General features: G+C 43.2%; 47 protein-coding genes and 1 rRNA gene (1 of these 48 running past the window's edge). 32 read left to right on the forward strand and 16 right to left on the reverse strand.

Annotated features, from left to right (window positions below):
* Positions 1-125 precede the first annotated feature (125 nt).
* The 4 genes from rrf (at position 126) to L5M40_RS20520 (ending at position 4,385) form a co-directional block, all read left to right on the forward strand.
* Positions 126-241 (forward strand): 5S ribosomal RNA (rrf, locus tag L5M40_RS20505).
* Between the two features lie 900 nt (positions 242-1,141).
* Positions 1,142-1,408, forward strand: a complete 267-nt coding sequence (locus tag L5M40_RS20510; RefSeq protein WP_113941635.1) for an OadG family transporter subunit — start codon at positions 1,142-1,144, stop codon at positions 1,406-1,408.
* A gap of 11 nt (positions 1,409-1,419) precedes the next feature.
* Entirely contained in the window at positions 1,420-3,246 is a 1,827-nt protein-coding gene (gene oadA, locus L5M40_RS20515; protein WP_263148958.1) for a sodium-extruding oxaloacetate decarboxylase subunit alpha, read from the forward strand.
* A gap of 8 nt (positions 3,247-3,254) precedes the next feature.
* Positions 3,255-4,385 (forward strand): sodium ion-translocating decarboxylase subunit beta, encoded by a 1,131-nt coding sequence (locus L5M40_RS20520; RefSeq protein ID WP_028760946.1) that lies wholly within the window; start codon positions 3,255-3,257, stop codon positions 4,383-4,385.
* A 152-nt stretch (positions 4,386-4,537) separates the two neighbouring features.
* Here L5M40_RS20520 and L5M40_RS20525 read toward each other — a convergent pair whose 3' ends face one another.
* Positions 4,538-4,705, reverse strand: a complete 168-nt coding sequence (locus tag L5M40_RS20525) for a hypothetical protein (protein WP_168823570.1) — start codon at positions 4,703-4,705, stop codon at positions 4,538-4,540.
* A 250-nt stretch (positions 4,706-4,955) separates the two neighbouring features.
* Positions 4,956-6,209, reverse strand: a complete 1,254-nt coding sequence (locus L5M40_RS20530) for a dicarboxylate/amino acid:cation symporter (RefSeq protein WP_173246311.1) — start codon at positions 6,207-6,209, stop codon at positions 4,956-4,958.
* A 291-nt stretch (positions 6,210-6,500) separates the two neighbouring features.
* Here L5M40_RS20530 and L5M40_RS20535 point away from each other — a divergent pair, with 291 nt between their 5' ends.
* The 5 genes from L5M40_RS20535 (at position 6,501) to L5M40_RS20555 (ending at position 13,041) form a co-directional block, all read left to right on the forward strand.
* Positions 6,501-6,926 carry a YqaA family protein gene (locus tag L5M40_RS20535; RefSeq protein WP_212601275.1) on the forward strand — a complete coding sequence of 142 codons (426 nt, stop codon included), beginning with the start codon at positions 6,501-6,503 and terminating at the stop codon, positions 6,924-6,926.
* Between the two features lie 181 nt (positions 6,927-7,107).
* Complete coding sequence (locus tag L5M40_RS20540; protein ID WP_263175566.1) at positions 7,108-9,960, forward strand: M16 family metallopeptidase; 2,853 nt, start codon at positions 7,108-7,110, stop codon at positions 9,958-9,960.
* 173 nt (positions 9,961-10,133) lie between these two features.
* Complete coding sequence (gene gshA / locus L5M40_RS20545; RefSeq protein ID WP_263175570.1) at positions 10,134-11,795, forward strand: glutamate--cysteine ligase; 1,662 nt, start codon at positions 10,134-10,136, stop codon at positions 11,793-11,795.
* Positions 11,792-12,256 carry a hypothetical protein gene (locus L5M40_RS20550; protein ID WP_263148965.1) on the forward strand — a complete coding sequence of 155 codons (465 nt, stop codon included), beginning with the start codon at positions 11,792-11,794 and terminating at the stop codon, positions 12,254-12,256. Before gshA ends, L5M40_RS20550 begins: the two co-directional genes overlap by 4 nt.
* Before the next feature lie 167 nt (positions 12,257-12,423).
* The gene (locus L5M40_RS20555) at positions 12,424-13,041 is read left to right on the forward strand and encodes a hypothetical protein (protein ID WP_302479695.1); all 618 of its coding nucleotides are present in this window, start codon (positions 12,424-12,426) and stop codon (positions 13,039-13,041) included.
* A gap of 206 nt (positions 13,042-13,247) precedes the next feature.
* Here the strand turns inward: L5M40_RS20555 and L5M40_RS20560 are convergent, their stop codons facing one another.
* From L5M40_RS20560 to dauA, 4 genes are all read right to left on the reverse strand, one after another.
* Positions 13,248-14,501 (reverse strand): sensor domain-containing diguanylate cyclase, encoded by a 1,254-nt coding sequence (locus L5M40_RS20560; protein WP_263148967.1) that lies wholly within the window; start codon positions 14,499-14,501, stop codon positions 13,248-13,250.
* A 163-nt stretch (positions 14,502-14,664) separates the two neighbouring features.
* The gene (purK, locus tag L5M40_RS20565) at positions 14,665-15,768 is read right to left on the reverse strand and encodes a 5-(carboxyamino)imidazole ribonucleotide synthase (RefSeq protein WP_219252929.1); all 1,104 of its coding nucleotides are present in this window, start codon (positions 15,766-15,768) and stop codon (positions 14,665-14,667) included.
* On the reverse strand, positions 15,768-16,259 hold the full coding sequence (gene purE / locus L5M40_RS20570) for a 5-(carboxyamino)imidazole ribonucleotide mutase (RefSeq protein ID WP_263175564.1): 492 nt from the start codon (positions 16,257-16,259) through the stop codon (positions 15,768-15,770). The genes purK and purE overlap by 1 nt, the downstream gene beginning before the upstream one ends.
* 277 nt (positions 16,260-16,536) lie before the next feature.
* Positions 16,537-18,300: a C4-dicarboxylic acid transporter DauA gene (gene dauA / locus L5M40_RS20575; protein ID WP_131525266.1), complete on the reverse strand. Its 1,764-nt coding sequence runs from the start codon at positions 18,298-18,300 to the stop codon at positions 16,537-16,539.
* A gap of 232 nt (positions 18,301-18,532) precedes the next feature.
* Here dauA and L5M40_RS20580 point away from each other — a divergent pair, with 232 nt between their 5' ends.
* The 4 genes from L5M40_RS20580 to L5M40_RS20595 all read left to right on the forward strand — a co-directional run bounded on the left by L5M40_RS20580 (position 18,533) and on the right by L5M40_RS20595 (position 22,552).
* Positions 18,533-20,404, forward strand: a complete 1,872-nt coding sequence (locus L5M40_RS20580) for a vWA domain-containing protein (protein ID WP_263175563.1) — start codon at positions 18,533-18,535, stop codon at positions 20,402-20,404.
* A gap of 45 nt (positions 20,405-20,449) precedes the next feature.
* Positions 20,450-21,055 (forward strand): sigma-70 family RNA polymerase sigma factor, encoded by a 606-nt coding sequence (locus tag L5M40_RS20585; protein ID WP_105249949.1) that lies wholly within the window; start codon positions 20,450-20,452, stop codon positions 21,053-21,055.
* Positions 21,048-21,779, forward strand: a complete 732-nt coding sequence (locus L5M40_RS20590; protein ID WP_263174636.1) for a hypothetical protein — start codon at positions 21,048-21,050, stop codon at positions 21,777-21,779. Before L5M40_RS20585 ends, L5M40_RS20590 begins: the two co-directional genes overlap by 8 nt.
* 236 nt (positions 21,780-22,015) lie before the next feature.
* Entirely contained in the window at positions 22,016-22,552 is a 537-nt protein-coding gene (locus L5M40_RS20595; RefSeq protein WP_105249947.1) for a hemerythrin domain-containing protein, read from the forward strand.
* A gap of 311 nt (positions 22,553-22,863) precedes the next feature.
* On the opposite strand, the gene L5M40_RS20600 is transcribed toward L5M40_RS20595, so the two are convergent.
* The 5 genes from L5M40_RS20600 to L5M40_RS20620 form a co-directional block, all read right to left on the reverse strand.
* Entirely contained in the window at positions 22,864-23,049 is a 186-nt protein-coding gene (locus L5M40_RS20600) for a DUF3545 family protein (protein WP_006080618.1), read from the reverse strand.
* Between the two features lie 216 nt (positions 23,050-23,265).
* Complete coding sequence (gene pgi / locus L5M40_RS20605) at positions 23,266-24,903, reverse strand: glucose-6-phosphate isomerase (RefSeq protein WP_219252934.1); 1,638 nt, start codon at positions 24,901-24,903, stop codon at positions 23,266-23,268.
* Positions 24,904-24,922: 19 nt separating this feature from the next.
* Entirely contained in the window at positions 24,923-25,879 is a 957-nt protein-coding gene (gene tal, locus L5M40_RS20610) for a transaldolase (protein ID WP_028760931.1), read from the reverse strand.
* 250 nt (positions 25,880-26,129) lie between these two features.
* Entirely contained in the window at positions 26,130-27,239 is a 1,110-nt protein-coding gene (locus tag L5M40_RS20615; RefSeq protein WP_263257159.1) for an OmpA family protein, read from the reverse strand.
* Positions 27,240-27,477: 238 nt separating this feature from the next.
* A complete protein-coding gene (locus L5M40_RS20620) occupies positions 27,478-29,844 on the reverse strand; it encodes a phosphoketolase family protein (protein WP_105249944.1) in 2,367 nt (788 codons plus the stop codon).
* Between the two features lie 428 nt (positions 29,845-30,272).
* On the opposite strand from L5M40_RS20620, the gene L5M40_RS20625 reads away from it, so the two are divergent.
* Positions 30,273-31,715 (forward strand): alanine/glycine:cation symporter family protein, encoded by a 1,443-nt coding sequence (locus L5M40_RS20625; RefSeq protein WP_028760928.1) that lies wholly within the window; start codon positions 30,273-30,275, stop codon positions 31,713-31,715.
* A gap of 129 nt (positions 31,716-31,844) precedes the next feature.
* Positions 31,845-32,618, forward strand: coding sequence for a peroxide stress protein YaaA (yaaA, locus tag L5M40_RS20630; protein WP_263175560.1), 774 nt, complete (start codon positions 31,845-31,847; stop codon positions 32,616-32,618).
* Between the two features lie 65 nt (positions 32,619-32,683).
* On the opposite strand, the gene L5M40_RS20635 is transcribed toward yaaA, so the two are convergent.
* Entirely contained in the window at positions 32,684-34,087 is a 1,404-nt protein-coding gene (locus L5M40_RS20635; protein ID WP_263175559.1) for a M28 family metallopeptidase, read from the reverse strand.
* A gap of 136 nt (positions 34,088-34,223) precedes the next feature.
* Here L5M40_RS20635 and L5M40_RS20640 point away from each other — a divergent pair, with 136 nt between their 5' ends.
* Positions 34,224-34,520 carry an ArsR/SmtB family transcription factor gene (locus L5M40_RS20640; protein WP_006084975.1) on the forward strand — a complete coding sequence of 99 codons (297 nt, stop codon included), beginning with the start codon at positions 34,224-34,226 and terminating at the stop codon, positions 34,518-34,520.
* A gap of 63 nt (positions 34,521-34,583) precedes the next feature.
* Here L5M40_RS20640 and rpsT read toward each other — a convergent pair whose 3' ends face one another.
* A complete protein-coding gene (gene rpsT, locus L5M40_RS20645; RefSeq protein WP_011790375.1) occupies positions 34,584-34,850 on the reverse strand; it encodes a 30S ribosomal protein S20 in 267 nt (88 codons plus the stop codon).
* Between the two features lie 252 nt (positions 34,851-35,102).
* Here rpsT and murJ point away from each other — a divergent pair, with 252 nt between their 5' ends.
* From murJ to L5M40_RS20705, 12 genes are all read left to right on the forward strand, one after another.
* The gene (gene murJ / locus L5M40_RS20650) at positions 35,103-36,662 is read left to right on the forward strand and encodes a murein biosynthesis integral membrane protein MurJ (protein WP_105249941.1); all 1,560 of its coding nucleotides are present in this window, start codon (positions 35,103-35,105) and stop codon (positions 36,660-36,662) included.
* 65 nt (positions 36,663-36,727) lie between these two features.
* On the forward strand, positions 36,728-37,663 hold the full coding sequence (gene ribF / locus L5M40_RS20655) for a bifunctional riboflavin kinase/FAD synthetase (protein WP_105249940.1): 936 nt from the start codon (positions 36,728-36,730) through the stop codon (positions 37,661-37,663).
* Between the two features lie 32 nt (positions 37,664-37,695).
* Positions 37,696-40,518 carry an isoleucine--tRNA ligase gene (ileS, locus tag L5M40_RS20660; protein ID WP_263175558.1) on the forward strand — a complete coding sequence of 941 codons (2,823 nt, stop codon included), beginning with the start codon at positions 37,696-37,698 and terminating at the stop codon, positions 40,516-40,518.
* A gap of 9 nt (positions 40,519-40,527) precedes the next feature.
* Positions 40,528-41,043: a signal peptidase II gene (lspA, locus tag L5M40_RS20665; protein WP_028760922.1), complete on the forward strand. Its 516-nt coding sequence runs from the start codon at positions 40,528-40,530 to the stop codon at positions 41,041-41,043.
* A complete protein-coding gene (fkpB, locus tag L5M40_RS20670) occupies positions 41,040-41,462 on the forward strand; it encodes an FKBP-type peptidyl-prolyl cis-trans isomerase (RefSeq protein WP_028760921.1) in 423 nt (140 codons plus the stop codon). Before lspA ends, fkpB begins: the two co-directional genes overlap by 4 nt.
* A 1-nt stretch (position 41,463) precedes the next feature.
* A complete protein-coding gene (gene ispH / locus L5M40_RS20675) occupies positions 41,464-42,420 on the forward strand; it encodes a 4-hydroxy-3-methylbut-2-enyl diphosphate reductase (protein ID WP_028760920.1) in 957 nt (318 codons plus the stop codon).
* A gap of 183 nt (positions 42,421-42,603) precedes the next feature.
* Positions 42,604-43,191, forward strand: a complete 588-nt coding sequence (gene pilV / locus L5M40_RS20680; protein WP_212601294.1) for a type IV pilus modification protein PilV — start codon at positions 42,604-42,606, stop codon at positions 43,189-43,191.
* Between the two features lie 11 nt (positions 43,192-43,202).
* Positions 43,203-44,171: a PilW family protein gene (locus L5M40_RS20685; RefSeq protein WP_028760918.1), complete on the forward strand. Its 969-nt coding sequence runs from the start codon at positions 43,203-43,205 to the stop codon at positions 44,169-44,171.
* A 12-nt stretch (positions 44,172-44,183) separates the two neighbouring features.
* Complete coding sequence (locus L5M40_RS20690; RefSeq protein ID WP_212601291.1) at positions 44,184-44,645, forward strand: PilX N-terminal domain-containing pilus assembly protein; 462 nt, start codon at positions 44,184-44,186, stop codon at positions 44,643-44,645.
* A 2-nt stretch (positions 44,646-44,647) separates the two neighbouring features.
* On the forward strand, positions 44,648-48,154 hold the full coding sequence (locus tag L5M40_RS20695) for a pilus assembly protein (protein ID WP_263175554.1): 3,507 nt from the start codon (positions 44,648-44,650) through the stop codon (positions 48,152-48,154).
* An 11-nt stretch (positions 48,155-48,165) separates the two neighbouring features.
* On the forward strand, positions 48,166-48,558 hold the full coding sequence (locus L5M40_RS20700) for a type IV pilin protein (RefSeq protein ID WP_028760915.1): 393 nt from the start codon (positions 48,166-48,168) through the stop codon (positions 48,556-48,558).
* Positions 48,555-48,860 carry a TapY2 family type IVa secretion system protein gene (locus L5M40_RS20705; protein ID WP_028760914.1) on the forward strand — a complete coding sequence of 102 codons (306 nt, stop codon included), beginning with the start codon at positions 48,555-48,557 and terminating at the stop codon, positions 48,858-48,860. The genes L5M40_RS20700 and L5M40_RS20705 overlap by 4 nt, the downstream gene beginning before the upstream one ends.
* Positions 48,861-48,952: 92 nt before the next feature.
* Here the strand turns inward: L5M40_RS20705 and L5M40_RS20710 are convergent, their stop codons facing one another.
* The gene (locus L5M40_RS20710; protein WP_028760913.1) at positions 48,953-49,447 is read right to left on the reverse strand and encodes a GspH/FimT family pseudopilin; all 495 of its coding nucleotides are present in this window, start codon (positions 49,445-49,447) and stop codon (positions 48,953-48,955) included.
* A 143-nt stretch (positions 49,448-49,590) separates the two neighbouring features.
* Positions 49,591-50,103 carry a GspH/FimT family pseudopilin gene (locus L5M40_RS20715; protein WP_263257160.1) on the reverse strand — a complete coding sequence of 171 codons (513 nt, stop codon included), beginning with the start codon at positions 50,101-50,103 and terminating at the stop codon, positions 49,591-49,593.
* A gap of 241 nt (positions 50,104-50,344) precedes the next feature.
* Between L5M40_RS20715 and glnB the strand changes: the two genes are divergently transcribed.
* Both glnB and L5M40_RS20725 read left to right on the forward strand, forming a co-directional pair.
* Complete coding sequence (gene glnB, locus L5M40_RS20720) at positions 50,345-50,683, forward strand: nitrogen regulatory protein P-II (RefSeq protein ID WP_028760911.1); 339 nt, start codon at positions 50,345-50,347, stop codon at positions 50,681-50,683.
* A 196-nt stretch (positions 50,684-50,879) separates the two neighbouring features.
* Positions 50,880-52,169, forward strand: coding sequence for an NAD(P)/FAD-dependent oxidoreductase (locus L5M40_RS20725; protein WP_105249931.1), 1,290 nt, complete (start codon positions 50,880-50,882; stop codon positions 52,167-52,169).
* Between the two features lie 49 nt (positions 52,170-52,218).
* Here L5M40_RS20725 and L5M40_RS20730 read toward each other — a convergent pair whose 3' ends face one another.
* Positions 52,219-53,235 carry a LacI family DNA-binding transcriptional regulator gene (locus L5M40_RS20730; RefSeq protein WP_263175552.1) on the reverse strand — a complete coding sequence of 339 codons (1,017 nt, stop codon included), beginning with the start codon at positions 53,233-53,235 and terminating at the stop codon, positions 52,219-52,221.
* A 436-nt stretch (positions 53,236-53,671) separates the two neighbouring features.
* Here L5M40_RS20730 and L5M40_RS20735 point away from each other — a divergent pair, with 436 nt between their 5' ends.
* Positions 53,672-56,296 (forward strand): TonB-dependent receptor, encoded by a 2,625-nt coding sequence (locus tag L5M40_RS20735; protein ID WP_263257164.1) that lies wholly within the window; start codon positions 53,672-53,674, stop codon positions 56,294-56,296.
* Between the two features lie 149 nt (positions 56,297-56,445).
* Positions 56,446-57,671, forward strand: partial view of a tryptophan halogenase family protein gene (locus L5M40_RS20740; RefSeq protein ID WP_263175551.1) — the 5' portion only. The gene runs 298 nt beyond the window's last position; only the first 1,226 of its 1,524 coding nucleotides appear in the window; the start codon lies at positions 56,446-56,448; its stop codon lies beyond the right edge, outside the window.

The raw sequence follows: 57,671 nt of genomic DNA on the forward strand, positions 1-57,671 counted from the left end.
GTCGTACGAAAAGCCTTAGACAGAATACAGATACTTGATAAAGTTTGAACTCAAACAAAGCAAATCAGCTTTCCGAATTATTATTAACGTGAGCCAGCGATGGACACGGTAATAAGCAGAATTTGCTTGGTGACAATAGCCTTGTGGAACCACCTGATCCCATCCCGAACTCAGAAGTGAAACGCAAACGCGCCGATGGTAGTGTGGGGTCTCCCCATGTGAGAGTAGGTCATCGCCAAGCGCCTAATTATCTCATTGAGATGTAACGAAGCCAGCTGAATAAGCTGGCTTTTTTGCATCTGCAATTTGTAGAAATTAGTCCATTTTTCTTTCAACTTGCATGTTTCTCCGCTATTTTTACTCACCAACTCACTTGTCGCTCTTAGGCTTCCTCATTTCGTTCTTGCCCTAGTCCTATTGCTTAATCCTGCGCATAACTAAGAGGCTAAGGTTTTCTGAGGTAATACTGTTACGTATCTCTCAAGGTAACTGTTCGAGACACAGATCGTATTGTCGGGCACTTCTCGGCGTTGATACCAAGGCGGATATTTAAGTTGTCAAAATGGATGATTTAATTTGTCTAGATTGAACCCATTCCTCTTCTTCAATCAATGCCTTCAGAACGACATTCCTTTTTATCTTCTCTCAGAATCAAATAGCAGTGACTTGGATTGTTAAATTTGCATATTTTTTCACTTGGTTTATTCCTATGCTCGTTGTTTTCAATTTAGGAATCATTTTTAGCCTAAGACATCACTTCAGCTTAAATCCAACATTATGTTTTTTTCATTATGGAATATTGAATTAATCGCTCGATTTATGAGGATTAATAACTTGTCGCCTGTAGATTTACTTAATATTGGTAAGACCAATTTACACTGATATGGTTTTTTTGTTATCAATTGGTTATGTTCGTAGCAGGTTGAGTTCAGCTGGTTTTCTTGTTGTGTGATTAGTTAGCTTTAAAATGTGATTTTTTATTCGATTTTTTCTGATTGGTGATTGCTATGTGTCTATTTACGGAAGAACCATAGTTTGTGAGCAGTTCATTTGATGAATTTTGAACTTGTAATGCGATAGCGATGATTTTGGGGCAATCGCGCTGTTGATAGGGATCTAGAGCGTAAGGGGGAGGGGAGCTATGGAGGATGTAACGCAATCTTTATTGGATGCCGTTGGCATTATGTTTTTGGGGATGGGCTTAGTTTATTTATTTTTAAGTGTACTAATCCTTGGGATTCATTTGGTTGCGCGTTGGTGTGCAGTCGATGCTGCATCTGCACGTTTTGCTAAAAATCATGCTAAGAGTCAGCAGAGGGTAGCGCAATCTGATGCTAAACCTTTAGAGCCAAGTTTGGTCGCTGCGATTTCACTAGCGGTAAAGCAGTATCGTTCACAGATTAAGTAATGGGGAGCAGTATGACTTTTGTATCTAATTCTACGACAGCAGTGGCTAAGCCATTATTTTTAACTGATGTCGTATTGCGGGACGCACATCAATCCATTTTAGCGACGCGCTTACGCATTGATGACATGTTACCTATAGCGCCGTTACTCGATAAGATTGGTTTCTGGTCGTTGGAATCTTGGGGTGGGGCGACTTTTGATGCCTGTATTCGTTATCTTGGTGAAGATCCCTGGGACAGAATTCGTGAGTTGAAAAAGGCGATGCCGAATACGCCGCAGCAAATGTTGCTGCGTGGCCAAAACTTATTAGGCTATCGCCATTATGCCGATGATTTAGTCACGCGTTTTGTTGAGCGTGCTCATACTAATGGCGTCGATGTATTTCGTATTTTTGATGCAATGAATGATGCTCGTAATCTCGAAACTGCGGTGAAAGCGGTGCGCCAAGTTGGCGGCCATGCGCAGGGTACTATCTCATACACGACTAGCCCTGTGCATACCATAGAGACTTGGGTTGATATGGCAAAACGTCTCGAAGATATGGGATGTGATTCTTTGTGTATCAAAGATATGGCGGGCTTACTTAAGCCTATGGAAGCGTTTGAGCTTATCAGTCGACTAAAATCCCAAACGCAACTCGTGTTATCTATGCATTGTCATGCGACGACAGGATTAAGTACCGCCACTTATCAGAAAGCCATTGAAGCGGGTATCGATGTGCTCGATACGGCAATTTCGTCGATGAGCCAAACCTATGGACATACTGCTACTGAAACCGTTATCGCTATGGTGGAAGATACTGAGCGTGCGACTGGTTACGATATGGTATTGCTTGAGGAGATTGCCGCTTATTTCCGTGAAGTACGCAAGAAGTACGCTAAGTTTGAAGGCGCGCTGAAAGGCATTGATTCGCGGATCTTACGTGCACAAGTGCCTGGTGGCATGCTGACCAATATGGAGAGCCAACTTAAGGAACAAGGCGCGGCCGATAAGATGGACTTGGTCTTGGAAGAAATTCCCCGCGTGCGTGCTGACTTAGGTTTTTTGCCCTTAGTGACACCTACATCGCAGATTGTCGGCTCGCAGGCGGTAATCAATGTGCTAATGGGTGAGCGTTATAAGTCACTGACTAAAGAGACTGAAGGCGTGCTTAAGGGCGAATATGGCACGACACCTGCGCCAGTCAATGCCGCATTGCAAGCGAGAGTCTTACAAGGAGCCGAAGCCATTACATGTCGCCCTGCTGATTTATTAACGCCAGAGCTGGCTAAATTACGGCTTGAGTTAGCTGATAAAGCACAGGAACAAGGCATTCGCCTATCGTCAGAGCATGACGATGATGTGCTGACCTATGCACTCTTCCCACAGATAGGATTGCAGTTCTTAAAGAATCGTGACGATCCGAGTGCCTTTGAGCCTAAACCTGAATTGACTTCGGTACTTGCTGCTTCTAATGCTGCGGATCGTGGCCCAGAAACTTACACGGTAACAGTCGAAGGGCAAGAGTACGTAGTTGAAGTCGCCGCAGGCGGTGAGATCTCGCAAATCCAGCCACAGGGACAAAGTGTTCATGCTATGCAAGCTGTGACTGATAGTACAACGCCAGCAAAAAGCCATGGTGAAATCAGGCTTGAAATGAGCGCGCCTTTGTCGGGCAACATCTTCAAAGTGCATGTTTCTCCAGGCGATAGAGTGTGTGAAGGCGATGTCGTGATCATCCTTGAGGCGATGAAGATGGAAACCGAAATTCGTGCACAGGGCGATGGCATTATCGCTAAGATTTGGGTGAAAGAAGGTGACTCAGTGTCTGTGGGTTCTCAATTACTGGCCTTGGCGTAGGAGTCATAATGGAAGGTTTAATGGCTTTTTGGGCCGAGACAGGTATCGCTCACTTTACTGGCGGGCAAGTGTTAATGATGGCAGTGGGCGCTTTGCTCTTGTATCTCGCCATCGTGCGTGGATTTGAGCCTTTGCTATTGTTGCCCATTGGTTTTGGTGCAGTGCTGGCTAACATTCCCCATGCGGGATTTACCGAAGAAGGTGGCATGCTGTATTACGCCTATCATGTGGGGATTGAGACTGGGGTGTTCCCACTGTTGATCTTTATGGGCGTCGGCGCGCTGACCGACTTTAGTGCCTTGATCGCGAATCCTAAAACTCTGTTATTAGGGGCGGCTGCGCAGTTTGGGATTTTTGCGACACTGATTGGCGCAATAGCGCTGAACTTAGTGCCGGGCTTTGAGTTCACCATGAAGGATGCGGCGGCCATTGCGATTATTGGCGGTGCTGATGGACCGACGGCGATTTTCCTCGCCTCCAAACTGGCGCCTGAGTTATTGGGGGCGATTGCGGTCGCGGCCTATTCCTACATGGCACTAGTCCCGATTATTCAACCGCCGATCATGCGCTTACTGACAACCCAAGCTGAGCGCGAAATTAAAATGGAGCAGCTGCGCGAAGTCAGCAAGAAGGAAAAGATCATTTTCCCTTTGATGGTGCTGGGATTAACGATCCTCTTTTTACCTGCTGCCACGCCGTTAGTGGGCATGTTTTGCCTTGGTAACTTGATGCGTGAATCGGGCGTGGTGGATAGATTATCGAAAACGGCGCAGAACGAGCTTATCAATATCGTTACGATTTTCTTAGGTCTAGCTGTCGGTTCTAAGTTATCTGCCGACCAATTCCTGCGACTGGAAACCTTAGGAATTTTGGTATTGGGAGCTTTAGCATTTGGCATTGGTACTGCTGCAGGTGTATTGATGGCAAAACTGATGTGTAAGTTGTCGGGTGGTAAGATTAATCCGTTGATTGGTGCCGCAGGGGTGTCGGCTGTACCTATGGCAGCACGAGTCGTGAACAAAGTTGGATTAGAGGCCAACCAACACAACTTCTTGTTAATGCACGCCATGGGTCCCAATGTGGCGGGAGTGCTAGGTTCTGCTGTGGCTGCGGGGATTTTACTTGCCGTGCTGGGTTGATGACAGAGTGGCTTGACTGAGTGGGTAAATTTAGCGGGTTTATCTTCGAATTTATTCTAGTCGTTAACGCTGTTTTATCACTAAGGCCAACTCAGTATTGAGTTGGCTTTTTGTTAAGTCACTAATTTAGGAAATGAATCCTTGGTATTAACCTAAGCCGTTAACCAGAGTAATGCCATAAGGATTAAAATCAGCCCGCCACCTATACCGATAATGTAGATAAAACCTCGCCGGCCTTGTTTTAGCGTGAGTTTGTTGGCTTTTAAAAATAACGCCCAAAACAAACATAGGATCAGCGGGATAAGGAAGAGTCTCGTCATTGTCTGTCCTGCTAAAGTGTGAGTTAGAGTAGTTTTAGAGTCTAACAGCTTGATCTTAGTTGAGTAACCTATTTTGCAGTTAATAGAGACTGTCGAAGTCGATTGTGGTCTCTAAAGCCAATAGATCAAAGACTGTTTGCAGGATAATAAAAGAGACCGCCGAAGCGGTCTCTTCATTTACATCATCTGCGTAATTTACCTAATGTTACTAATGGCTTAGCGCAGTGGCTTCGATCCAGTATTGTTATTGCTACGAACTCACAGGTGTAACGTCTTGATTGTCGTTCGAATAGAACTGTGCTTCATCGAGTTCATTTTCGGATTTACCAATCACAACAGCAGTCATCATATCGCCCGTTACGTTAGTTGCTGTGCGGATCATATCGATAATACGGTCAATTGCGGCGATAAAGGCAATGCCTTCAAGTGGCAGACCAATCACACCTAAGGTGACAGTTAACATCACCATCGCACTTCCTGGTACGCCAGCGGTACCAACAGAAGCTACGGTCGCAGTCACGGCGATCATCACATAGTCCAGTGTATCGAGCGGAATATTGTAAATCTGCGCGATGAAGATAGCGGCTATCGCAGGGTAAATACCCCCACAGCCGTCCATGTTCATGGTCGCACCTAATGGCATCACAAAGGCACTATAACGTTTTGATACACCCATGGTTTCGACTGCGCGGGTGCTCGCAGGTAAAGTACCGAAACTTGAGGAAGTACTAAAGGCGACTAACTGCGCTGGCATAGCTTTGCGGAAAAATTGCAGTGGGCTTAAACCACCGACAAATTTCACTAAGCCACCGTAAACAAAGATGATGTGGATAAAAGCGGCAATGTAGATAGCCCCGATAAACTTACCTAAAGGCAGTAGAGTCGATAAACCATATTCACCCACAACCCATGCCATTAAACCAAACACACCGATAGGAGTGAGTTTTAAGACCATGCGAGTCAGTTGGAACATGACTTCAGCACCTGCTTCAATGGTGCGTTTTAATGGCTCTGCTTTCTCGCCGACTTTATTGATAGCGATACCTACCAAAGCTGCAAACACGATAATTTGCAGTACCTTGCCTTCAGCGAGTGAAGCAAAAGGATTTACAGGGATCATGTCGAGCAACACTTGTGCGAAACCGGGAATATTACGCTCGCGCACTTCAGTCGTTGTGAGTTGCATGGTGCCACCCATGTCGATCATTGAGCCCACAGCTAAGCCGATCAGAGAGGCGATTGTGCCTGTCAGCATGAACATACCCAAAGTTTTCAAGCTCAGGCGTTTCAGACTGGTTTGCGAGTTGAGCGATGTGATACTCACGACAATGGCACAAAATACCAAAGGCGCGACCAACATCTTAATGGCCCCAATGAACAGATCACCTAATGGTTTTAGCACTGTGGCGCTTTCACCTAAAATAACGCCAACGAGCGCACCTAAGATAAAGCCTGCTAAGACTTTTTGCCAAAACGGAATGCGGCTAATGGTTTGAAGGATCATGCATATTCCAGAAAAATAAATTAAGAGTGAGCCAATAGGCCTGCGATGATAGGATTCGTATTTAACGAGTTGAGCGTGATGTTAACGCGCTCTCAGTCATGCGCATGGTTATTGCCTGCCATAGTTAACCATTGTATCGACAGAGCTAGGGTTATAACAAACCGTTTTTCTTATAACTTATTGTGATAAGTGAGTTTGTTGTAAAAAGATTAAGTGAAACATTCAATTAACCCATGGCAAACCTCATCGCATTGAATACAAAAAGAGAGATTTATCATTGAGTAAGCCATTATGACTGAGTTAGGTATTATGTTCTCCGGCGCTTTTTTAGCGGCCACTTTGTTACCGGGGGGATCTGAAGTCTTACTCATGGCGCTATTAAACAATACCCCAGAGGCTTGGGTTGCGCTAGTCGTGGTGGCCAGTATTGGTAACACCTTGGGCGCGATGACCAGTTTCTACTTAGGCCGCTTAGGTCGCCTCGCAAAATCACCAGAAGCGTTAGCGACAGGTAAACACGCAAAGGGGCTCGCCTTGATTGAACGCTACGGCGTATGGGCGTTGTTACTCTCATGGGCACCAGTTGTCGGCGATATTCTCTGTTTATTGGCGGGTTGGTTGAGGCTACCGCTAATACCTTCTTTGGTGATGATTTTAATCGGTAAAACAATTCGTTACTTAATTGTTGCCGCTGCCGTGCTGCAATGGATGGCATGATGGCGCTAGGATGCATTTAATGGTCAAGGGCGGGGAGTGTTTTTCCGTTTAGACTGAATTTACTGTATAGATAGGAACTTAGTGTTAATTTTGCGAGTCATAAATCCCAATGCTTAATCATTTAAGCGCACTATGACTAAACGCAGCACTATGATTATGAAGCTGTATTTTTGGCCCATTGATGTATGAGGGGAATGTTTTGAAGAAATGGATATTAGCGGTCGCAATTTCTGCCGCACTTGCGGGTTGTGCATCTGAAACGACTACGGTGAACTTGCCCACAGGCGTTAAACTTATCGAAAATGTGCAATTGGCCGATTCGCAAGTAGGGATCCCCTACAAAAAGTACCAATTAGCCAATGGGTTAACGGTTATTTTACATCAAGATGATTCCGATCCCTTAGTGCATGTCGACGTCACTTATCATGTGGGCTCTGCCCGTGAATTAGCTGGGCGTTCGGGATTTGCGCATTTATTTGAACACATGATGTTCCAAGGCTCGCAGCATGTTGCCGATGAACAGCATTTTGAAGTGGTTACCGAAGCCGGTGGTACCCTAAATGGCACGACCAATACCGACAGAACCAATTACTTTGAGACAGTACCCAACAATCAATTAGAAAAAATGTTGTGGCTCGAGTCGGACCGTATGGGCTTTTTGTTGCCGGCACTCACTAGTGAAAAATTCGAAGTGCAGCGCGAAACCGTCAAAAACGAGCGTGCACAACGTATCGATAATCAGCCCTATGGCCGCATGAGTGAGCGTTTTAGCCAAGCTATGTATCCTGTCGGTCATCCTTATTCTTGGCCTGTAATTGGCTGGCCGGACGATCTTAATCGCGCCACGGTTGACGATGTTAAACACTTTTTCCAACGTTGGTATGGCCCTAACAATGCGACCTTGACCATAGGTGGCGATTTCGATGAAATGCAGACCTTAGCCTGGGTGAATAAATATTTTGGTGAAATCCCCCGCGGTCCTGAAGTCTCATTAGAGCAAAAGGCGCTGGTTAACTTAGATAAAACGCGTTACATCTCCATGGAAGATCAAGTGCACTTGCCTTTGATCCGTATTGGTTTTCCAACCGTATACGCTAGACATTCAGATGAGGCCGCGCTCGATCTGTTGGCCAATATTTTAGGTGGTGGGAAAACATCCTTATTATATAAAAACTTGGTTAAGGACGGTTATGCCGTGCAGGCTAATGTGAGTCATCCTTGTCAAGAGCTTGCGTGTCAGATGTCGATTTATGCTTTAGCCAATCCTGAAAAGGGCGGCAAACTGGCGGATCTGGAGCAACGTATCCTCGACTCGATTAAGGAGTTTGAGCAACGTGGCGTTACCGATGACGATTTGCAAAAAGTCAAAGTGCAGTTTGAGGCTGATACTATTTATAGCCTGCAGAGTGTTTCTGGCAAAGTGTCGACCTTAGCGATGAACCAAACGCTGTCGGGCAATCCGAACATGATTGCCTCAGATCTGAATCGTTATGCCAATGTGACCAAAGACGATGTGATGCGTGTGTTTAAGCAATACATTAAAGATAAACCTATGGTGGTTATGAGTGTGGTGCCGCAGGGAATGACGTCACTTATTGCCCATGCGGATAACTTCACGCCTGCAACGTTGCCGATTGCACACTCTGCGGTAGAGGGGGATTTGCCCAAGCCTGAACTTGTTTCAAGTTTTGATCGGACTAAGATGCCTGCATCTGGCGTTGCACCTATGCTCAAAGTACCTAAAATTTGGACAAAAACCTTAGCCAATGGCATCGAAGTCATGGGCACTCAAAGTACTGAAACACCAACAGTTGAGTTAATTGTTTATCTCAATGGTGGCCACAGACTCATACCCGTCGAAAAAGCAGGCTTAGCAACGCTGACTGCGGAAATGCTTAATGAATCGAGCCAGAAGCGCAGCAGTGAAGCACTATCACAAGCCTTAGAAATGCTAGGTAGTAGTGTCGACTTTAGTGCGTCTGAATATCAAAGTTCGATCAAAGTATCGGCTCTGACAGCACATTTAGATGAGACGCTGGCGATTATGGAAGAAAAGCTGTTTCAACCAGCATTCAGCGAAGCTGACTTTGCGCGAGTGAAACAGCAGCAATTACAACAGATCCAGCATATGCAGTCCGATCCTAGCTATCTGGCTGATACGGCGTTGTCGTCTTTGTTATACGGTAAAGACAATGCGTTAGGTGTGAATGATCTCGGCACGCTCGATTCTGTCGCGGCGCTTACGTTAGCCGATGTAAAAGCGTTTTATGCCCAGCAGTATCAAGGCGGCAACGCTAAAATTGTCACTGTTGCTAATTTATCTGAATCTGCATTGCTGCCTAAATTAGCGGGATTAAACCAGTGGAAAGGAGAAGCAGCTGTGGTACCGCCACTTAAGCCACTCCCTGCATTAAAAGGCGGCACAATTTATGTGATTGATAAACCTGGTGCGGCGCAATCGGTAATCAATATTGCCAAGCGCGCATTACCTTACGATGCCACAGGCGATTATTTTAAATCCTATCTGATGAATTATCCGTTAGGCGGCGCATTCAATAGCCGTATCAACCTAAATTTACGTGAGGATAAAGGTTATACCTATGGTGCTCGCACTCGTTTTACTGGCGGTGCTGAAGTGGGCGATTTTGTCGCATCAAGTAACGTTCGCAGTGACGTGACGGCGAAAGCACTCATTGAGTTTGTAAAAGAAATCAGTGCTTATCAGCAGCAGGGCATGACAGATGCTGAACTTGCCTTTATGCGTAATTCAGTCTCTCAAGGGCAAGCTCTTGATTATGAAACACCGTATCAAAAAGCGGGCTTTATGCGGATGATCCAACGTTACCAATTGAGTCAAGATTTTACGACTCAACAGGACAAGATCATTAATACTGTAACAAAAGATGAACTCAATGCCCTCGCGGCTTCCGAGCTAGATATCAATAAAATGGTGATTCTGGTGGTGGGAGATAAAGCGACAATTGAAGCGGATTTAGCGGTATTGGGCTATCCAATTGAAACTTTAGTATTGTAAATTAGTATTTCGCCCTTATATAGGTAGATAGACGGGTGCATTAGTTAACGACTATTTGCCCTATATTTACCGGATTTACATCGAAAGACGGTGACAGCATTAGCTGTCACCGTCTGCTTTTAATCATACAAGGTGTGAATTTGGCTTGCCCCACAGACAGGTTTAGATTTATTTTGAGGCATATTTCGCAAGATAAGCCTCAAAATAAAGGTCTGACTGTTAACCTTGTCGCGATAGCGAATCACCAATTAGAGAAGCGCAAATTGAAGTCATTCAATGAATTAGTACAACATCTCTCGGACGCCAATGGGCGCACCGCACTCTTGGGTATGTTACGTGGCATAGAACGTGAGGCGTTGCGGATTGATGAGTTTGGTTATCTCGCTACAGACTCGCATCCCGAAGCCTTAGGCTCGGCGTTAATGCATTCACGTATTACGACGGATTACAGTGAAGCCTTGCTCGAGTTTATTACGCCAGTAAATCACAATGTTGAGCAACTTCTCACAGGGTTAACTGAGACTCATGCCTTCAGCGTGCGCCACTTAAATGGTCAGCGTTTGTGGCCCGTGAGCATGCCTTGCTATGTGAAAGATGAGCAACAGATCCCCGTTGCCCGCTATGGCTCATCGAATACTGGCATGATGAAAACCTTGTATCGTAAGGGGTTAACCTATCGTTATGGTGCCCTGATGCAGATCATCTCTGGGGTGCACTTTAACTTTTCGGTATCGCAAGAATTATGGCAAAGCCTGTATGAGTTAAGTGATAAAGAGTTAACTTACGATGATTTTATTTCAGAATCCTATTTCGGCTTGATCCGTAACTATCGCCGTTTAGTGTGGGTACTTCCTTATTTATTTGGTGCCTCGCCAGCGTTATGTAGCTCCTTTATTAAAGATCAAAAAACCGACCTCAAGTTTGAAAAAACGGGCCATGGAACTCTGTATCTGCCCTATGCCACTTCGTTGCGTATGAGTGATTTAGGCTATACCAACAAAGAGCAAGAAGATCTAAATATCAGCTATAACTCTTTGCCTGAGTATCTGGCTGGCGTGAATGCTGCCACTAAAATGCCTTCAGCAAACTTTGCTAATATCGGCGTTAAAGTCGATGGTGAGTATCGTCAACTTAATGCCAATGTATTGCAGATTGAAAACGAGTTCTACTCGCCAATCCGTGCGAAACGGGTCACACGTAGTGGCGAGAAACCGTCTGAAGCTTTGGCCCGTGCTGGGGTGGAATACATTGAAGTGAGAGCGTTGGATGTTAATCCATTTAGCCCAGTTGGCATTGAGGCGACACAAGTACGTTTCCTCGATTTATTCCTACTCTATTGTTTATTAACGCAGTCGCCTAAGTCTGAGGCGAGCGAAGAGGCGAGATTAAGCGCGAATCTTAAAGCTGTGGTGCTTGAAGGCCGTAAACCTGGGCTTGAGTTATTAACTGCAGACGGTTCACGTTCGCTTAAATCTTGGTTAGAAGAGTTGTTTGATGCCTTGCAACCTTTGGCAGTATTGCTTGATGGTGAGGGGACGGATTATCAAGTGGCTTTGGCCCATTGGCGTAAAGCGGCTGAAGATCCGAATTTAACCCTGTCGGGACAAGTACTGCAAAACGTGATCAACAAGGGCCAAGATCATGGTCAGTGGGTGATGACGTTAGCGCAGCAATACTATCAATACTTTATCGATTATCCCTTGTCGAGCGAGACCATAGCGCAGTATCAAGCTGAAGCATCCAGTTCGCTTAACAAGCAAGCTGAACTAGAGGCGGCGCAGAGTGCAGTTTCATTCGATGATTATCTGGAAGATTACTTTGGAGTGAAGCTGTGAAAGAGGGGGTATTCTCTTTCACTGGCCTACGTGCCCGCGTAGCTTTGATTGGGTTTAGTGCCTTGTTATCTGGCTGCGCCGCGTCACCTGAAGATCCACTGGGCTGTGGTACTGTGTCGGGTTATTTGCAGCCAGATGCCAGTACTCACTGGTATCGAGTGGTGGTGACCCATTTAAACGGGCAGGCAGTCGTTTCTAAGCCTAATTATCAGTTAGCGCCTGGCGAATATGAATTTACCGTTGCGGAGCTGATTGATGATCCAAGTTTGTCAGTCACGCTTGCCGCGCGGACACCCAAAGTATTCAAGCTCAATGTCGAAAGTCATCAGCGTTATCATATCGGTGCGTTATTTCACACCGATAAGCGCTATATGGGTAAAGACACTGCGTATTGGGAACCCGGCGTGTGGCAGCAAGAAGATCATGAGTGTCAGTTTGAGCTGAGTCCCGAAACGAAATAGCCAAAGTGTTAAGCTCAAGTGGTAAGCCAGCTGCATTCGATTTAAGTCATATTGATTTAGCCTCTAGTGCTGAGATCTTCTAAGCACAAAAAAGGCTTTTTATGCTTGCCTCAGCCTGAGTCTATGACATCATGGCGCGAGCTAACTCTCCAAAGAACATGATATTAATGAATAAATCCTCCGCTATCTTACTCTGCGCAAGTCTCGGCATCTTGTCAGGTTGCGCGACATCTCCGCCTAAGTCTCCCGAAAATTTGTGTGAGATATTTCAAGAACACCGAGATTGGTACGATGCAGCTAAAGATGTCCGTGATAAATGGGGTGTGCCAGTGCATGTGCCGTTAGCTATGATGTATCAAGAGAGCTCATTCAAGCACAATGCCGCGCCACCGATGGAATACTTTTTAGGTTTTATCCCTATTGGCCGTGCCAGTGATGCCTATGGGTATGCGCAGGCTAAGACCATGACGTGGGATGATTATGTGCGTGAGACGGGAAACAGTTGGTCGAGCCGCAGTGATTTCGATGATGCCTTGGATTTTATGGGCTGGTTTATCAGCAAAACCCATAAGATAAATGGCGTATCTAAATGGGATGCGCGGGCGCAGTATCTTAATTATCACGAAGGCTGGGGCGGTTATCGCCGTGGCAGTTATAAATCTAAGGCGTGGTTAGTGAAAGTGGCGAATAAGGTGGATGAAAGGTCGAAACGCTACGCGGCTCAATATAAAACCTGCCAAGAAGATTTAGATTCATCTTGGCTGTGGCGTTTATTTTTTGGTTAGGATTACGTTTTTATATCATTGTTAGCCACTTAAGTGAGAATGGCTGACTGTCGGTGTTCAATTTAGATATTTAATCGAGATAGCTAATTGAGATAGCTAATCGAGATAGTAAACTCAAATCTTAAACTCAGATATTCAACTCCGACGCTTACTGATTGTTGATATTAGCCTTTTGACATCGGCTGCAGCACCATACTTCAATTGATTTATTGCGCTTTCACTGCGAAGGTTTCTAATGCCTGAATGGCTTTTTTCTTCGCACGCTTTTGCTCATACATAGCATGATCTGCAGTCTTAAAGGATTGATACCAATCGGTTTCAAACGGCGCAATACCAAAACTAAAACCTAGGCTAAGCTCTGAACCTTGATTCAAGGTTTTGCGCATATCATCTAAGTCCTGTTCAATTTGAGCTAACGGCCCATGGCATAAAGCGACAAACTCATCTCCACCAAAACGGGAAATAATGCCTTTATTTTGCCAATAGGTGAGCATGGCGGTGGCTGTTCGCTTGATGGCAACATCACCCATCTGGTGCCCATAGGCATCATTAATGGACTTGAGATTGTCCATATCGATAATAATTAAAAAACTGCCTAAGTGAGGTTTGTGCTGCCAGTGGTGCAGTTCATCTTCAAAATTCTTTCGATTATAAAGCCCTGTTAATGGATCAAAATTGGCAAGTTTAGTGATCTGCAGTGACTTCTGATAGAGCGCAATGGCATTGCTAGCTTCGTGAGTTAGGATAGAGACAAGATTGCGGTCGTAATCGCTAAAGGCGCCAATGCTACTGCTATCGAGATTGAGCATGGCATACAGTTTGCCATCAATACGAATAGGGCTAGACAGGGTTGAGCGTATCGGCTGCTTCGACACTGAGAGTAACACTTTTTGATCATCTTCCGTTAAAGTGCTAGCCGCATTGATATTCTTCATATCATTGATGACCACCACTTGATCGCATCTCCCTTCAGTGAGTCGATATTCAAAAGTTTGCTCTAAGGTAAAATCCAGTTGTCTGAGCTTTGCTAAATCGAGCCCCACGACAGATTCAAAATACAGTTTATTATTCACCTCGTTGATTTTAATGATGCTGCCCATTTCGGCACCATTAATCACGTACACGGCTTTATTGAGTAAGGCGTCCAGAAAGGCATGCTCATTTTTATAATGACTCGAGAGATGGGCGAGTTCATAGATGGCATCGTTGATGGTGACGACTTGCTCTAAATGCTGCCATAGTCGAGTTAAACGACCCTGATGTAAATAGTAAATTAGGCTGTAGGCAAAAATATAAATGATGCAAACAAACAGTAAGGGCAGGATAGTCCAATTTTCTGTGGATGCATTAAAGATAAACAGCAGGATGAATAGACATATCGGCACTATAAGCAGTAGCAGATGATAGCGATAATCTAAGCGATCTATGGTCTTACGTTTGAAATTATCCCTTAATTTCACTCGACTATTCCTTTATCTGTGTCATTGCTAGTAATCATTGAATGCTATACATCACTAACGTATTCACACTGAGTTCAGTTAAGTATATAACGAAAATTGAAATATAAACTGATATGAAACTGTGAACAATTTCATATCAGTGATTTTGGTACGAAATACTGAATTAACGCGAATTTTCTGCGTATTCGGCCAATATCCAAGCTAATGGTGCTTGGTATTGGATTGGCATCCAAGTTTGCAGTGCGGCTATGCTCTGGTTGAGCACAGTTTGATTTGGCACTGATAGGTTTAAATGTCCGACTTTACGACCCGGGCGAACTTCTTTGTTGTACCAGTACAACTCAGCATTGGGCAAACTTAACCAGCGAGGGTCATTATCGATACCGATAAGGTTGACCATAACACACTGAAAATTCACTTGTGGCTGTGGGATCGCAATTCCGCAAAGTGCTCTAAGATGCAGCTGGAATTGATCCATATGGGTTCCGGCTTGAGTCCAATGGCCAGAGTTGTGCACTCGCGGCGCCAGCTCATTCACCAGTAACTCATCGCCAACACGGAAGCATTCCATTGCCATTACGCCAACGTATTCAAGCTCGTGCATAATAACGCTGAGCATAGTTTCGGCTTGGGCTTGCAAGGGGGTTAAGCGTGCTAGTGGCGAAATCGACGCCATTAAAATGCCGTCCTGATGTAAGTTCAGCGTCAGCGGATAAAACACACATTCGCCTTTGCGAGTACGCACGCCAACCAATGATACTTCTTCATCAAAATTAATCGCTTGCTCAGCAATCGCAAGGTTACGCCAATCGTTTGGAATATCACCCGCTTCGGCTTCTTTTAGCCAATGTTGACCTTTACCGTCATAACCCCCAGTACGGCGTTTCATCAAGACTCTAGGACCATAGTGCTGATACAGGGTATCGACTTGGGTGTTATCGTCGACTAAGGTCCAAGGCGCCGTGGGAACGTTGAGCTGGTCGAGTAGACTCTTTTGGCTAAAACGGTCGGCTAAACGGCTAAATACCGGACCATTAACAAAATGGGGGTGTGAGCTGAGTTGTAAACTCAGGGCGGACTCTGGCCACTGTTCGCGCTCGGCGGTAATAATGTCGTGGGGCGCGAGTGGCAGAATGTCATCCGAAGGCGTCATGATATCGACGGCGTTAACTTCAATCGCTAATGGCTCACCAGCGTGGGTCAACATGGCGCCCAGCTGACCATTACCTAATACCCAAACCTTAGGTTTAGTGTTTGTCTGGGTCATTAGGCTTCCCTCGGGTCTGGATTGTCCAATACCGCACGGGTCTGTTCTTCTCTGAAAGTGTCAACACGAGCCGCTAATTCTGCATCGTTATTCGCAAGGATTTGGCAGGCCAATAATCCCGCATTGAATGCGCCCGCTGTACCTATGGCTAAGGTGCCGACGGCGATGCCTTTTGGCATTTGAACGATGGATAATAAGCTATCCATGCCGGATAGGGCTTTACTTTGGACTGGTACACCTAATACGGGTAAGCGAGTTTTAGAGGCAATCATACCGGGTAAGTGCGCTGCACCACCAGCGCCACCAATGATGATTTTAAAACCACGTTCGGCGGCAGAGGCTGCAAACTCCATGAGTTTATCTGGCGTTCTATGGGCGGAAACCACTTCAACATGATAAGGCACTTGCAGTTTATCCATTATCTCAGCGGCGGCTTCCATCGTGGGCCAATCACTTTTAGAACCCATAACAACAGCAACAAGGGCTTGCATGATAACTCCTTAACTCACTAATTTTAATTATATTTTGACCTTGTTTCAGGTCTAGGTACAGTTGATGCTTGTCTCGCCGTCACCGGTAGCTAGCATCATGGCGCTGAATAATACCATGATCCTAGCGATTTCTGCCCGTTTTTGCGTGTGAAAAAACGTCTTTCGCGGCGATGAATAGGTGAGGTGATGGAGCAATAAAAAAGACCAACACTGAGGTTGGCCTTTGGCCTTTGGCGTTAGTTTGCAGTGATAAGCAGCTGATATTGGGTTGCAAGGTTTACAGTATTTGCTTATCCGTAGTGATTTCTGTTTGCTGAGTGATGACTGGCGCTTCTGTCATGGCTTCACGTAGGGTCGAGTAAAACTTCAATACACCTTCAATTGGCTGGATCTTGGCTCTTGCCAGCGTTCGGATGGGCTGGAACTGCAGATCGGCGATAATGAGCTTAGTCTTATTCGCTTTGCATTTTTCAATCAGCTTCGTCAGTGCGGCTAATCCTCCCGCATCCAGAATAGATACTCCATCGAGATAAAGCACTATCACTTGTTTATCTTCGGTGAGACTCGCGATTTCGGAGAAAATGCGGTCAGCAGCAGCGAAAAATAGCGGCCCGTTAATTTTGAGGACAGCCCAATCGGCAGGTAGCTCTTGATCCACATAACGCTTGTTGGTGCTGATATCGTAAAGCTTTGTCATCTCAGCAATTTCTTTCATAAACAGCAAGGCAGCAAGGATAATTCCTACACTGATGGCGATCACCATGTCGAAAATAACCGTTAATGAAAAACAACTGACAAAAACCATGATATCGCTGGTGGGCGCAGTTTTAATTAAATGCAGCGCTTTGTGGGCTTCACTCATGTTCCAAGCCACAACAAGTAGCAGGGCTGCCATGGCTGACATGGGCAAATAAGCTAATACGCCCGCTAAGGCTACTAAACCAATTAAGACTACTATGGCGTGGATCATGGCCGCTATCGGGCTCTGAGCGCCCGCTTTGACGTTTGCCGCGCTACGGGCAATTGCTGCAGTGGCCGGAATACCACCAAAAAACGGCGTGATGATATTACCTATACCTTGCCCTAGTAATTCACTGTTGGCACTGTGGCGTTTACCTGTCATGCCATCGAGCACCACTGCACAAAGTAGCGATTCAATTGCGCCTAACATGGCAATGGCAAAGGCGGCAGGTAATAAGGCTTGAAAGGTCGCGAGATTAAACTGAAACGCTTGGCCATTCGCGCCAGCTTGCAGCCAAGGCCATTCGAAACTGGGTAATACGGCAGGAATTCCCATGCCTGTGGTGCCATCACTCAGTTGATAGTGAAAACGGGTTCCTATGGTTTCTATATCTGCACCCATGGCATTGAGAACCAAGGCGAACATAGTGCCGAGTATGATTGCCGGAAGGTGTGCTGGCACGGGTGTTTTGAGTTTTGGCCAAAGTAGCATAGTCGCTAAGGTCGCGGATGCTACCAGTAGGCTAGGTAAATGCACCGAGGGTAGCGCTTGAGCTAATGTCATCAACTTAGCCAGATATTGCTCTGGCATCTGGGCTATCTCGAGTCCGAAAAAATCTTTGAGCTGCAAGGTAGCGATGACGACACCTATCCCCGCGGTAAAGCCTAAGGTGACGGATTCAGGGATATACAAAATTAATCGGCCAAGTCGCAGCATTGCCATGCCGACGAGTATCATTCCGGACATCACAGTCGCGATTAATAATCCTGCTAAACCAAACTGTTGGGCTATCGGATAGAGCAATACTACGAATGCCGCTGTCGGGCCTGACACGCTATAACGTGAGCCGCCAGATATGGCGATAATAAAACCGCCGACAATCGCAGTGTATAAACCGTATTGAGGTGCAACTCCACTGGCAATGGCTAATGCCATTGCTAACGGTATGGCAATAATGCCGACAGTGAGACCTGCAAGAAGATCTTGCCCAAAACGTTTAAACGAATACTTATCCTTCACGCAAGCTTCTGTGAGTGCGTGGGCGATTCTTAGGGAAAACAAATGAGCTGAGTGTGACACGAGTGGGTCCCATAGCGAGGCGAGTAACAAGCTTCTATTTTAGTGACCTGATACAAGACGCAGTGTGAGCTTGATTGCAAAAACGATTGAAAATACTTTGTTTTGTATAAATAGTGTGCTTGGAGGCTGTTTGATTCTCATTTAAGAGTGGTTTGTAAAATATTTTGATACTTTAACCCTTTTAGTCATTTGCGCCGTTTACAGCCTTAGGTCAACATCAAAGGCATTCAACATGAAAACAATATACTCCCAGAAAACCATTGCACATTCCTTATTATCTTGGGGAAGCGTCAGCATATCGGCGAGCAATAGCGCAGCTTTATTCTTAGTCATGCTGAGTTTAACGGCCTGTGGCGTTAAAGGCTCTGAGGCTCAACAACGACAAGCGGAGCTGCAAGCCGAACAGAGTCATAAAGAAGTGTCACTGCGCCGTGCTGAAATGCGTGATGCTACTCAGATTGAGATGGCCAGAGTCGCGGCGCCGATGCAAATGTCTACCCATGGTGCAGTGATGGGAATGAACATAGCCCCAATGCCGTCAGACTATGCCGCGATTCCGTTAGCACAAAATAAATTCGAGCCGCTGGTGCAAAATGGCATCATGGTGGCAGGAGAAATCCCAGTATCGACTTTTTCCATCGATGTCGATACTGGCAGTTATGCCACCTTAAGGCGGATGCTTAGGGAAGGGCGCTTGCCTGAGAAAGGCACTGTCAGAGTTGAGGAAATGCTCAATTATTTTTCCTACGATTATCCCTTACCTGCTAAAAATGCCGCGCCGTTTAGCGTTACGACAGAGCTTGCTCCATCCCCTTATAACGATGACATGATGCTGTTACGGATTGGTCTTAAAGGATATGACTTACCTAAATCTCAATTAGGCGCGAGTAACTTAGTCTTTTTGCTCGATGTGTCAGGTTCTATGGCATCTGCCGATAAATTGCCTTTACTGCAAACTGCACTCAAGTTGCTGACGGCGCAATTAAGCGCGCAGGATAAAGTCTCTATTGTGGTTTATGCAGGGGCTGCTGGTGTAGTGCTCGATGGCGCGTCGGGGAATGACACTCAAACTTTAACCTATGCGTTAGAGCAATTGAGCGCAGGTGGTTCAACCAATGGTGGGCAAGGAATCACACAAGCCTATCAATTGGCGAAAAAGCATTTTATCCCCCATGGTATTAATCGAGTCATCCTCGCGACGGATGGTGATTTCAACGTTGGTATGACAGATTTTGATGATTTGATTGCCTTGATTGAGAAGGAAAAAGATCATGGTATTGGCCTGACAACCTTAGGGTTCGGTTTGGGAAATTACAACGATCAACTCATGGAGCAATTAGCGAATAAGGGCAATGGCAACTATGCCTATATCGATACCCTGAATGAAGCTCGAAAAGTGCTGGTGGACGAGTTAAGTTCAAGCTTGTTCACTATTGCTAAAGACGTCAAAGTGCAAGTGGAGTTTAATCCGGCCTTAGTGTCTGAGTATCGTCTAATCGGTTATGAGAATCGTGCTTTAGCACGGGAGGATTTCAACAACGATAAGGTGGATGCGGGCGAAATTGGCGCGGGTCATACAGTGACTGCCTTATATGAATTAAGATATGTTGAAGCAGGGCAGATGGCGAATGATAAACTCAGATATGGCGTTGATGCTCAAACGGGGCAAGAAAAATACAGCCGTGAAGAAATCGCTTTCCTTAAACTGAGATACAAGCTGCCAGAGCAAACACAGAGTCAGTTACTGAGCTATCCCATCAGGTTAGACCAAAATGTTAAGCTGTTAGAACAAGCGAGTGATGATTTTAGATTTGCAGCAGCGGTTGCAGGATTAGGGCAATTACTGAATGGCAGCCATTATCTACATCAATTTGATTATACTAAGTTAAGCCAGTTAGCACGTTCGGCATTAGGGGACGATCCTTTTGGATATCGCCATGAGTTTGTGCAATTAATGGAAACCGCCGCGGCCATAGAGCAATCTAGTCATGTGCCGATTAAGAAGGTATTCGATGGTACGGATAAACCTTTTCCTCCCCAAGATAAGCTTCATGGCGAGCCAGTGAGAGACAAGAGCAATACGCGCAATGAGAGATTACAATAGTAAAAGTAAATTCGTGGGGCTAACCCCAATGATGAGGAATTTCCCGTGGCATTAGCAATAGCGCAATTATCAAACCATGAGCACTCAGATGAGCAATTGATGTTGTGCTATGCCAAGGGCGATTCAAAAGCATTTGAACAGTTATACCTGAAGCACAAAGGTGCACTCTATCGCTATTTTGTACGCCAGTTAGGTGATAAGCAGTTAGCTGAAGATTTGTATCAAGAAACCTGGGGGCGGGTGATCCGCGCTGCGGCTAACTATGAAGCCAGTGCTAAGTTTACTACCTGGTTGTATCGTATCGCTCATAACTTATTGATTGATCATGTTCGGGCGGTTAAGCCCGTGGATTTAGTCGCTACTGATGAAGATGATGCAGGACTCGATACTTTTGTGGCGGGTGAGCAAGATAAGCCCGATGTGCAGTGGCAAGAAGCGCAAAAGAGCTTATTGCTAAAGACCTGTATCGCACTGTTACCCCAAGTTCAGAAAGAGGCATTTATCCTGAATATTGAAATGGGTTTTACGGCTGCCATCATTAGCGACATTGCGGGCGTGACCTTAGAAGCGACTAAAAGCCGTATTCGTTATGCTTACCAAAGCCTAAAAGATTGTGTCAGCGCGAAATGGCAGGAGGCGGGTCATGAGTAATTCTTCAAGTGCTGATGAGCGCGCATTACAACAGGAAGTGCTGGCTTGGTATCGCCAGCAGGCCTTAGAGGTTCCACCGCAGCAACTCGATCAAGATATCTTACAGCTGGCGCAAACTCACTTAGCTGAAATGCATCAAAGCAAAATAACCGCCGTTGAAGCGCCAAGTTCTGTCTGGCGACGCCATCCTTGGGTGTTATCGAGCGCGGCATCGTTAGTGCTTGTTGTTGGTCTGCTGGTGCTGAATCGACCTCAAGTCGAAGATACACTTGTTCCAAGTCCTATGGTGATGAGTGCCCCCGCGCCACAAATGATGGCAAGAATGGCTGATACTGAAGCGATGCAATCTTTAAAAATGCAAACAGAAGCCGTGGCTGAACATAAAAGACAGACGGAAATGCAGCAAGCTAAAGCCGCATTGGGAGCAACTGAGCAGCAGGATGCAATTAGCCCCGCTATCGCTGCAAGGTCTATGAATGCACCAAAATTATCTGAGTCTGCTGAAATCAATCAAGTGTCATTGACTGAGTATTTACATCGGTTACAAGTCCTTATCGAAGCGAAGGAGACTGAGCAAGCATTCGTGCTGGAACAAAAACTGCTCAAGGATTACCCGTATCTTGCAGTTAAGGATGTCGATGAAGCGCAGCTAATCGAATCGCAGCAAGTATTAAGACTTGAGTTTAAAAAGCTACAACAGCAATTACATCAGCTTGCCAAATGACTATGTGGTTGTGGTATTTACGAATAAAAAAGTGATTAGAAATCGCAAAGTGGTGAGATAAACAGCTAAATTTCCCTGAAATATGCCGAGACGTGCTAATGTTTGTGGTCTGTTTACTGTTTGGTATGTGATTTACTTGATCAACATCATAAAGTGAACAGGTTTTAGCCTGTTATATTGGTGTTAGTTCACGACTTGGCTAGTATCAATAGTCAGACCCATATTCAGGAGGCATTATGCTTAAAAGACTCATGCATGATCATAAACATATAGCTGTATTGCTAAATGTTTTAAAAAACAAGCAGATGAAACTATCCGAAGGTGAGTCAATCAACTTCAGCGTCGTGCGCGATATTGTTGAATATATGCAAGGATATGCTGAACGTTGCCATCATCCCATTGAAGACATTATTTATGCCTACTACCTAGCCCATAAAACGAACGATACTATCGATAAATTGAGTGCCGAACATGAGTCGGTGATCCAATCCTCGGCCACCTTGATGGCGACTTTAAACTTGATCCTCAGTGATATTGTGGTTGCACGCGAGAAACTGATTGTTGATTTTGCAGAGTATGTCGCATTGCAAGAGCGACATATGCAGATGGAGGAACGGGAAATATTTCCTTTGTTAGCCAAAAGTTTAACTGAGCAAGATTGGCAAGTTATTGAGTTAGAGTGTCAGAAATCGCTGATCGATGATCCTTTGTTTCTTGACCGAGAGCAGAAAGAATTTGAAGATTTACGGGTTTATCTCACAGCGTCTGACTAATACTCTTTAGTTTATTGGGCCCATGTTGTCGGCTTAAGCTGGTGTTTTTATACGGCTGAGGAGCACATTTTTGATTCTGGCGGCGATGTCTCGTGAGCCAAAGTTGGTTGGGATTTGTAAAGTATTATCGGAGTCGATGATGTTCGGTGCCATCGTAAGCTACTGTTGTTGATTTATTTTTTAAAATTCCTGCCCGTAAGACTATATCCCGCTTATATTCTGTTTGCTCCAATAGTTGTAAATAAAAAAAGCGCCGAAGGGCGCTTTTCTATTCATGTTTGAAATGATAACTAGCTCATATAAACATGTAATTACAACTGGATAGCATCAATATCGTAGTTAAAGTTATTATCGATTTCTTGGAGTTCTTTGAGCAAACGATGCTTATCTTTTAACGCTTCGATCTCACGCCATTTACGCTTTTTATTGGAGCCTCGCGAACGATCGGGTCTTTCAACGACTTCATCTAGCGCACAACCATAATCTAAACGATCCATGGCAACCTCCTGTTGTTGTATGTTTTGTCAGCGATTAAATAACATATTTTTAAAACAGGGTGCAAGAATTATGTTTCATTTGTGTTAAGTTGAAATGAACTTTGAGTGATATGTCATTGATGTTATATGCAGAAGTAGAGCGGAGTTAAGTAGGAAAATTTAATAAAAAGAACGGGGTAGAATTAAAAAGCCAGCAATTGCTGGCTTTTTGTTCGATTAGATTTTGCCTTGTCGATAAAGGTTAATCAATGCGTTGCTTGAGGCATCTAAAGCATCGGAATCTTGCTCTGCGCCAATGCGTGCTAACACATCGTTACCGAGATTCTTACCGAGTTCTACACCCCATTGATCGAAGGAGTTGATATCCCAAATAGCACCTTGAACGAATGTTCTATGTTCATACAAGGCAATTAAAGCGCCTAGGGTACTTGGTGTGAGCTTATCCATAAGTAAGGTATTGCTCGGCTTGTTACCAGGCATGACTTTATGTTGAGCGATCAGCTGCTTCTCTGTGGCGGATAATGCGCTATTAGCAAGTTCGGCTAAAGCTTCATCAAAAGTACGACCTTGCATTAAGGCCTGGGTTTGACCGAAGCAGTTTGACGCTAATTGGTCATGGTGCTCACCGATAGGATTATGGCTTTGCAGCGGCATAATGAAATCGGCAGGGATCAGTGCGGTACCTTGATGTAATAGCTGGTGGTAGGCATGTTGGCCATTAGTGCCTTCGCCCCCCCAAATGACGGGACCTGTGCTGTAGTCAACATCAGTACCATTTAAGGTGACTGACTTACCGTTACTTTCCATATCGAGCTGCTGGAAGTAAGCGGGTAGGCCTCGCAGATAATGATCGTAGGTTAATACGACATGGGACTGAGCATTAAAGAAGTTTCCGTACCATAGGGAGAGTAATCCCATGATAACCGGCATATTCTCAGTCAGTGGCGCTGTGGCGAAGTGCTCATCCATCTGATGCGCACCCGTGAGTAGAGCCCTGAAGTTATCCATACCGATCAAAAGTGCAATCGGCAAGCCAATCGCTGACCAGAGAGAGTAACGGCCACCAACCCAATCCCACATAGGAAAAATATTGTTTGCATCGATACCAAAATCTGTCGCTTTTGCTACGTTTGAAGTGACTGCGACAAAGTGTTTTGCCACATCAGACTGCAAACCGCCTTTCGCCAGGAACCAGTCTCTTGCGGTGAGGGTATTAGTTAAGGTTTCCTGTGTCCCGAAAGATTTGGATGACATGATGAACAAGGTCGTTTCAGGATCCAGTAACTTCAGCTTTTCACTAATAGAAGTCCCGTCGACGTTTGCCACAAAGTGACAATTTAATTCGGGGTTCCAATAAGGGCGCAACGCTTGAGAGACGATTTTGGGGCCTAGGAAAGAGCCGCCAATACCAATACTTACAATATCGGTTATCGCTTTACCTGTGTAACCTTTCCATTGACCTGACGTCACTGAGTTCACAAACCCTTGCATCTTATCTAGAGTTTGTTGAACTTCAGGAACTATGTCTTGACCCTCGGCAATAATCGATTGTTCTGCAGTACTGCGAAGCGCTGTGTGCAGTACGGCGCGCTTCTCTGTGGTGTTAATGATTTCACCTGCAAACATCGCTTTGATTTTTGCTTCAAGTTGGCTATTGCTTGCCAACGCAAATAACAGATCCAGCGTTTCCGCTGTTGCTCTGTTTTTAGAGTAATCCAGTAATAAACCACAGGCTGATAGCGACATTTTATTGAAACGTGCCGCGTCAGTTGCAAACAATTCCCGCATATGCGGAACATTTTTACTGTGTGCTGATAAAGCTTGCCATGTTGAGCTTTGGGTCAAGAGTGTCATTTCACCGTCTCCAGAGTGCTTAGTTCGCGAGCTTAGCCGTGAGCATGACTTCGAGCTTACCTTGGTCTATCGCAAAGTTTCGAATGCCTTCGGCAAGCTTATCAACCGCCATTGGATCTTGGTTAAAGTCCCAACGGAATTGTGCTTCAGTCAATGGGGGTTCTGCAGCGACAGTGGTCGTTGCTGCAACCAGTTTAGGTGTGATGTCAACTTGCGAATTAGCCAGTTCTTCTAATAGAGAAGGGCCAATGGTCAGACGATCGCAACCTGCTAGCTCAATAATTTCACCGATATTACGGAAACTTGCACCCATAACAACAGTGTCAAAACCGTGTTGTTTGTAGTAGTTATAAATTTCAGTCACTGAAATGACACCAGGGTCATTTACGGCATTGTAATCTTTACCTGTATCTTTTTTGTACCAATCAAGTATGCGGCCTACAAAAGGAGAAATGAGATAAGCACCCGCTTCGGCACACGCACGCGCTTGAGCAAAGCTAAATAGTAGGGTTAAGTTGCAGTTGATGCCTTCTTGCTCTAGCTCTTTAGCGGCACAAATGCCTTCCCAAGTTGAAGCAAGTTTGATCAGAATGCGTGATTTATCTACACCCGCTTCTTTATATAGGCGAACCAATTTATGGGCTTTAGCGATTGATTTTTCTTTATCGAATGATAAACGGGCATCAACTTCAGTTGAAATACGGCCAGGAACGAGTTTCAGTATTTCTACGCCGATATTGACCGCTAGTTTGTCGCTGGCATCATCAAGTTGCTGCACGAGATCGGTACTTTGTGATTTTGCCCAGTCGATAGCGTTATCTATAAGGGATTCATATTCAGGAATTTGAGCCGCTTTCAAGATGAGTGATGGATTAGTGGTCGCATCTTCAGGTTGGTAGCGTTTAATCGCTTCGATGTCGCCTGTGTCAGCGACGATAGTGGTATATAACTTGAGTTGCTCTAATGTATTGGCCATGAAAAACATCCTTCTCAGGTAGCAGTTTTAACTCGGAATTCACTGATGACTATTAGAAGCGATTTTGCCAACTTTTCCAACCTTGAATGTAAAAAAATTACAAAAATGACAATTTTATGTCTATTAAGGTATGGCTCGAGCTACGGGCTATCATCTTGGCTGCAGTAGAGGGCGTCGCTTGTCCTAGTGTATACCCCACAAAAACAAAAAGTCGCTGCAAGCAGCGACTTTTTTACTTCAGTAAGTACTATTACTTCAGAACAGGTTGTTTTGTTGTGGTAGTCACGATAGCTTCGATGCGACGGTTCGCAGCGTGAGCTTCTTTTGAATCACCAGCAACCAATGGCTGAGTAACACCGTAACCGTTAGAAGTTACGCGGCTTCCGCTGATACCATATTTCTCTACAAGAATCTTGGCAACGGCGTCAGCACGTTTGTCAGACAATTCCATGTTGTATTCTGGTTTACCTACATTTGAGGCGTGACCTGCGATTTCAACAGTGAAAGCTGGGTTTTTGTTCAAATAGTTAGCTAATCTTTCGATGTCTTTGTAGTAAACATTTTTAACTACAGCAGAATCGTTAGCAAACTGGATTGAACCTACGTCTTCTTTGTTCTTCACGTTTTCATAGATAGTACAGCCAACAGAGTCAACTTTGTGAGTTGCTGGTGTTGCTGGACATTGATCTTTGTCGTCGTAAACGCCATCGTTGTCAGAATCAACAGGTGCTGCTGCAACGACTGCTGCGGCAACTGGAGCTGCTGCAACTGGAGTTCCGAAACGGTAGCTCAGTTCTAGACCCCAGTAGTTGCTATCAGCTTCAACAATATTGTAATCATCATTTAAGTTTTCATAACGACGATATTTAGCTTGTAATTTTAAGTTGTCAGTGAAGTTATAACCAACACCAGCACCTAAATATGGAGCAAAATCATTTGTACTGTATTTGCTCGAAGTTACACCATTGTTTTGGCTGTTTTCGAGTGAATAGTACATTGCACCAGCTTCAGCAGATAGGCTCCAGCGGTTAGCTAGTGGCCAAATACCAACTAGACCAAGTGTAGAACCTTTTACGCTTGCATCATTGCTGATACCCGCTGCGTTCCAATCTGTATTACCTAAATCACGGAAGCCGATTTCAGCACCGAAGTAATCGTTGAACATGTAGCCTGCGAAAACATCCCAAGCGTATGGACTGTCTTCACCGTTCTGAGTGGCAACGTGCTCATAGTTATTAACGCCTAAACCGGCACCAACATACCAAGGTGTAAGTTCCTGAGATGCGCTGGCTGCGAGTGGAAGCAGAGATGTCAGTAATACTACTTTTAATGTGTTCTTCATCATTTTATTTATGTCCATTGATTATGATTCTCCACCAATATGCTTTGCTGGTTTTGTGCAAAACATTGCTAGCACTTAGTGTGGGGATCCTTTGATATTTTAGCCAGCGGTTAATTATCACTTGGTTTGTTAACTTTTTCCAGTATTAAGATCAACCTTTTAATGGTTGTCATTCTGTAACTGGTATTTTTAATGCAAAAAAGGCACTCCGAAGAATGCCTTTAAATTACAATCTAATGTTAATTAGATGTTTCTATTAGCGTGTCCATACCCAATTTTCGATTTCCACTGGGTCTACACCATTAGCTTTAATATAGTTGCGGTGGTCAACTAATCTTTGCAGCATATCAGTGGTGATAGAGACGTGCATAGTTTCATCAATAACGCCCTGTTGGAACAGCTTGTAAGCCATATCAATTACAAGGTGATAGCGTGATGTACCGTTACGAACACCCATATCAAATGGCGTTGTTGTTGAACCTTCTTCTTCGTAGCCTTTAATTCTGAAGCGACGGCTGCCTTTGTAATCAAAAATTAACTTTTTGATTGTATTTGGGTAACCATGGTAGTTGAATACCACGCCTTTATCTTGAGTAAATATTTCGTCCATTAACCAAGGTTTTTCTTTAAATTTACGGCTACCTAAGCCATCACTGCTTAATTCAGTGACACTAACGAAGCGGATTTTCACTCTTGGAAGGAGTTCTCTGATTAATACTAGAGAAGCCATACATTCTTGAGTGACATAATCTCCACAACCTGCCAGCACAATATCGGGATTCTCATCTGAGGCAAAATCCCACACCATTACGCCGTCTTTTGTTTGTTTACGCGCTTCTTCCAAGCTTAGCCATTGTGGTAACTCTTTTTTACCTGCAACCAGAATATTGAGTTTGTCACGGTCTGCGAAGGCTCGCTCTGTATAAACCAATGTGCTGTTGGCATCTGCGGGTAAGTAAGCCGAGATTATTTTTGGATGTTTCTCCAGCATAGCCCCAAGGAAAGATGGGTTTTGATGTGAATAGCCATTATGATCTTGGCGCTCAAGTAATGAAGATAATACGACATTACAGGCTGGCAGTGGCTTACGGAAATGTACGCCTTGGCTGGCGTAGACATATTTACAGTACTGATCGGCCATCGATGAGATAACTTGTGAGAATGCTTCGTAGGTGGGTAGCATGCCGTGGCGGCCTGTTACTGTGTAACCATGTAGCATGCCAAAAAGTAAGTTTTCAGAAAGCAGTTCAATGACTCGACCTTCACGGGACATATCTTCATCCCAACTCTCAATTGGCCACTGCCATGCACGATCGGTTTCTTCAAATACAGCTTGTAGTTGATTTGAATAGGTTTCGTCAGGGCTAAAGATACGTAGATTACGTTGGTCGCGGTTTAACTTGAATGCATCACGCATCCATTCGCCCATTTTTAACATTGAATAGCCACGTTGACCACGCGGTACTTCTGGGCCATAGCTGAGTTTTTCAAGATCTGGATTGGTTAATGCTCTAACAACTTCTCCACCATAGGTTAAATGTTGGCGGCCACAGGCAAGTTGCTTGGGTGGGATTAATGAACAAATGTCGGCATCAAAAATCAGTTCGCCTTTTTCATTCATTTGATAGAGTTCTTGGAAGTCGTAACTGGCAAGCCAATTATCCAGTGCATCTAAATGGCCCTTATCAGTAGCACATTTATTGACGATTACTTGATGCGATTCGCAGTTACCTTCTAATTTCTTACCTTTATATTCACTGACACCAGTCCAACCTTTGGCTGTACGCATTAAAATGACTGGCCATTTTGGTTTAACTACATCTTCGCCACTGCGTGCTCGACGTTGAATGTCATTGATCATGGTATAAGCGGTATCCATGGCATTTGTCATCTGCACATAGATATCTTCTTCTAATTCGTTATCAACTATGATGGGGAAATAGCCAAGACCACGGAATTCAAGATCCAGTTCTTCATGGCTCATACGTCCCATGCGGGTAGGACCGGAAATCTTATAGCCGTTAATATGCACAATTGGCAATACTGCACCGCTGGTCGCTGGTGAAACTAAGCGGTTTGCATACCAAGATGCGGCTAATGGTCCCGTTTCTGCTTCGCCGTCACCAATTAAGACGGTTGCGATCAGATCTGGATTATCTAATACTGCCCCCCAGCCTACTGAGAGTGAGTAGCCTAATTCGCCACCTTCAAGAATTTGTCCTGGTGCTTCAGGGTTTGCATGTGAAGGATAACCATAAGCGGCAGAAAACTTCTTACAAATATCTTCGATGCCAGTTTCATTGTAGGGAATAGTTTCTGGGTAGAAATGACTTAAAGAGCCTTCAATGAATAAGTTTGCTTGTACAGCGGGAAAACCATGGCCTGGACCGACTAAATAGATAAAAGAGCGGTTATGCTTCACTATCAAGCGGTTAATGTTGGCATAGACAAAGTTAATACCTGGGCAGGTACCCCAATGGCCAAGTAAACGTGGCTTGATATCAGTATGGGCAAGTGGACGTTTATGTAAGACGTTTTGTTTGAGGTAAATTTGCGAGGTCGCAAGAAAGTTTGTCGCTCTGACGTACTTTTTCAGAGCATTGATTTCATGTATTTGTGTCATGTTAAGCCTCACTAAAACAAACAAGAGATGATTGAAGTTTCTATGGGGTTACTATATTTGTAGTTTTATTACAAAAATGTGCCCTACATCCAAATTTTAAAAGTTGTTTTTGCTGTTAAAAATAATAGCGCAACTTAGACCTTTTGTTAATCTAGCTTTAACAGTAGCTTAGCTAGTGTTGTAAGACGTGATATCAATGACGTTTAACTGTGCAAACGCGAGCTTGATCACATGAGCAATTTCGAATACTGTGCTATTTTGCTGCGTTGAATTCGGTAGCCGTGATGTTGTAAATTCACGGAAGGATAATTTGAAAAAATAAATCTACCGAAATTCTTACCTTTAACTTGGAAGGATTCATTCACCACAGATGTTGTACCTTTAATTGCAATTAGAGGAGCATTTGCTACGGGAAGAAGTAAAATAATATGTTAGAAACCATAGTTAATTTTTTGAATGCGCTACTTTGGGGTAAGTTGTTAGTATATGGACTAGTAGGAGCTGGTCTCTATTTCACCATTAGACTTGCCTTTATTCAGTTAACCCACTTTAAACATTCCATCAAAGTTATGACCATGAGTCGGCAAGGTTGCGATAGCGGTCTTTCTTCATTTCAAGTCTTTTGTACGAGTATGGCAGCCCGTGTCGGTGCTGGTAATATGGCCGGTGTTGCTGTTGCTATTGGTGCAGCGGGTCCAGGTGCAGTATTTTGGATGTGGCTTATCGCTATTTTAGGTATGGCGACTGCTATGGTTGAATCAACCTTAGCGCAGGTTTATAAAGTCCGAGATCATAATGGCCAGTTCCGCGGTGGTCCTTCCTACTACATGGAAAAAGGATTGGGTCAGAAATGGATGGGCATTTTATTTGCTGTCTTTTTGATCATTGCTTTTGGTTTAGTATTCAATGCAGTACAAGCTAACACTATTACCGGTGCCATGGAGCGAGTATTTGGTTTTAATCCAACCTATGTAGGGATTGGGCTAGTGATTGCCAGTGGATTTGTGATTGTCGGTGGTCTACGTAAAGTCGCGCGAGTATCTGAATTTCTTGTCCCCATTATGGCCTTAGCCTACATTCTTGTAGCCTTCATTATCGTTATTTTTAACCTAGAACAATTACCTGCGATTATTAGCTTAATTGTGAAAAGTGCTTTTGGTTGGCAAGAGGCTGCCGCTGGCGGCGTGGCTTATACTGTCGCGCAGGCAATGCAAGCGGGTATTGCTCGCGGACTTTTCTCGAACGAAGCGGGCATGGGCAGTGCGGCGAATGTCGCGGCAAGTGCATCGCCTAACCCTAATCATCCAGCATCCCAAGGTTTTGTGCAGATGATGGGCGTGTTTGCGGATACTATCGTTATCTGTACTGCAACGGCTGCGATAATCCTGCTATCAGGGGATATTGGCTCGAGTGATGATGGGATTCGATTAACCATTAATGCCATGTCTGCACATGTTGGCGACTGGGGTGGCGCATTTATTGCGGTGGCTATTTTCTTATTCTGCTTTACATCCATCATAGCCAATTACTCATACGCTGAAACAAATGTGATGTATTTAATGGGAAATAGTACCAAAGCACTGCCTTTATTCCGTTTGTGTGTGCTTGGCATGGTCATGTTTGGTGCCGTCGCTAAGATAAGTTTAGTGTGGAACTTGGCTGACGTTTCGATGGGGTTGATGGCGACGGTAAACATTGTTGCTCTATTACTATTATCGGGTCTGGCAATTCGCGTTATCAATGATTATCGCGAACAGATCAAAGCGGGTAAGACTCCAGAATTCGATCGTAGTAAATTTCCTGAGTTGATGGATCAGCTTGATGACGATATTTGGCAAGATACCAGTCTCGTGCCGGCTAAAAAGCTTTAGTTAGCCTAGTGCATCGACAATAGGCATTACTGATTGTTGTAATCGAAAAGACCACGCTGTTAAAGCGTGGTTTTTTTATGCTCGTTCAGTATCATAGGCATGTATTTTTGTTTCTGTTGGGAGTTTTTGATGTTGATATTGGTTTCGCCGGCGAAGACCTTAGATTTTGAACAGTCGCCACTGACGCAGGTGTATTCACAACCTGATTTTTTAATTTATAGTCAGGAGTTGATCCAAGAGTGTCGGCAATTGACCCCTACAGATATCGCCACTTTAATGAAGGTGAGCGATAAGATTGCGGGTTTAAATGCGGCACGTTTTGGGGAGTGGCAGCCTGATTTTAGTTTAGATAATGCAAAACAGGCCATTTTTGCTTTTAGAGGCGATGTGTATACTGGCTTTGATGCTGATACATTGTCTGAAGATGAAATTGCTCGAACTCAGTCACAACTACGTATTTTATCTGGACTTTACGGTTTGCTCAGACCGCTGGATTTAATTATGCCTTATCGTTTAGAAATGGGCACGGCGCTTTCTAATCCTAAAGGTAAAAACCTATATGAGTTTTGGGGAGAGACATTAACACAAGCGGTAAATAAAACGCTCGCGGAAACGAGTAGTGATATTATTGTCAATCTTGCATCTAATGAATATTTCAAAGCAATAAAGCCTAAAAAACTTCAAGGGCAATTAATTTCACCCATATTTAAAGATTGTAAAAATGGTCAATATAAAGTGATCAGTTTTTTTGCTAAGCGTGCTAGAGGCATGATGGCGAGATATCTCATTACGTATCAAATTGACACTTTAGATGAATTAAAAGCATTTAATGTTGCTGGTTATTATTATAGTGAAGAGCAGAGTTCCCCAACAAATCCAACGTTTTTACGTGAAGAGCAATAGCGAAATATCGATAAGATGTTAATTGATAGAGAACAGCTAATGCTGTTCTCTATATCATTGATGGCCTATTTTTCAGATTGAGTGACTAAAGGCGTTAATGTCACCGTTGAATTTGCCATGATATAAGCAAATTGTGCGTAGGCGGCGACGTTTTGAGCCAATGCGGCAGGGTCGATTTTATCTAAGGTATCATTCGGTGTGTGATGGTAATCGAAATAATCGTGGCCATCTTGCCTCAGAGATGCAACTGGAACACCTAAGGCGGGGAGCATCGATACGTCTGGCCCACCAGAAGCTTGGTTATTGCCCAGTGCAACGCCATTGAATGACATAGGGCTGAGCGCCTGCTGCACTTCTGTGAATATGTTCTCATTCACTTTAGTATCGATTTGATAAATTCTGCCGGCTCCAAAATCAGACTCTGCAGCTATGTAGTGCAGCGGTAATTCAGCTTTATGAGCCTCTGCATACGCTTTACCGCCAACGAGCCCAACTTCTTCAGCGGCATATAGCACGACTCTAACAGTGCGAGCGGGTTTTATGGGGAGATCTTGGATATGCTTGGCTGCAGCCGCCACAATGGCGACACCAGCGCCATCATCAATCGCGCCAGTACCTTCATCCCAGGAATCTAAATGAGCACCAATGAGCACTATTTCATTGGGCTTACTACTGCCCGTTACTTCGGCAATGACATTGTAGGAAGTATTAAAACCTAAGTTTTTTGGCGACATATGCAATTCGAGCAGGGCATTAGGATCGCGTTTTAGCAATGCACCAACCAAATCAGCATCGGGATTTGACATGGCAGCCGCGGGGATCTTAGGCACGCCATCTTGGTAGCGCATGATGCCAGTGTGGGCCATGCGGTCATGATCTGTGCCAATGGAGCGGATCACGATAGCAACTGCCCCTTTTTGTGCTGCAGCGACTGCCCCTTTCGAGCGGCCACCAACGCTTTTACCATAACCTTCACCAGTGATATGGCGCTCTGTTTTTTGGTCAATAAAAACAATCTTACCTTGCACCTCTTCAGGCTTGGCTTGTTGTAATGCCTCTAGGCTATCAAAGCGCGCGATTTTAGCTTGTATACCTCCAGCAGGAGTCGCAATACTGCCACCAAGCGCAGTAATGACCAACGGCTGTTCTACAGGGACGGTGATTTTGGCTTTGGCTTCACCGCGCTCCCAAATTGGCACTTGTACGGCTTCTTTATAAACACGGTCAAAACCAAGGCTGGTCAGTTTATTTATCGCCCAGTTAACGGCGAGGATATCCTTTGGACTACCTGCAAGTCTTGGACCCACTTCAACCGTGAGTGATTCGACTAAGTCATAGCTTAATTGCGAAGATAATGCTGCCTGTTGTAATTGAATGACTTCACTAGGGGCAGTTTCTACTTGAGTTTGGCACGCACTTAAACTCCCGATTAAAAGACTCGAGAGAAGTGTAGTTTGATAGGGCTTCATTAGATTTCCTTTATTTTTATTAAGCATGTCCCATTTTTAAAAACAATCTAGCAAAAAGTGTGCTTTATGTCCCGACTATATCCGTAAGGCGACGCTATATTAGCGCAGGGGTTAGTTTTAGGAGAGAAAGTGCGTAATGAATATTGAATTAATGCAGGAGCGAGCCGATCATGCCGTAGTGCTATTAAAGGCACTCGCGAACGAACGCCGTTTATTTATTCTTTGTTATTTATTGAATGAAGGAGAAATGTGCGTTGGCGAAATGAATAAAAAATTAGGCTTAAGTCAATCGGCACTATCACAACATCTTGCTTGGTTACGCAAAGATAATTTAGTAACCACACGCAAAGAAGCGCAAACGGTATTTTATTCACTCAAGAGTGATGAAGTACGGGAGATGATTCACTTATTGAACAACATTTATTGTCATTAATAGTGTTTTTCAGATATAAAAAAACCGGCAATTGCCGGTTTTTTTCATTTGCTATGTTATAGATTAAGCAGCGATTGCTTTGATCTTAGCGTTCAAACGTGCCTTTTGACGAGCGGCTTTATTCTTGTGAATAAGACCTTTAGTCGCCATACGGTCAACGATTGGTTGTGCAACAGCAAAAGCTTCTGTTGCTGTTTTGTGATCGCCTGCTTTAATTGCAGCGATTACTTTTTTAACGTATGTACGTAACATTGAGCGACGGCTGGCGTTATGCTGACGACGCTTTTCAGATTGAAGCGCGCGCTTCTTTGCAGACTTGCTATTAGCCAAGGTGCAACTCCTAAAAACTGGATTTGATACTTTTAAAGGCCGAGGAATATGCCTGCATTTAGTCACTTTGTCAATGACTATGATTGAATATTCATCATAAAGATAAATTAATCCAACCTGCCTTGGCTATCTTCGACCCAACTCGTGTAATATGTGGCGCAATTCTAGCAGCTATTACCGCAGTGTGACAGAGCCTGAATCGATTTTTTGAGATGTATCACCTAATCAATTCGATATGGGTCTGGGGGACGTTTGAGTAGAAAATTATTAAAATCTGGCCTGATTGTTAGTGCTATGACATTGATATCCCGAGTTTTAGGTCTAGTTAGGGATGTGGTTGTTGCTAATTTGATGGGCGCTGGGACAAGTGCTGATGTGTTTTTCTTTGCAAATAAAATTCCTAATTTTTTACGTCGTTTGTTTGCTGAAGGGGCTTTTGCACAGGCGTTTGTACCTGTTTTAACTGAGTACCAAGAGAAACATACTGCAGAAGAGACTCGTGATTTATTGAGTAAAGTTGCGGGCACATTAGGTTTACTAGTGACAATAGTGACCCTTTTGGGGGTGGTTGCATCACCTGTGTTGTCAGCTTTATTCGGTGGTGGTTGGTTTATCGCTTGGCTTAACAACGAGCCAGATGGTGCTAAATTTGAACTCGCTACCGTTGTGCTTAAAATTACTTTTCCTTATCTGTGGTTTATCACATTTACGGCATTAGCGGGCTCAATTTTAAATACCCGAGGCCGTTTTGCGGTATCGGCTTTTACACCTGTATTTCTCAATGTGGCAATTATTGCGGCGGCTATTTTCTATGCGCCTACATCGACCCAGCCTGAGATTACCTTGGCTTGGGGCGTTTTTTGTGGTGGTTTGATTCAGTTCCTATTTCAAATTCCCTTTTTATTGCGTGAAAATGCGCTCGTCAAGCCTTCTTGGGGCTGGCATCACCCGGGCGTGGTGAAAATCAGAACTTTGATGATCCCAGCATTGTTTGGCGTGTCTGTCTCACAGATTAACCTGCTATTTGATACATTTATCGCCAGTTTTTTGATGACGGGTTCAATAAGTTGGCTCTATTATGCCGACCGTTTACTCGAATTTCCCTTAGGATTGTTTGGGATCGCGATTGCTACTGTGATTTTACCTGCGCTGTCACGAAACCATGTGAATGACGAAGGTGCGGGCTTTGGCAAGACGATGGATTGGGGGATTAAAGCGATTCTACTGCTAGGTCTACCGGCTATGATGGGATTGATCGTGCTCGCAAAGCCTATGTTGATGGTATTATTTATGCGCGGTGCTTTTTCATTGCATGATGTTGAAATGGCTTCCTATAGTTTGATGGCTTATGGCAGTGGTTTGCTTAGCTTTATGCTGATTAAGGTGCTTGCTCCTGGCTATTACTCTCGTCAAGATACCAAAACACCTGTGCGTTATGGCATTATTGCCATGATCACAAACATGGGCTTTAACTTGCTGTTTGCTATTCCTTTTGGGTATGTTGGACTGGCGATTGCGACTTCGATGTCAGCATTGCTTAACGCCACATTACTATACCGAGGCTTGCATTTAGCTGGCGTTTATCGTGTTTCTAGGCCGACTATGGTGTTTTTTGCTAAAGCCGTGGTCTCTACAGCCTTGATGGTGGTAGTCTTGTATTACTTTTTGCCTTCACAACAAATTTGGTTAGATTGGCATTTGTTCGATCGTGCGAAAGCCTTGATAGGCTTAATTTTAGTTGGGGCAGTCAGTTACTTATTGTGTCTGCTTTTGCTCGGAATTCGTCCTTGGTCAATTAAACGGGGAGCTTGATTGCTGATTCTCATCGCTAGCTGTTATATAATCAGCCGATTTGCGCTTGGCAGTTGTCTAACGTTATGGAATTAATCCGCGGTATACATAACATTTTGTCATCCCACCACGGGTGTGTATTGACTATAGGTAATTTTGACGGCGTCCATCGTGGTCATGCGCAGGTGATTGCGAACTTAGTGCAGAAGGCGAAGCAGTTATCGCTGCCATCGACATTAATGACGTTTGAACCTCAGCCGCAAGAATTGTTTAGCGGTGACAACGCGCCGGCTCGTTTAAGTTTATTACGTGATAAAGTCATTTTACTCGATGAACTCGGGGTTGAGCGGTTAGTGTGTGTTAACTTTAATCGCACTTTTGCTAATCAACCTGCAGAGCATTTTATTGAAGAATTGTTGGTCCGCAAACTGGGTGTCAAATACCTCGTCGTCGGTGATGATTTTTGTTTTGGTCAAGGCCGTAAAGGCAATTTTGAAATGCTAGTGCAGGCGGGTATCCAATATGGATTTACTGTGGTCAGCACTCAAAGTTTTATGCTGGGCTCGCAAAGAGTGAGCTCGACTGCTGTGCGTGAACAATTGGCAAAGGGCAATCTTGAACAGGCGAGACGCCTATTAGGACATCCTTTTACCTTGAGTGGTCGTGTAGCGCATGGACAAAAAATTGGCCGCACAATTGGTTTTCCCACCGCGAATATCGCCTTAAAGCGCAATGTTGTGCCGGTTCGCGGTGTGTTTGCGGTTAAATGTTATTGGGATAACAGCGATATTTATGAGGGCGTAGCCAATATTGGGTTTCGCCCGACAGTGAACGGTCAAGTGTGTCAGCTTGAGGTGCATCTTTTTGATTTTGAAGGTGACATTTACGGCAAACATGTTGAAGTCGAGTTGGTGGCTAAACTCCGAGATGAGCAACCTTTTGACTCATTGGATGCGCTAAAAAAACAGATTTTAAATGATGCAAATGAAGCCAGAGCTTTATTTGGTAATGATGCAGGCTGAAATTTATCAGTTTAATTAACGGTATAGGATCAATGAGCGACTATAAATTTACTTTGAATTTGCCGGAAACAGAGTTTCCGATGCGTGGTAATTTGGCAAATCGCGAGCCAGAGATGTTAGAGCGCTGGACAAAAGACGGTTTGTATCAACAGATCCGTGATAGCCGAATTGGCCGTACTCCCTTCATTTTGCATGACGGCCCGCCGTATGCGAATGGCAGTATTCATATTGGTCACTCAGTTAATAAAATCCTCAAGGACATTATTGTTAAGTCAAAAACCATGTCTGGTTTTGACGCGCCTTATGTACCAGGTTGGGATTGCCATGGTTTGCCTATTGAGCTGAAAGTTGAGCAAAAAGTGGGTAAGCCAGGTCAAAAAATCTCTGCGGCAGAATTCCGTGAAGAATGCCGTAAATACGCTGTAGAGCAAGTTAACGGTCAACGTGAAGACTTTATCCGCTTAGGTGTGCTGGGTGATTGGCAAAATCCGTACTTAACGATGGATTTTTCAACGGAAGCTAATATCGTTCGTTCTTTATCGAAAGTGATTGAGAGTGGTCACTTACATAAAGGCGTCAAACCTGTGCATTGGTGTACTGATTGCGGTTCTGCCTTAGCTGAAGCTGAAGTGGAATACGAAGACAAAACATCACCCGCTATCGATGTGGCGTTTGTTGCTGCCGATAGCAAAGCTGTTGCGGCTAAGTTTGGGGTAAGCGATTACTCACATCCTGTCTCTATGGTAATTTGGACGACCACGCCATGGACGCTACCAGCGAACCGCGCCTTGTCTTTGAGTCCTGAGCTGGATTACAGCTTAGTCGAATTCGAAAAAGACGGTGTGACGCAAGCGCTTATTTTAGCTGAAGTCTTGGTTGAATCTTGCCTGACTCGCTATAACATCGAAAGCCATACTGTGCTTGGTACAACCAAAGGCGCCGCGCTTGAGCTTGTCCGCTTTAATCACCCGTTCTTGGATTTTGATGTGCCTGCAATTTTAGGTGATCACGTCACTACTGATGCGGGTACCGGTATCGTTCATACTGCCCCTGGTCACGGTCAAGACGACTTTGTTGTTGGTCAAAAGTACGGCTTAGAAGTCGCAAACCCTGTTGGCGACAACGGTGTATACAAGCCTGATACTGAGTATTTTGCTGGGCAACATGTTTTTAAAGCTAACGATAACGTCGTAGCTTTGCTGAGAGAAAAAGGTGCCTTGCTGAATCACGTGGCTTACCGTCACAGCTACCCACATTGCTGGCGCCACAAAACACCAATTATATTCCGCGCGACACCGCAGTGGTTCATCTCTATGGATAACCACGGTCTACGTACGCAAGCATTGAAAGAAATCGAGCAGACTCAATGGATCCCTGATTGGGGCCAAAGTCGTATCGAAAAAATGGTTGAAAACCGCCCTGACTGGTGTATCTCACGCCAACGTACTTGGGGTGTGCCTATCACGCTGTTTGTGAACCGAGAAACCGAAGAGTTGCATCCTGATAGCGTGTCGCTGATGGAACGCGTGGCGAATCGTATCGAACAGCAGGGTATCCAAGCTTGGTGGGATCTTGATACCGCAGAATTGCTGGGTGATGAAGCGGAACAATACCGTAAAGTAACCGATACCTTAGATGTTTGGTTCGACTCAGGTTCAACCTTCTCATCAGTGGTAGCCGCACGTCCTGAATTCCACGGACACGGTGTTGACTTGTATCTTGAAGGTAGCGATCAACATCGCGGTTGGTTTATGTCATCTTTGATGATTTCAACCGCAATGAATGGCAAAGCACCGTATAAGCAAGTGCTTACCCATGGTTTTACCGTCGATGGTAAAGGCCGCAAGATGTCAAAATCTATCGGTAACGTCATTGCACCACAAACGGTAACTAACAAATTAGGCGCCGATATTCTGCGTTTATGGGTTGCGGCAACAGATTACAGCGGTGAGATGACGGTTTCTGACGAAATCTTAAATCGCAGCGCGGATGCCTATCGTCGTATTCGCAACACTGCGCGTTTCTTATTAGCCAACTTAAACGGTTTCGAGCCCGCTAAGGATTTAGTGGCCGTTGAAGATATGGTGGCGTTAGATCGTTGGGTTGTTCGCCGTGCCGCTGCGCTGCAACAGGAAATCATCGAAGCCTATGATCAATATAACTTCCATATAGTGACTCAAAAACTGATGCAGTTCTGCTCGGTTGAGTTAGGCAGTTTCTATTTGGATATCATTAAAGATCGCCAATATACGGCTAAGCAAGAAGGCCATGCGCGCCGTAGTTGTCAATCGGCGCTGTATCTGATCTCTGAGGCCATGGTGCGTTGGATTGCGCCAATTCTAAGCTTCACTGCTGACGAAGTATGGCAATTACTGCCTGGCGAGCGTGATGCTTATGTCTTTACCCAAGAATGGTATCAAGGCTTGAAATCAGTCACCTTAGCGACTGATTTGAGCGATGACTATTGGCAGCAGTTGCTAACCGTGCGTAATGAAGTCAACAAAGTGATTGAACAAGCTCGCCGCGACAAACGTATCGGTGGCTCATTAGAAGCTGAAGTGACCTTGTTTGCGGATGCTACCTTGACTGAGCAATTAACCCATATCGGCGATGAGCTAAGATTTGTGTTATTGACCTCTGAAGCCAAAGTATTGCCTTTAGCCGATGCGACATTGGAAGCGGTTGAGACTGAGTTGGCATCACTGAAATTAGTGGTTGCTTCAAGCACTGCTGAGAAATGTGAGCGTTGTTGGCACCACAGAGAAGAGGTTGGCACTATTGAGGCTCACCCAACACTTTGTACTCGCTGCGTAACCAATATTGAAGGTGACGGCGAAGTTCGTCAGTTTGCGTAAAGGATCTGTATGCCATTAACTTGGAAAGACAGTGGCTTACGTTGGTATTGGGTAGCTGTATTGGTGTTTTTAGCCGATCAGCTATCTAAGCAATGGGTCTTAGCCAATTTTGATTTGTATGAATCAGTGAAATTATTGCCCTTCTTTAATTTCACTTATGTACGTAACTATGGTGCAGCTTTTAGTTTTTTAAGTGAAGCTGGAGGTTGGCAGCGCTGGCTGTTTACGATTGTTGCGATTGGATTCAGTACGTTATTGACTGTGTGGTTGCGTAAGCAATCGTCTTCTTTGTGGAAACTGAATCTAGCTTACACCTTAGTGATTGGTGGTGCTTTAGGTAATTTAGTCGATCGATTGATGCATGGTTTCGTGGTTGATTTTATCGATTTCTTCTGGAATAAGAGCCATTATCCAGCATTCAATATTGCCGACGCTGCTATTTGTGTCGGTGCAGTGCTGATTATTTGGGATGCATTTGTAAGCGATAAGTCTGAAGCTGATAGCGCTGAAGGGGTTAAAAAGTGACTGTGACACGTTCATTATTATGCCACATGAACATTGTGCTTGCTGATGGCTCAACTGCCGATAGCACTAAAGCCTCGGGTAAACCGGCTCGATTAAATGTGGGTGATGGTACTTTAAGTCCTGCATTTGAGGCGCAGCTGGTGACGCTTGCTGAAGGTGATAAGCACAGTTTCACGCTTGAAGCGATTGATGCCTTTGGCGAATCCAATCCTGATGCTATCCATTATCTAGATCGAAGCCGTTTTCCGGCTGACATGAGTTTAGAGGCTGGCGTGATTGTGAGTTTTGCTGGCCCTGGTGGTAGTGAGATCCCTGGTATTGTCCGTGATGTTGCGGGTGATTCCATCACAGTCGATCTTAATCATCCTCTGGCAGGACACAAGATCACTTTTGAACTGGACGTAGTAAAGGTATTTTAAGATGAAACTCGATCCTACTAGCCCAAGTTTAAATATTATGCTCGCTAACCCGCGCGGTTTTTGTGCGGGTGTTGATCGTGCTATCAGTATTGTTGAACGGGCGTTGGAATTATTTTCGCCTCCTATCTATGTTCGCCATGAAGTCGTGCATAACCGCTATGTCGTGCAGAATCTGAAGGATCGCGGTGCGGTTTTTGTCGAAGAGTTAGATCAAGTGCCTGATAACAACATTGTTATTTTCAGTGCCCATGGTGTATCTCAAGCGGTGAGACAAGAAGCAAAGGCGAGAGGGCTGAGAGTCTTTGATGCAACGTGTCCTTTAGTGACTAAAGTACATCTTCAGGTGACACGTGCCAGCCGCAAAGGTATTGAGTGCATCCTGATTGGCCATGAAGGGCACCCTGAAGTCGAGGGTACTATGGGGCAATACGATAATCCTAATGGTGGCGTTTATCTGATTGAATCGCCTGCAGATGTTGAAGCCTTGGAAGTTCGCGATCCTAATAATCTCTGCTTCGTGACACAAACTACTTTGTCTGTAGATGATACTTTGGACATTATTGTTGCGTTACAAAAAAGGTTTCCCTCTATAGAAGGTCCGCGAAAAGACGATATTTGTTATGCAACGCAGAATCGTCAAGATGCGGTACGCAATTTATCTGCAGACGTTGATTTGTTGATTGTTGTTGGCTCAAAAAACAGCTCTAACTCTAATCGTTTACGCGAGCTAGCATTGAAAACAGGAACCCAGTCTTATCTGGTGGATACTGCAGATGATGTTGAGTCTAGTTGGTTTGATAATGTTACACGTGTAGCCGTCACCGCAGGAGCTTCAGCCCCCGAGGTCTTAGTCCAACAAGTGGTTCAAGCAATCGCTAAACTTGCCCCTAGTGTTGTGACTGAAGTTGAAGGGCGTAAAGAAGACACTGTTTTTGCTGTGCCAGCCGAATTACGTTAAATCTGTGTACTGTTTAATCGACAATAAAAAAGAGGCTATAAGCCTCTTTTTTATTGTCTCAAATTCATTCAAAGCATAATGATGTCAATGCTTATGTGCTAATGTTACTGGCTACTTACATTTTACTCATCTATTATTAACTGTTGGTGATTTTTATCGTAATACTAAGATTTTAAAAGGTAAATAGCTGAAAAGCTTGTCAAAAATATGGCTAAAATCGAAAGGTTGACACAAAGGGGATTTCAACGGGGCTTCTCATTAATTGAAGTGCTTGTTGCGTTAGTGATCTTAGTCATTGGCTTAATTGGTATTTTTAATCTGCATATTGTTGCAAAGCGTGGCAGCTTTGAATCCTTTCAGCAAACTCAAGCCTCCTATTATGCAAACGATATTATCAACCGGATGAAGCTTAATAGAACACAACTGGTCAATTACGATGGTGAGTATACAGGCTCTCTGGGTAAACCCGGTAATGTTTGTGACGTTGCTGTTGGCGCAGTGAGTATATGTACTCCAGAAGAGACTGAAGCTTGGGATCTTTACCAGTGGGAACAGAGTTTTATGGGGGCAGCCGAAGTTATGGATAGCCAGAATGTTGGTGGGTTAGACTCTCCAACAGCTTGCATTAATGTAGATGGTTCAACTGTAACGGTCGCAATTGCGTGGAGAGGGATCCGAGAGGGCGCGGGTACAAGTTATTCTGGGAGTGAATGTGGAGAAGATATTGGTACGCGTAGGCGGCTTTTTATTCTTTCGACAATGATTATTTAGGTTAACTATGTATGGATAATTTAAAAAACTGTGAGAAAGGGATGTCGCTGGTTGAGCTAATGGTCTCTATGGTCATTGGCTTATTTCTCACTCTTGGGCTTTTTGGCATGTTTAGTATGTCTTCTTCCAATGTGATCACAACGAGCCAGTTTAACCAATTGCAAGAAAATGGACGAATTGCTTTGTCGCTCATGGAAAGAGACATTAGTCAGTTAGGTTTTATGGGGGACATAACAGGAACTGATTTTGTACTTGGAACCAATATGACCTTGAGGGATGGTGTTGCAAATGATTGTATTGGTGCAGGTGTAAATAACGGTACTTTACCTAATGCTGAACCTGCACACTTTAGGCGTCTATGGGGATATGAAGAGGGCGAGAGTGGGGATACATTAAGTTGCTTATCAGGTGTGAATCAGAATACGGATGTCATTCAAATTAAAAGATTAGTTGGCCCACCAGTGACTAATCCTAATGGCGAGCGTTTTTATATGGCTGCAACTTCGAGTGAAGCTGTGATGTTTAAAGGCGGTAATCCTCCCAATCCAGTACTCGAAAATGCTCGTTTTTGGGAATATCAGCATCATATTTATTTTATTAAAAATGATGGTTCTGTACCTGTTCTACGCCGAAAAACATTAACCAAGAATAATGGCATGAATAACGAAGAGCAGTTAGTTGAAGGCATTGAGAATATGCGTATTCTTTATGGTTTTGATAGTAATGGAGATGATACCGCCGATAGTTTTATGCCAGCAGAAAATGTAACCACATTAATGTGGGACAACGAATTATTTCAAAGACTTGTTGCCTTAAGGGTTTTCTTGTTGGTTCGCGCTATTGATGAAGATAAAAGTTACACCAATGAAACTACTTATACTCTGGGCGATAAGGAAATTAAAAATTTGAATGATCATTATCGACGCAAGATAGTTTCGACGACTATGGTGCTTGCTAATCCAGTGTTAATTAGAAATTAGAAGGTTGGTAAGATGAAAAAGCAAAAAGGAATTGTATTATTTTTTGCACTTATCATATTGTTGCTTATGACTATTATTGGTGTCGCTTTGGCTGTTAATTCGACCCAATCTATGCGTATGTCTGGAGCAGGATCAGAACGTATAGAGGCTAAGTCTGTTGCTGATGGTGGCTTAGAGGCGGCAATCGAAGCCAATAAAGGTGCTAGCTTAGCCAAACTATCTGAGATTTCATCTGTGGTTGAATTTGGTTCTAACCAAACGTTAACGCCAATTCCTTATGAAGTTGATGCTGTAGGTAATGTTGTCATTAGTGCAAAAGATGTTGGATGCCAGCGAAGTACAAGGCCAAATAGTGGTAATTTAATTAGCTGTCGGCGTGTTGAGATTAGTAGTACAGCAGAATTTGGTAGAGATAAACTGGGCCAACTAACTGTTGTCGCAGGTGTGGAGCAAGAAGTTTTAACTGGGAGTTAGATATGATTATTAAAAAGCTGGCTTGTTCTATACTACTTGCGCTGACTTTTGTGTCGGCTTTCTCCTTTGGTGACGATACTGAGTTATATGTAAAAGAATCAACAACTCGAACGGGCGCAAGACCTAAAGTGCTCGTTATATTTGATAACTCAGGAAGTATGTCAACTGAAGAAATTACTCAGGTTGTAGATTATGACCCTAACTATGACTACCCAGCCGTAAGTGGTTCTGGGTATAGTGATACTCTTATTTATTATGCTGTTGGCGGTGGGGGATTACCCACCCCTGATACTAGCTCTGATAAGCGTAATTTTAAAGCTAGTTTAAATGGATGTAGTCAAAGCAAAGCTGCATTAGCAGAGTTTGGTCGTTTTACTGGGTATATAAGAGAGTTCACATCAAGTGGTACTACTGGCGTTTGGAAAGAACTACCTGAAACAAATGGTACTGCAATAAAAGTAATTGATTGTTGGGAAGATATTTCTCAAATAAATCCGAGTAATTCATCATCATATCCTAATGGATTTCCTGCTAACGGGGTAACAACTGGGTCAGGTAGTAAAAAGAAAGCATATCCATATTTTACTTCCTCACTACCAGGAACAACTTGGACCAATGCTTTAGCCGCAGCCAATAATACTGACTTTGGTGTTGGACAACCTATTACCTTGTACACTGATAATTACCTAAGATGGTACGGATTATCTAAAGCGGGAAAATTACCAACGGTAAAAGTTTCAAGACTAGAAATTGCGAAGAAAGCGATTTCTAATATTATTAGTTCAACTCCAACAGTGGATTTTGGACTTGCTGTATTTAATTATAATTATCCAAATGAAGGTAATCGAGACGGTGGTCGAATTATATCTGGCATTACTCAGATGACGGATAGTACGCGTGCGAGTTTATTAACTACTATTGATAATTTGCTGGCAAAAACAAATACACCACTATGTGAGACTATGTATGAAGCTTACCGTTATTTTGCCGGTAAGGGCGTTAAATATGGTCATAGTGATACAGATTATGGCTCTTATGTTGGAAATAAACCACCGTATGACAGCTTAGTGGAGAAGAGTGGTAACTACGCAAGTCCATTTAAAGTATGTACGGATATTGCTTATGTTATCTATGTCACTGATGGCTCTCCAACAGTTGATAAAAATGCGAATAATGACGTTATTAGTTTAACTGCCACAGGAAGTAAAGAAGGAGATTACTCTTCATTTTCTAAAAATCTAGATACAGCAAGCTATTTGCCCGCATTAGCTAGTTATATGTTTAATAACGACTTAATTAACAAGTTGGACAGTTCAAATACTGAACAAATGCAGAATGTTCGTACTTATACTATTGGTTTTAGTAAAGGTGCAGAAGATGCCGCACCTTTACTTGCTGAGACGGCTAAAAGAGGTGGTGGTTTATATTTTGCTGCTCAGAACAGTCTTGAACTACAGAATGCACTTAATGATGCGTTATCAAATATTTTGAATATTGATTCAAGTTTTACATCTCCAAGTATTGCTAGTAATAATTTTGATAGGACTCAGACATTTGATGCCGCTTATTACGCTATGTTTCTCCCAGGCAAAGGACCTCGTTGGAGCGGTAATTTAAAAAAATTAAAAGTAACCGCAGATGGTACATTGGTTGATAGTAAAGGAAATGCAGCTATAGCAGATAACGGCAATATTAAAGATGGTGCCTGTACTATATGGTCGGATTGTGTTGCGCAAAAGGATGGGAATAAAGTTGAGGTCGGCGGAGTCGCGGCACAAATTAGAAAGCAAGATGTTAGGAATATTTTAAGTAACTTAAATGGGTCCTCCAGTTTAACGCCCTTAACACTTGCTAATGCACAAACTGCAGCAGGAGGTGATGCTGCGCTAGCTAGCTATATGAGAACTAGCGTGGATGAGCTTGCTAATACGTTAAATTGGCTTAATGGGATAGATGTCGACGACGATAATAAAGATGGTAGTACGACAGATAAACGTAATGATGTTATGGGTGATCCTCTTCATTCTAAGCCACTAGCACTCAATTTCGGCACAAAAAGCGCGACTGATATTCGTATCATGCTTGGCACGAATCAAGGTGTTGTGCATATGTTTAAAGATGCGGGCGAATCTGTATCAGAGACTTGGGGCTTTATTCCCTATGAGTTATTGCCTAATTTAACAGAACTGAGAAGTAATGATCCTTCAGGTGTACACACAGTATACGGAATGGATTCATCTCCAGTTGCTTACACAGAAACTGATGCTGAGGGTAAAGTGATTAAAGCATGGGTCTATATGGGGATGCGTCGAGGTGGATCGTCTTATTATGCCCTCAATGTGACAAACCCTGATAGCCCTTCTCTAATGTGGACTATTAATCCATCAACGGATGGTTTTTCTGATCTTGGACAAACATGGTCTGAGCCTATAGTGACGAAAATCGTTGGTTATGAAAAGCCTGTACTCATTTTTGGTGGTGGCTACGATGTTAGTTTTGATGCAACTCCTTCATCTTCTCCGGTAGGTCGTGCGGTTTATATTGTCGATGCAGAGAAGGGAACTTTGATTCATTCATTTGGTGGCTCTGCATCGGGTGCAACAGCACTTTCGGGAATTCAGGATAGCATTCCAAACTCAGTCGCCGTACTTGATAGTAATAATGATGGGTATACAGATAGGATTTATGCCTCCGATGTCGGTGCAAATGTCTGGCGTATTGATCTTCCAAGTGCAAGTAAGTCGAGTTGGAGTGCATTTAAATTGGCTTCTTTAGGTGGTACTGATAGTAATAATCGCCGTTTTTATGCAGAACCTGTTGTAGCACAAACGATGTTTACTAATTTATCCGAAGTTAAGGTGACAACAGAGAGTGGTACTACTACGACTAAAACTTATCAAAATGTTCCCTATGATGCGGTGGTGATTGGAAGTGGAACGCGACCCCACCCATCATCTACTGATATCAATGATATGTTTTTTACATTGCAAGATCGTAATGTGGTGACTAAGAGTTTTACTGGCGGTGATGTTCCCGAGGCGATCACAATCAATGATCTCTATGATGTGACTTCTACTGCACCTGCGTCTGAAGCCGACAACATAAGTTTCGGTAAAAAACTCGGCTGGTTCTATGATTTTAGTGGTCTAGGTGAAAAGAGTTTAACAGCTGCCTTGATTGTCCAAGGCAAAGTTTATTTCACTTCTTATTCTCCCCCTGCTGACTCGGTTGCCGATAACGTGTGTTTAGTGTCTGGTTCTGGCAAGTTATATCCGTTCGATTTGCACAAAGGAACGAGATCCTTTTCTCAATTATATTATGAACTGGGTGAACGTGTACCGGATACACCGCAGATTGTTATTCCTGCACCTGAATCCGGTAAAGATCCCTATATCTATATTATTGGAGTTGGTAAAGGTGAGAAAAATGAAAATGGGGATTATACAGGTACAATCAATGTTGCTTCTGGGTTAGGTGTTAATAAAATTTATTATCATATAAATGAATGAGTTATTAATTTATGAAGGTTCAACTTAAAGGTTTTACCCTGATAGAGGTGATGATCGCCGTCGTGATCATTGGTATTTTGGCATCGATTGCATACCCTTCTTATACGCAATACATTGCTCAGAGTGCAAGATCAGAAGGGTTAGCTGCTTTGATGCGTATAGCAAACTTGCAGGAACAGTATTATCTCGATAATAAAAAATATGCTACTGATTTAACAAAACTTGTAGGGGCAAACCCTTATATCACTGAGCATAAACATTACTCTGTATCATCAAGTGGTGAATCAAGCTTTACGATTAAGGCAGTTGCTCAAGGGGTTCAGGCTAGCCGTGATGCCTCGTGCTCTTCTTTAACAATATCAGATACTGGGGCAAAAGGTCCGAGTGCGGAGTGTTGGAAATGAAATTAATAAACCTCTTTATAACGGTGGCTTTCTTACCAAGCTTAGTTTGGGCTGACTCTGGAGCAACAGTCAGCGAACAAGACTTCAAATGCTACATTGCATCAAAGAAAAGTGCTGAGATTGCCTTCTATCATTGGAAGAGTAGTGAAATGAATGTGAGAATGGCTAGCCTTGTTGGTACTACTCGCCAATCAAATGATGGATCGAAATATTACATCTATAGTGTTGAGGAGTGTGTCGCATTAAACGCTGAATTTACTAATACTAAGGCGCAAGTTTTGGATAAGTTAACACCTAGATAAACATCTAACATGTATTTTTAAATATTAACAACGAACGATTTAAGGATAATATTATTTTAGGGTAGTGAACGGTAGATTTAGTCTCCCATAGTTTATGTGCAGCTTTTCCCATCTGCGCCCTCTTTTATTAAACCTGAAGTGCTAATGTTGATGCTTTTAGAATTGTCACTTTGCCCATTTGAACAATAGATAATTGATGTTTCAACTGAGACTAAACCATCGGGTGTAAAATCAATTTTTTTATCGGCGGGCCCTGATAGGGAAATTACATCGTGTGTATTGAAACTATCGATCACTTTCAATACATTCTTGGCACCCCCATTGTCAATATATACACTGAACCCCTTATTCCAGTCTGTGCCGCATGGTGATGCCGCGTATGGGCAGACTGTTACTGTTGCGCCATAGTTGACAGCTTGGTTTCTTGCAAAAGCAAACACATCACTAATTTTTCGTATTTCATTAGCGCTGCGTGTCCCTTCGTATAGCGACGTAAGTGATGGAACCCCTATGGCTAGTAGGATTGCTGCTACGGCAATTGTGACCATCAGTTCGACTAAGGTAAATCCTCTTGAAATAATTAACATGTAGCTATCCTCGTTAAAACTTAGCTAAGTATATGCGAGGAGACTCTAATGGTCAGTATCTATTCTATATTTTCAATATACCCAATAAATTGATTTTCTTGCTTTTATATAATTAAATTTAAATAGGGAGTATATATTTAAATTTAATCGCAATTGATATTTTTTGCGGTAGAAAGGCGAACTCTACCCGCCTGATTAACAACGATTGCACGGGAGTTTTTGCTATCAATTGTTCGTGGGCAATACTTGAAAGTACCATTACTTCCAGAAGCTAACCCATCAGGTTGAAATTTTATCGAACTTTTATTGTATGTTAAAAAATCTTTCGAATCGAATTCATCAATGACCTTAATAATTTTATCGTTAGCATCGAAGCTTTCGACTACACCTGTATCAATGAAAATTGTTAATCCCTTTTGCCAATCTTGAGTGCATTTTCCATTTACGAGTGGGCATACTGTGACCCTATAACCATAACTAACAGCTGTATTTCGCGCAAATTGAAGTGTCTGCTGGATAGTTTTAATATTAGTATCAGCTCTTATCTGATCGCTGAGCTCGGTCAAGGAAGGAGCTCCAACTGTTAACAAGATTGTTGAAATCGATATCGTAGTGATAAGTTCTATCAGGCTAAAGCCTTTTGGATGGAAGTTCATAACAGATCCTTGTTATTTTACGCTTGCATCCCGCGAGCGAGTTAGTGCTGGTTAGAATGTAAGTATAAAATCTGAGGCAATATTCATAGTACTTTTTTTAGACTTTTATGTGCTAAAAGCGATTTTATAGAAACTGTGTTTTATGAGTAAAGCACTACATTCACTTCAATATTGACGTAACCCCGTGTAAGCTAGTGTTATTCTGTTTGTTTATGTTATTGCAAGGGATGAGGAATTTTTAATGAAAAAAGTTGAAGCCATTATTAAGCCATTTAAGTTAGATGATGTGCGCGAATCACTTGCAGAAATTGGTATCACTGGGATGACGGTACTGGAGGTTAAGGGTTTTGGTCGTCAGAAAGGGCATACAGAGTTGTATCGTGGTGCCGAATATATGGTGGATTTTCTTCCAAAAGTAAAAATAGAGTTAGTGATCCAAGACGATCTGCTCGACCAAGCAATTGATGTCATTGTTGAAACGGCCCGCACAGGCAAAATTGGTGATGGTAAAATTTTTGTCACTGATGTTGAACGTGTTATCCGTATTCGAACGGGTGAAGAAAACGAAGAAGCGGTATAAACTGCTTACGAACGATTCTAAAGGGCCTAGTGGCCCTTTTTTGTTGCCTAAGCATGTGGAAAAACTAAATAGTACCGCTAGGTTTCTGAAATATCTTTAATGGAAAATAGCCTGTTTTACTCAACTAATGTAGTTATCTCTTATCTGTAACATGGTATAACTTAGCCTCGCAAATGAGTTTTATGAGGTTGTCATTTTGGCTACAAAAAGAATAGTGATCGTGGGTGGTGGTGCTGCTGGTTTAGCGCTTGCATCGAAGTTGGGCCGTAAATGGGGCGGTAGTGATGTCGTCGATGTGTGCTTAATTGATAAAAGTCCTATTCATATATGGAAGCCTAAATTACACGAAGTCGCTGTTGGTGTGATAGATCAATCTATTGAAGGTTTACTCTATCGCGATCATGGACTTAAAAACGGTTATCGCTATATTCGTGGTGAGATAGAGCAGTGTGAGCCGGATGCTAAATCGATTCAGTTAGCCGCAGTCTATAATGATGAAGGTGAGTTGCTCCTAGAGCAGCGACAAATCAATTACGATTTTTTAGTGCTTGCATTGGGTGGAGTTTCTAATAGTTTCAATACATTAGGTGCTGATGAGCATTGTATTTTCTTAGACAGCCTTGAAAATGCTAATTTATTTCATCATAAATTACTCGACGCTTTACTCCAATTAAATGAAACGCAAGAAAGAGTCAGCATTGGTATTGTCGGTGCGGGTGCGACAGGTGTTGAATTGGCAGCAGAGCTTCATCATGTCATTGAGTCTGTTAAAGAGTACGGCTATCTGAATATCGCTAAGCATCATCTTGATGTGCATTTGATTGAAGCGTCCCCCAAAATCCTTCCTCAATTACCAGAGCGTGTAAGCGCTAGGGCTCAGGCTGTTCTTGATCAGATTGGTATACGTTTACATATCGGTGTTCAAGTTAAAGAAGTGACTCGTGATGGTTTCATTACCCAAGATGGCGATGTGATTAAAGCAGGCTTAAAAGTATGGGCAGCCGGTGTCAAAGGGCCAAAAGCATTTCAGCATTTTGCAAAACTGCCGATTACTCCGCGAAATCAGGTAGAAGTTGATGATTGTATGCGAGTGAAAGGTCATCAAGATATCTACGCCCTTGGCGATTGCGCTCTATTGATCCAAAGTTCTGGCCAGCCTGTTCCACCAAGGGCGCAAGCAGCAGCTCAGATGGCTGATACCTTGTTTGATAATATCGTTAATCGATTACAAGGTAAGCCTGAAAAGGCCTTTATTTATAAAGATTACGGCTCATTAGTGTCTTTAAGCCGCTTCTCTGCGGTAGGCAATTTAATGGGGAACCTACGTTCTGGCACTTTCTTTGTTGAAGGCCATATAGCAAGATTGATGTATATCTCTTTGTATCAGAGGCATTTAGCCAGCCTTTATGGTTGGTTTTCGGCAATTGTGTATCGAGTGGCACAAAAGTTATTGAAGTGGCAGCGTCCGAAGCTCAAATTACATTGATTTCTATGTGATTTAGGAGATAGAAAGAGAGCAAATATGCTCTCTTTTTTTATTGTTTAGGAATTGCCGACGAGTCACGAATGATAGGTTCAGGAGTAAAGGTTCTAGAATATATGGCATCTTGCTCGCGACGTTTTGCTATTAATAATTCAGTAGCAACCTGAGCTATTTCTGCGTTTGGCTGATGTACTGTGGTAAGTTTAGGCCAGGTTTGACGTGAGAATGGGCTATCTTCGAAACCGACAATTGATAAATCAACGGGTATGTCTAAACCCGCTAAACGAGCCGCAAAAAGTGCACCAGCGGCAATTTCATCGTTACAAGCAACAATCGCCGTCGGGCGATTTTTTAGTTTGATGAGCTTGTTAGCACCATCAACACCGGACTCAAATGAGTACTTCCCTTTAATTATGTAGTTTTCATTCAGCTTTAGGTTGTTTATTGTTAATGCCTGTTTAAAACCAAGTAATCGCTCTTTGGTAGATTCATGGTGTAAATCTCCGCTTAAAAAAGCGATATGCTTGTGGCCTAAATCAATCAGATGTTGGGTGATTTGAACTGCACCGAATTTATCGTTGACTAAAATAGTCAACCCATTCTGATCGTTGTCCTTTTCTCCCGCAATAATGCGCACATAGTTAGCATCAATTTCAGTGAGTGCTTTGAGTACTTTAGGATCTTCTGACAAGGGAGGTGTCAGTACTAATCCAGCGAGCCTAGAATATTTGACTAGTGCTGTAAGTTCATCACATATGGTCTCTGATTTGGCATTGCAAGGGTGGATGACAAGTTCATAGCCCTTGTCTTTACAGGCTGACAAGATCCCATTTTGCATATCAATAATATAGTAAGCGTTTGGATTATCGTAAATAAAACCAATAGCATAGGATTTAGTTCCTGCTAGATTTCTTGCCGCTAAATTAGGTTGATAGTTAAGTGCTTTTATCGCCTCGTTTACTTTGTCAACGGTGGCCTGTTTCACTGAAGGTTCGTTATTGGTTACACGGGATACAGTCTTGATAGACACTCCAGCATATTTAGCTACGTCGTTGATAGTGACTTTCATTGATGTAAAAACTCTTTGTCTAAGGTCGCGAGGGGTTAACTGTTCTATGATCTATGAACGTAAATTCTTTACCTGCAATTTACAAGCTTACATTTTTTATCAGTTTTTTCTGACTTATACATCTTATAGTGCGAGCTTTTGATGTGCTTAGCAATCCTGAATTGTTACAAATTGGCGTTAATTTATCATTGTTACAATTATGCTGGGAGTTGTAAATTTACGTCATAATATTAAAGCTCATGTTTTATAATGGTTTTTAATAAGACTACTGATTCAAAATTCTGCTTTATGACATTTTTTTGCTTCCATCGTTATTTTGTTGTGGCAAGGCTGTTAATTATTGTGTAATGTTTGCACTAGACATGACAGCGTTGTCATTCCGCAGGGAATGGTTATGAATACTAAAACGATAATAAAGTTATGGAAGGGAAACGAGATGCGACCATCAACCTTTAAGAAAACCGTACTAGCTACAAATATTGCTATCCTACTTGGTAGTGCTGTATCCATCAGCGCTGTTGCTGCAGACGCCGTGGCAACCACCGCAGCACCTGAAAATATTGAAAAAATTGAAGTTCGCGGTATGAGAGCATCAATGAAGGCATCAGTTAACGACAAACGTTTTTCTGATGCTGTAGTGGATGCGGTCACAGCAGAAGATATTGGTAAATTTCCAGATGGAGATGTGGGTGAGTCTTTAGGACGCATTCCTGGTGTCGCGGTTAATCGTCAATTTGGTCAAGGCCAACAAGTATCAATTCGTGGTGCTTCAAGCCAGTTAACCAGTACTCTGCTAAATGGTCATTCTGTGGCTTCAACGGGTTGGTTCGACCAACAAGCTATTGACCGTAGCTTCAATTACAGTCTATTACCACCAGAAATGGTGGGCGGTATTCAAGTTTTCAAATCATCTCAGGCAGATATTGCCGAAGGTGGTATTGGTGGTACTGTAATTGTTAAAACCCGTAAACCATTAGATTTAGATGCAAATTCTGTATTCTTAAGTACAAAGGGGGATTACGGCACTGTATCCGAAGAGATAGATCCACAAACCTCAGGACTTTATAGCTGGAAAACGGAGGATGAAAAATTCGGTTTCTTAGTTGCAGGTTCTTTAGATAAAACTCAATATCAACGCAATGGTATCGAATCTTTACTTGGTTGGGGGGAGATAGTTCCGACCACATTCCAGCAAGACCGAGAGCGTACCGCTGTTAATGCTGCATTCCAATACAGACCAACTGATAATCTTGAGTTTGGTTTGAATTTGATGAGCCTTCAACTTGATGCAAACAATGCTAATACTTCAATTTTCTTATTTCCTACTCAGCAGGGTGAAAATACTTGCCTTAAGAAAAATGCTGCAGGCGTGTGTACATTAGTTGAGCACACAGGTAAAGGTGGATTTGCTTGGGCTCAAACTTGGGCACGTAAAGCGAGTATGTCTTCTGACACAATTGATTTGGATTTTGCATATCAGGCAGATGCTTATAAGTTAGAAGGTCGTATTGGTAAGACCAAAGCTGAAGGTGGTACCGATTTAACTTCAAACTATGGTCAGTCTATTGGTAAACCTGAAGATTTCGCGGGTATCTATGATGCTACTGGCGATGTCATTGATATTAACATTGCAAACAACGCATTTGATGCTTCTGATTTTAATGGACAATTAGAAACAGCGGGTTGGGCTCTTAAAAAACAACCTAATACTGATGAAGAGTCCTTTGCGACATTTGACATTACTATTCCTGTTGAGCTAGGTGCTATTACATCATTTAAATCAGGCATTAGTTATGCCGATCATGATGTTACTCAAACTACCGAGGCTGCTCAATCCTCTAATATAGTAGCAAAAGATGCATCAGCTTATTATTCTGGTACTATGTCATCTGGCGCAGGCTTCACCTTACCTAAGCCCATTTTTGATAACATGATTAATGATGCCTATGCTGCTATCGATGGTTTTACTCTCGATAAATCAGGATATGGCACACTGCAAGAAAAGAATTTAGCGCTCTACACTATGGCTACATTCGCTGGTGAAGGCGTTCGTGGTAACTTCGGTTTAAGATATGTGTCTACTGATGTTGAATCTGATTATTATGCGTTCAGCAAAACAGGTACATATGCTGATGGTTTAAGTACTGATAAAGCCAGCTATAACGATGTTTTACCAAGTGTAAATATTGCATTCGACCTTGCAAGTGATTTAATTTTAAGAGCCTCAGCAGCTCAAGTTATTTCACGTCCAAATTATGCCGATTTATTCGCAACCTCTAAGTTACCTGGCTTCAACGATGGTACTCCTGGTAACGAGAAGAAAGTCACCGGTAGCGTAAATTTACAACCTTTCAAAGCTTCACAAGCAGATGTAAGTTTAGAATGGTACTTCAGTGGAGAAGGTTTATTTGCAGCAACTTACTTTATCAAAGATGTAAGTTCATTTATCTCTACAAGAGAAAAACTGAATCAACAAATCGGAATTGAAGATCCTAACCTAATCACTGCTGGTGGTAGTACATGTGGTGCGGGTATTTACGATTGTTGGACCGTAAGTGAAAATTATAACGCTAATGGTGGCTCAATTGATGGTATCGAACTTCAGTTACAAGATTCATTCGATAGTGGTTTAGGTTACTCAGTTAACTACACCTTTGCAGACGCTTCATCACCAGCTGAAAACTATGCAGACCGTGTTGGAGTATTCTCTGACTCATCAAAACATACTGTAAACTTAGTTGGTTACTACGAAATGGATGATTTCTCAGCTCGGGTAGCTTATAACTGGCGTTCTGAATATATGATGCGTGAATTACCAGGGTTCTATGGTAACCGTGAACATCAAGCGTATGGCACCTTAGATTTAAGTGCTAGCTATAATCTAACAGATTATCTGTCGTTAACTTTTGAAGTGGTTAACTTGCTTGAAGAAGATAGCGTACAAAAAGGTGTATCTCCAGTGGATGCAGAGGGGGTTATTAGTGAATTTAAAGATAATTACCCTGTATGGAGTTTTGATGGTGAAGCCCGTTATAAACTCGGTGTTGCGTTACGCTTCTAATTTAATTAGTTAGATTAATAAGAGCCTAGCAATTGCTAGGCTTTTTATTAATCACTAAACTGCGTTAAATTAAAAGTAGTAATATTAAAGGGCTAATGGTTATCCAATATATGACTCAATGTGTTCATGCTTAATTGTAGGATCATGCTATGACTATAAGAAAAGTAGCGATAGTTGGTGGTGGGACATCAGGTTGGTTAGCTGCTAATCACTTAGGACTGGTTTTAAAGAACAATCCAGAGCTCTCCATTACGCTCATCGAATCTCTAGATATCCCCATTATTGGTGTTGGTGAGGGGACTGTTCCCTCAATACGTAAATCATTATCAAGCTTTGGTATAAGTGAATCAGACTTTATTAAATCTTGTGACGTCACTTTTAAACAGTCAATAAAGTTTGTAAATTGGCTCGATCGAGCAAAGCACGGAAACAATAATTTTTATCATCACCTTTTTGATATGCCGAGTCCATTGGGTGAGGATTTGACACCATATTGGTTAGCTCATCCTAGAGAGCACTTTGCAGATTTAGTCTCGCTACAGCATGCCGTTTGTGAGGAAAATAAAGGACCTAAGTTCATAACCACTCCGGAGTATGGTGGCGTTATGGGTTATGCTTACCATCTTAATGCCGCAAAGTTTGCTAAGTTATTAGCTAAAAATGCCATTGAACGATTTAATGTTGAACATATTTATGCAACGGTAAATGATATTTCTTTAGAGAAAGATGGTTCTATTTGTTCATTGTTGACAGATAAAGGAGAGTTATTTTTTGATTTCTATATTGATTGCAGTGGTTTTGAATCTATTTTTTTAGCAAAAAGATTTAATGTACCATTTATTGATAAATCACACCAACTATTCATCAATACAGCATTAGTTGCTCAAGTGCCCACACAGGCTTTAGATCAAATTCCGCCATTTACGATTGCAACGGCTCATCAGGCAGGGTGGATTTGGGATATTGCCCTCACGCAAAGACGTGGAACTGGTTTTGTCTACTCGACTGATTATATGAGTAATGCTGAAGCTGAAGATACATTTGATCAGTACTTAGGTGGTCAACTTGCCGATCTTTCACATAGAAAAATTGCTATGAAGGTTGGTTATCGTCAGCAGTTTTGGGTAAAAAATTGTGTTGCATTAGGCTTAGCACAGGGATTTTTAGAACCGATTGAAGCGACATCTATTCTATTGACGGACTTTTCTGCACGCTTTCTTGCGGAGCGATTTCCTTCCGATAAAGATGATATTGATTATCTTGCTAAGCGCTTTAATGAAACAGTTTCTCAAGCGTGGGAGAGAGTCGTTGAATTTGCTAAGTTACATTATTGTTTATCCGACAGGTCAGACTCTGCTTTCTGGCGTGATAATCG

It is taken from the genome of Shewanella sp. SM68, from assembly GCF_025653925.1.
Taxonomy (GTDB): domain Bacteria; phylum Pseudomonadota; class Gammaproteobacteria; order Enterobacterales; family Shewanellaceae; genus Shewanella; species Shewanella oncorhynchi.

Coding starts and splice junctions, on each gene's coding strand:
- L5M40_RS20510 (WP_113941635.1), top strand. CDS start 1,142: ATGGAGGATGTAACGCAATCTTTATTGGATGCCGTTGGCATTATGTTT.
- oadA (WP_263148958.1), top strand. CDS start 1,420: ATGACTTTTGTATCTAATTCTACGACAGCAGTGGCTAAGCCATTATTT.
- L5M40_RS20520 (WP_028760946.1), top strand. CDS start 3,255: ATGGAAGGTTTAATGGCTTTTTGGGCCGAGACAGGTATCGCTCACTTT.
- L5M40_RS20525 (WP_168823570.1), bottom strand. CDS start 4,705: ATGACGAGACTCTTCCTTATCCCGCTGATCCTATGTTTGTTTTGGGCG.
- L5M40_RS20530 (WP_173246311.1), bottom strand. CDS start 6,209: ATGATCCTTCAAACCATTAGCCGCATTCCGTTTTGGCAAAAAGTCTTA.
- L5M40_RS20535 (WP_212601275.1), top strand. CDS start 6,501: ATGACTGAGTTAGGTATTATGTTCTCCGGCGCTTTTTTAGCGGCCACT.
- L5M40_RS20540 (WP_263175566.1), top strand. CDS start 7,108: ATGTATGAGGGGAATGTTTTGAAGAAATGGATATTAGCGGTCGCAATT.
- L5M40_RS20555 (WP_302479695.1), top strand. CDS start 12,424: ATGAATAAATCCTCCGCTATCTTACTCTGCGCAAGTCTCGGCATCTTG.
- purK (WP_219252929.1), bottom strand. CDS start 15,768: ATGACCCAGACAAACACTAAACCTAAGGTTTGGGTATTAGGTAATGGT.
- purE (WP_263175564.1), bottom strand. CDS start 16,259: ATGCAAGCCCTTGTTGCTGTTGTTATGGGTTCTAAAAGTGATTGGCCC.
- L5M40_RS20580 (WP_263175563.1), top strand. CDS start 18,533: ATGAAAACAATATACTCCCAGAAAACCATTGCACATTCCTTATTATCT.
- L5M40_RS20590 (WP_263174636.1), top strand. CDS start 21,048: ATGAGTAATTCTTCAAGTGCTGATGAGCGCGCATTACAACAGGAAGTG.
- L5M40_RS20595 (WP_105249947.1), top strand. CDS start 22,016: ATGCTTAAAAGACTCATGCATGATCATAAACATATAGCTGTATTGCTA.
- L5M40_RS20600 (WP_006080618.1), bottom strand. CDS start 23,049: ATGGATCGTTTAGATTATGGTTGTGCGCTAGATGAAGTCGTTGAAAGA.
- pgi (WP_219252934.1), bottom strand. CDS start 24,903: ATGACACTCTTGACCCAAAGCTCAACATGGCAAGCTTTATCAGCACAC.
- tal (WP_028760931.1), bottom strand. CDS start 25,879: ATGGCCAATACATTAGAGCAACTCAAGTTATATACCACTATCGTCGCT.
- L5M40_RS20615 (WP_263257159.1), bottom strand. CDS start 27,239: ATGGACATAAATAAAATGATGAAGAACACATTAAAAGTAGTATTACTG.
- L5M40_RS20620 (WP_105249944.1), bottom strand. CDS start 29,844: ATGACACAAATACATGAAATCAATGCTCTGAAAAAGTACGTCAGAGCG.
- L5M40_RS20625 (WP_028760928.1), top strand. CDS start 30,273: ATGTTAGAAACCATAGTTAATTTTTTGAATGCGCTACTTTGGGGTAAG.
- yaaA (WP_263175560.1), top strand. CDS start 31,845: ATGTTGATATTGGTTTCGCCGGCGAAGACCTTAGATTTTGAACAGTCG.
- L5M40_RS20635 (WP_263175559.1), bottom strand. CDS start 34,087: ATGAAGCCCTATCAAACTACACTTCTCTCGAGTCTTTTAATCGGGAGT.
- L5M40_RS20640 (WP_006084975.1), top strand. CDS start 34,224: ATGAATATTGAATTAATGCAGGAGCGAGCCGATCATGCCGTAGTGCTA.
- ribF (WP_105249940.1), top strand. CDS start 36,728: ATGGAATTAATCCGCGGTATACATAACATTTTGTCATCCCACCACGGG.
- ileS (WP_263175558.1), top strand. CDS start 37,696: ATGAGCGACTATAAATTTACTTTGAATTTGCCGGAAACAGAGTTTCCG.
- lspA (WP_028760922.1), top strand. CDS start 40,528: ATGCCATTAACTTGGAAAGACAGTGGCTTACGTTGGTATTGGGTAGCT.
- ispH (WP_028760920.1), top strand. CDS start 41,464: ATGAAACTCGATCCTACTAGCCCAAGTTTAAATATTATGCTCGCTAAC.
- L5M40_RS20685 (WP_028760918.1), top strand. CDS start 43,203: ATGGATAATTTAAAAAACTGTGAGAAAGGGATGTCGCTGGTTGAGCTA.
- L5M40_RS20690 (WP_212601291.1), top strand. CDS start 44,184: ATGAAAAAGCAAAAAGGAATTGTATTATTTTTTGCACTTATCATATTG.
- L5M40_RS20695 (WP_263175554.1), top strand. CDS start 44,648: ATGATTATTAAAAAGCTGGCTTGTTCTATACTACTTGCGCTGACTTTT.
- L5M40_RS20700 (WP_028760915.1), top strand. CDS start 48,166: ATGAAGGTTCAACTTAAAGGTTTTACCCTGATAGAGGTGATGATCGCC.
- L5M40_RS20705 (WP_028760914.1), top strand. CDS start 48,555: ATGAAATTAATAAACCTCTTTATAACGGTGGCTTTCTTACCAAGCTTA.
- L5M40_RS20710 (WP_028760913.1), bottom strand. CDS start 49,447: ATGTTAATTATTTCAAGAGGATTTACCTTAGTCGAACTGATGGTCACA.
- L5M40_RS20715 (WP_263257160.1), bottom strand. CDS start 50,103: ATGAACTTCCATCCAAAAGGCTTTAGCCTGATAGAACTTATCACTACG.
- glnB (WP_028760911.1), top strand. CDS start 50,345: ATGAAAAAAGTTGAAGCCATTATTAAGCCATTTAAGTTAGATGATGTG.
- L5M40_RS20730 (WP_263175552.1), bottom strand. CDS start 53,235: ATGAAAGTCACTATCAACGACGTAGCTAAATATGCTGGAGTGTCTATC.
- L5M40_RS20735 (WP_263257164.1), top strand. CDS start 53,672: ATGCGACCATCAACCTTTAAGAAAACCGTACTAGCTACAAATATTGCT.